Origin of the sequence: Streptomyces sp. NPDC079167 (assembly GCF_040686735.1) — a bacterium.
Lineage (GTDB): Bacteria > Actinomycetota > Actinomycetes > Streptomycetales > Streptomycetaceae > Streptomyces.
On sequence record NZ_JBFBLO010000026.1, the window covers coordinates 1 to 57671 of the forward strand.

General features: G+C 71.6%; 49 protein-coding genes and 1 pseudogene (1 of these 50 running past the window's edge). 11 read left to right on the plus strand and 39 right to left on the minus strand.

Translation table 11 applies throughout. From position 1 onward, the window contains the following. Positions 1–136: 136 nt before the first annotated feature. Entirely contained in the window at positions 137–1222 is a 1086-nt protein-coding gene (locus AB0P41_RS33855; protein ID WP_356716202.1) for a S1 family peptidase, read from the minus strand. Between the two features lie 435 nt (positions 1223–1657). Between AB0P41_RS33855 and AB0P41_RS33860 the strand changes: the two genes are divergently transcribed. Further along, the gene (locus AB0P41_RS33860; protein WP_365935973.1) at positions 1658–2542 is read left to right on the plus strand and encodes an alpha/beta fold hydrolase; all 885 of its coding nucleotides are present in this window, start codon (positions 1658–1660) and stop codon (positions 2540–2542) included. A 188-nt stretch (positions 2543–2730) separates the two neighbouring features. Here AB0P41_RS33860 and fxsT read toward each other — a convergent pair whose 3' ends face one another. The 4 genes from fxsT to fxsA form a co-directional block, all read right to left on the minus strand. Then, positions 2731–6663 (minus strand): FxSxx-COOH system tetratricopeptide repeat protein, encoded by a 3933-nt coding sequence (fxsT, locus tag AB0P41_RS33865; protein WP_356716206.1) that lies wholly within the window; start codon positions 6661–6663, stop codon positions 2731–2733. Further along, positions 6660–7961, minus strand: coding sequence for an FxsC protein (fsxC, locus tag AB0P41_RS33870; RefSeq protein WP_356716208.1), 1302 nt, complete (start codon positions 7959–7961; stop codon positions 6660–6662). The genes fxsT and fsxC overlap by 4 nt, the downstream gene beginning before the upstream one ends. A 150-nt stretch (positions 7962–8111) precedes the next feature. Then, positions 8112–10388 (minus strand): radical SAM/SPASM protein FxsB, inactivated metallohydrolase extension form, encoded by a 2277-nt coding sequence (gene fxsB / locus AB0P41_RS33875; protein ID WP_365935974.1) that lies wholly within the window; start codon positions 10386–10388, stop codon positions 8112–8114. Between the two features lie 111 nt (positions 10389–10499). Beyond that, the gene (fxsA, locus tag AB0P41_RS33880) at positions 10500–10664 is read right to left on the minus strand and encodes an FxSxx-COOH cyclophane-containing RiPP peptide (RefSeq protein WP_104790156.1); all 165 of its coding nucleotides are present in this window, start codon (positions 10662–10664) and stop codon (positions 10500–10502) included. A gap of 212 nt (positions 10665–10876) precedes the next feature. On the opposite strand from fxsA, the gene AB0P41_RS33885 reads away from it, so the two are divergent. After that, positions 10877–11806 (plus strand): DUF4231 domain-containing protein, encoded by a 930-nt coding sequence (locus AB0P41_RS33885; protein WP_365935975.1) that lies wholly within the window; start codon positions 10877–10879, stop codon positions 11804–11806. A 10-nt stretch (positions 11807–11816) separates the two neighbouring features. Here AB0P41_RS33885 and AB0P41_RS33890 read toward each other — a convergent pair whose 3' ends face one another. The 5 genes and pseudogenes from AB0P41_RS33890 to AB0P41_RS33910 form a co-directional block, all read right to left on the minus strand. Continuing rightward, positions 11817–12296 (minus strand): hypothetical protein, encoded by a 480-nt coding sequence (locus AB0P41_RS33890; RefSeq protein WP_356716214.1) that lies wholly within the window; start codon positions 12294–12296, stop codon positions 11817–11819. A 185-nt stretch (positions 12297–12481) separates the two neighbouring features. Further along, entirely contained in the window at positions 12482–13384 is a 903-nt protein-coding gene (locus AB0P41_RS33895) for a S1 family peptidase (protein WP_365935976.1), read from the minus strand. Positions 13385–13660: 276 nt separating this feature from the next. Continuing rightward, positions 13661–14467 (minus strand): DUF1684 domain-containing protein, encoded by an 807-nt coding sequence (locus tag AB0P41_RS33900; RefSeq protein WP_356716218.1) that lies wholly within the window; start codon positions 14465–14467, stop codon positions 13661–13663. Between the two features lie 4 nt (positions 14468–14471). Further along, a pseudogene (locus AB0P41_RS33905) lies at positions 14472–14693 on the minus strand (F420-dependent methylene-tetrahydromethanopterin reductase); the annotation flags it as partial. Between the two features lie 95 nt (positions 14694–14788). Further along, complete coding sequence (locus AB0P41_RS33910; protein ID WP_356716220.1) at positions 14789–15994, minus strand: DUF5685 family protein; 1206 nt, start codon at positions 15992–15994, stop codon at positions 14789–14791. Positions 15995–16301: 307 nt separating this feature from the next. Here AB0P41_RS33910 and AB0P41_RS33915 point away from each other — a divergent pair, with 307 nt between their 5' ends. After that, complete coding sequence (locus AB0P41_RS33915; protein ID WP_356716222.1) at positions 16302–16742, plus strand: cell division protein SepF; 441 nt, start codon at positions 16302–16304, stop codon at positions 16740–16742. Between the two features lie 22 nt (positions 16743–16764). Here the strand turns inward: AB0P41_RS33915 and AB0P41_RS33920 are convergent, their stop codons facing one another. Beyond that, positions 16765–17994 carry an acyl-CoA dehydrogenase family protein gene (locus AB0P41_RS33920; protein WP_356716224.1) on the minus strand — a complete coding sequence of 410 codons (1230 nt, stop codon included), beginning with the start codon at positions 17992–17994 and terminating at the stop codon, positions 16765–16767. Between the two features lie 89 nt (positions 17995–18083). Then, positions 18084–19817 carry an MFS transporter gene (locus AB0P41_RS33925; protein WP_356716226.1) on the minus strand — a complete coding sequence of 578 codons (1734 nt, stop codon included), beginning with the start codon at positions 19815–19817 and terminating at the stop codon, positions 18084–18086. Between the two features lie 477 nt (positions 19818–20294). Between AB0P41_RS33925 and AB0P41_RS33930 the strand changes: the two genes are divergently transcribed. Beyond that, positions 20295–21347: a phosphatase PAP2 family protein gene (locus tag AB0P41_RS33930; protein WP_356716228.1), complete on the plus strand. Its 1053-nt coding sequence runs from the start codon at positions 20295–20297 to the stop codon at positions 21345–21347. Between the two features lie 84 nt (positions 21348–21431). On the opposite strand, the gene AB0P41_RS33935 is transcribed toward AB0P41_RS33930, so the two are convergent. Both AB0P41_RS33935 and AB0P41_RS33940 read right to left on the minus strand, forming a co-directional pair. Then, positions 21432–21647 (minus strand): I78 family peptidase inhibitor, encoded by a 216-nt coding sequence (locus AB0P41_RS33935; RefSeq protein WP_356716230.1) that lies wholly within the window; start codon positions 21645–21647, stop codon positions 21432–21434. 345 nt (positions 21648–21992) lie between these two features. Beyond that, positions 21993–23270: a glycosyltransferase family 4 protein gene (locus tag AB0P41_RS33940; protein ID WP_365935977.1), complete on the minus strand. Its 1278-nt coding sequence runs from the start codon at positions 23268–23270 to the stop codon at positions 21993–21995. 311 nt (positions 23271–23581) lie between these two features. On the opposite strand from AB0P41_RS33940, the gene AB0P41_RS33945 reads away from it, so the two are divergent. Further along, positions 23582–24364 (plus strand): hypothetical protein, encoded by a 783-nt coding sequence (locus AB0P41_RS33945; RefSeq protein WP_356716298.1) that lies wholly within the window; start codon positions 23582–23584, stop codon positions 24362–24364. 137 nt (positions 24365–24501) lie between these two features. After that, entirely contained in the window at positions 24502–24807 is a 306-nt protein-coding gene (locus AB0P41_RS33950; RefSeq protein ID WP_356716234.1) for a hypothetical protein, read from the plus strand. A gap of 62 nt (positions 24808–24869) precedes the next feature. Here AB0P41_RS33950 and der read toward each other — a convergent pair whose 3' ends face one another. The 5 genes from der to aroH all read right to left on the minus strand — a co-directional run bounded on the left by der (position 24870) and on the right by aroH (position 29367). Next, positions 24870–26339, minus strand: coding sequence for a ribosome biogenesis GTPase Der (gene der, locus AB0P41_RS33955; RefSeq protein ID WP_356716235.1), 1470 nt, complete (start codon positions 26337–26339; stop codon positions 24870–24872). A 56-nt stretch (positions 26340–26395) separates the two neighbouring features. After that, on the minus strand, positions 26396–27064 hold the full coding sequence (locus AB0P41_RS33960; protein WP_356716237.1) for a lysophospholipid acyltransferase family protein: 669 nt from the start codon (positions 27062–27064) through the stop codon (positions 26396–26398). After that, entirely contained in the window at positions 27061–27777 is a 717-nt protein-coding gene (gene cmk, locus AB0P41_RS33965; RefSeq protein ID WP_356716239.1) for a (d)CMP kinase, read from the minus strand. The genes AB0P41_RS33960 and cmk overlap by 4 nt, the downstream gene beginning before the upstream one ends. Before the next feature lie 145 nt (positions 27778–27922). Continuing rightward, positions 27923–29008: a prephenate dehydrogenase gene (locus tag AB0P41_RS33970; protein ID WP_365935978.1), complete on the minus strand. Its 1086-nt coding sequence runs from the start codon at positions 29006–29008 to the stop codon at positions 27923–27925. Then, positions 29005–29367 (minus strand): chorismate mutase, encoded by a 363-nt coding sequence (gene aroH / locus AB0P41_RS33975; RefSeq protein WP_356716243.1) that lies wholly within the window; start codon positions 29365–29367, stop codon positions 29005–29007. The genes AB0P41_RS33970 and aroH overlap by 4 nt, the downstream gene beginning before the upstream one ends. A 159-nt stretch (positions 29368–29526) precedes the next feature. Between aroH and AB0P41_RS33980 the strand changes: the two genes are divergently transcribed. Beyond that, positions 29527–30219, plus strand: coding sequence for a nucleotidyltransferase domain-containing protein (locus tag AB0P41_RS33980; RefSeq protein ID WP_365935979.1), 693 nt, complete (start codon positions 29527–29529; stop codon positions 30217–30219). 1 nt (position 30220) lies between these two features. On the opposite strand, the gene AB0P41_RS33985 is transcribed toward AB0P41_RS33980, so the two are convergent. Further along, positions 30221–31123, minus strand: a complete 903-nt coding sequence (locus tag AB0P41_RS33985; RefSeq protein ID WP_365935980.1) for a class I SAM-dependent methyltransferase — start codon at positions 31121–31123, stop codon at positions 30221–30223. 47 nt (positions 31124–31170) lie between these two features. Here AB0P41_RS33985 and AB0P41_RS33990 point away from each other — a divergent pair, with 47 nt between their 5' ends. After that, entirely contained in the window at positions 31171–31737 is a 567-nt protein-coding gene (locus AB0P41_RS33990) for an XRE family transcriptional regulator (protein ID WP_356716249.1), read from the plus strand. Positions 31738–31756: 19 nt separating this feature from the next. Here AB0P41_RS33990 and AB0P41_RS33995 read toward each other — a convergent pair whose 3' ends face one another. From AB0P41_RS33995 to AB0P41_RS34060, 14 genes are all read right to left on the minus strand, one after another. Further along, complete coding sequence (locus AB0P41_RS33995; RefSeq protein ID WP_365935981.1) at positions 31757–32548, minus strand: nucleotidyltransferase domain-containing protein; 792 nt, start codon at positions 32546–32548, stop codon at positions 31757–31759. A 3-nt stretch (positions 32549–32551) separates the two neighbouring features. After that, positions 32552–33574, minus strand: a complete 1023-nt coding sequence (locus tag AB0P41_RS34000; protein ID WP_365935982.1) for an ADP-ribosylglycohydrolase family protein — start codon at positions 33572–33574, stop codon at positions 32552–32554. Beyond that, positions 33571–34314 (minus strand): NUDIX domain-containing protein, encoded by a 744-nt coding sequence (locus AB0P41_RS34005; protein WP_365935983.1) that lies wholly within the window; start codon positions 34312–34314, stop codon positions 33571–33573. The genes AB0P41_RS34000 and AB0P41_RS34005 overlap by 4 nt, the downstream gene beginning before the upstream one ends. Continuing rightward, positions 34311–35390: an AAA family ATPase gene (locus AB0P41_RS34010; protein ID WP_365935984.1), complete on the minus strand. Its 1080-nt coding sequence runs from the start codon at positions 35388–35390 to the stop codon at positions 34311–34313. The genes AB0P41_RS34005 and AB0P41_RS34010 overlap by 4 nt, the downstream gene beginning before the upstream one ends. Next, entirely contained in the window at positions 35387–36040 is a 654-nt protein-coding gene (gene pnuC / locus AB0P41_RS34015; protein WP_356716258.1) for a nicotinamide riboside transporter PnuC, read from the minus strand. Before pnuC ends, AB0P41_RS34010 begins: the two co-directional genes overlap by 4 nt. A 128-nt stretch (positions 36041–36168) precedes the next feature. Continuing rightward, complete coding sequence (locus AB0P41_RS34020; protein WP_356716260.1) at positions 36169–37332, minus strand: pseudouridine synthase; 1164 nt, start codon at positions 37330–37332, stop codon at positions 36169–36171. Continuing rightward, complete coding sequence (scpB, locus tag AB0P41_RS34025) at positions 37332–37982, minus strand: SMC-Scp complex subunit ScpB (protein WP_356716261.1); 651 nt, start codon at positions 37980–37982, stop codon at positions 37332–37334. Before scpB ends, AB0P41_RS34020 begins: the two co-directional genes overlap by 1 nt. Beyond that, positions 37979–39088, minus strand: coding sequence for a ScpA family protein (locus AB0P41_RS34030; RefSeq protein WP_365935985.1), 1110 nt, complete (start codon positions 39086–39088; stop codon positions 37979–37981). Before AB0P41_RS34030 ends, scpB begins: the two co-directional genes overlap by 4 nt. Before the next feature lie 101 nt (positions 39089–39189). Continuing rightward, positions 39190–39798, minus strand: coding sequence for a hypothetical protein (locus AB0P41_RS34035; protein ID WP_356716265.1), 609 nt, complete (start codon positions 39796–39798; stop codon positions 39190–39192). Next, positions 39783–40901, minus strand: coding sequence for a ParA family protein (locus tag AB0P41_RS34040; RefSeq protein WP_356716267.1), 1119 nt, complete (start codon positions 40899–40901; stop codon positions 39783–39785). Before AB0P41_RS34040 ends, AB0P41_RS34035 begins: the two co-directional genes overlap by 16 nt. A gap of 358 nt (positions 40902–41259) precedes the next feature. Next, positions 41260–42375: an alanine dehydrogenase gene (ald, locus tag AB0P41_RS34045; protein WP_365935997.1), complete on the minus strand. Its 1116-nt coding sequence runs from the start codon at positions 42373–42375 to the stop codon at positions 41260–41262. A gap of 143 nt (positions 42376–42518) precedes the next feature. After that, positions 42519–44591, minus strand: coding sequence for a tetratricopeptide repeat protein (locus AB0P41_RS34050; RefSeq protein WP_356716269.1), 2073 nt, complete (start codon positions 44589–44591; stop codon positions 42519–42521). Positions 44592–44825: 234 nt separating this feature from the next. Then, positions 44826–45452: an NUDIX hydrolase gene (locus AB0P41_RS34055; protein ID WP_365935986.1), complete on the minus strand. Its 627-nt coding sequence runs from the start codon at positions 45450–45452 to the stop codon at positions 44826–44828. 77 nt (positions 45453–45529) lie between these two features. Further along, complete coding sequence (locus tag AB0P41_RS34060; RefSeq protein WP_356716273.1) at positions 45530–47203, minus strand: CTP synthase; 1674 nt, start codon at positions 47201–47203, stop codon at positions 45530–45532. 437 nt (positions 47204–47640) lie between these two features. Between AB0P41_RS34060 and AB0P41_RS34065 the strand changes: the two genes are divergently transcribed. From AB0P41_RS34065 to AB0P41_RS34075, 3 genes are all read left to right on the plus strand, one after another. Continuing rightward, positions 47641–49443 (plus strand): glycoside hydrolase family 15 protein, encoded by a 1803-nt coding sequence (locus tag AB0P41_RS34065; protein ID WP_356716302.1) that lies wholly within the window; start codon positions 47641–47643, stop codon positions 49441–49443. A gap of 95 nt (positions 49444–49538) precedes the next feature. Continuing rightward, on the plus strand, positions 49539–50936 hold the full coding sequence (locus tag AB0P41_RS34070) for an FAD-binding oxidoreductase (RefSeq protein ID WP_365935987.1): 1398 nt from the start codon (positions 49539–49541) through the stop codon (positions 50934–50936). A 103-nt stretch (positions 50937–51039) separates the two neighbouring features. Then, positions 51040–52665 carry a PucR family transcriptional regulator gene (locus tag AB0P41_RS34075; protein WP_365935988.1) on the plus strand — a complete coding sequence of 542 codons (1626 nt, stop codon included), beginning with the start codon at positions 51040–51042 and terminating at the stop codon, positions 52663–52665. Here the strand turns inward: AB0P41_RS34075 and AB0P41_RS34080 are convergent. The 5 genes from AB0P41_RS34080 to AB0P41_RS34100 all read right to left on the minus strand — a co-directional run. Then, positions 52659–53729 (minus strand): glycosyltransferase family 4 protein, encoded by a 1071-nt coding sequence (locus AB0P41_RS34080; protein WP_365935989.1) that lies wholly within the window; start codon positions 53727–53729, stop codon positions 52659–52661. The genes AB0P41_RS34075 and AB0P41_RS34080 overlap by 7 nt on opposite strands. 175 nt (positions 53730–53904) lie before the next feature. After that, positions 53905–55659 carry a DNA repair protein RecN gene (gene recN, locus AB0P41_RS34085; RefSeq protein ID WP_365935990.1) on the minus strand — a complete coding sequence of 585 codons (1755 nt, stop codon included), beginning with the start codon at positions 55657–55659 and terminating at the stop codon, positions 53905–53907. 83 nt (positions 55660–55742) lie between these two features. Further along, a complete protein-coding gene (locus tag AB0P41_RS34090) occupies positions 55743–56666 on the minus strand; it encodes an NAD kinase (RefSeq protein ID WP_356716281.1) in 924 nt (307 codons plus the stop codon). Beyond that, positions 56663–57478 (minus strand): TlyA family RNA methyltransferase, encoded by an 816-nt coding sequence (locus AB0P41_RS34095; protein WP_356716283.1) that lies wholly within the window; start codon positions 57476–57478, stop codon positions 56663–56665. Before AB0P41_RS34095 ends, AB0P41_RS34090 begins: the two co-directional genes overlap by 4 nt. Positions 57479–57485: 7 nt before the next feature. Beyond that, positions 57486–57671: the 3' portion of a hypothetical protein gene (locus AB0P41_RS34100; protein WP_356716303.1), read on the minus strand. The gene runs 105 nt beyond the window's last position; the window shows 186 of its 291 coding nt (coding positions 106–291); its start codon lies off the right edge, out of view; it ends in the stop codon at positions 57486–57488.

Here is a 57671-nt window from a genome sequence, read left to right on the forward strand (position 1 = left end):
GGCCCCCCGGGTCGGCCCCCCCCGCCGCGGCTGCGGGCGGTCCGTGCGCGCCCCACCGCATAACAACGCCCCCGCCCCCCCCCCCGCGCGAGGGGGCGGGCTCGCCCGTTCACCGGGACCGAAGGAGGGCTCGGCGTCAGCCGATCTCGGCGCCGTACGCCGCCAGTGCCTCGGGCACCGGCTGGAAGAACGTCTCGCCGCCGGCGGAGCAGTCACCGCTGCCGCCCGAGGTGAGACCGAGCGCGGTGTCGCCCGCGAAGAGCGAGCCGCCGCTGTCGCCGGGCTCGGCGCAGACCGTGGTCTGGATGAGGCCGTTGACGATGTCGCCGTTGCCGTAGTTGACCGTGGCGTCCAGCGCGGTGACCTCACCGTCGTGGACCTGGGTGGTGGAGCCGCTGCGGGTCACCGTCTGGCCGACGGTCGCGTCGCCTGCCTGGGTGATCGCCTGGGTGGAGCCGTCGTAGAGGTCGACCTCGCTGGGGTGTGCGGTGTCGGAGGTGTACTTGACCAGGCCGTAGTCGTTGTCCGGGAAGCTGGAGCCCTCGTTGGCGCCGATCTCCGCGCCGCCCTGCGTGTCGGACCAGCTGGTGATCCCCTCGGTGCAGTGGCCGGCGGTCAGGAAGTACGGCTCGCCGTCCTTGACCACGTTGAAGCCGAGCGAGCAGCGTCCGCCGTCGCCCCAGATGGCGTCTCCGCCTGCGATCAGGGGCTTGAACTCCCCTGCGGACTTCTTGAGTTCGGCCTTGGTGCCGAGCCCGTCGACCACCTTGCTGAGCTTGTCCCAGGCCGCGCCGTCGACCGTACGGTCGGCCGTGACGACCACCTTGTTGCTGACCGGGTCGACCGCCCACGAGGTGCCGGGGATGGTGGCCTTGTCGGTGAGCGTCTGCCGCGCGTTCGTCAGCTCGGCGAGCGTGTGCTGTACGAGTCTGGCCTTGCCGCCGGCCTGGCGGACCTGCTCGGCCGCCGCCTCGTCGATGACGTTGACGACGAGGTTCTTGGCCTCGGCGTCGTAGTACGCGCCCGCCGTGTCACCGCCCAGGGCCTTGCCCAGGGTGGTGGCGAGACTTCCGGCCGAGTCGGCGCTGAGGGTCTTCGCGGTGAACTCGGGTACGTCGTCACTGGCGTTCGCGGTCTGGAACGTGAATCCTGCCGCGACCAGTGCGAGCACGGCCGATCCGGCCAGGGCCACACGCTTCCTGGGTATGCGTCGGTGCTTCAACTTCGACCTCCTGTGGGGCCGTGCACGGACAAGTGGGGTGTCCGGAGCACGGAGGATGGGGCGCCCACTATTCCGACGAGGCCGTTAGCACACAAGGTCGACTTCCGGACGCGCACATGACGACGACGGTTCACCCGCGCCGTGTTCACAACCCGGGTGTCGCACCACGTCGGTTCCGTTCGCGAACACCCGGTGCGATGGCCCGTCGACGGCGGGTGAGGACCAGTCCTGTCCTGTAATGACTGCTGGAGTCCGGATGCTGGGGAGGGCACTCCTGAGACCGAACGCCCCCCAATGCCTCCGGACGTCCCGGACACCACCGGCTCGTGCCGACGGGGAGTGCCGGTATCGGCCCCGATAGGTCATCATCGAACTGGCAGTGAACACCGGGCAGTTGATGTCCGGACCGAGCGGGGTGATGAGCGGAGGGGCGTCGTGCGGAGTCGGGTGCGCGTGGCCGACGGACGGCATCTGATGGTCGAGCGACTGGGGGACCCCCGCGGCAGACCGGTGTTCCTCCTGCACGGCATGCCGGGCAGCCGGCTGGGCCCGGCTCCCCGGGGGATGGTCCTCTACCAGCGGAACATGCAGCTGATCGCCTACGACCGCCCGGGGTACGGCGGCTCGGACCGGCAGCCGGGCCGGCGGGTGAGGGATGTCGCCGAGGACGTACGGGCGATCGCTGACTCCCTCGGCCTGGAACGCTTCGCCGTGGTCGGTCGCTCCGGGGGCGCACCGCACGCTCTGGCCTGCGCCGCGCTGATGCCCGACCGGGTCACCCGTTGCGCCGCTCTGGTCAGCCTGGCTCCCCCGGACGCCGAAGGGCTCGACTGGTTCGACGGGATGGCCGCTTCGAACGTGCTCGCGTACTCCAGAGCGGCGGCGGACCCGGACGGGCTTGCGGAGTCCTTCATCAGCCGCTCGGAGGAGATCCGGCAGAACCCGGTCCGGCTCCTGGACGACCTGCGCCGGGAGCTGACCGACTCCGACCGCACGGTGGTCAACGACGCCGGGATCCGCACGATGCTGCTCGCCAACTTCCGCGAAGGGCTGCGCACGTCGGCGTACGGCTGGATCGACGACGCGCTCGCGTTCTCCCGGCCGTGGGGGTTCGACCCCGCCGACATCAGGTGCCCGGTGATGCTGTGGCACGGCGTGAAGGACGTGTTCTCCCCGGTGGGCCACTCCCGCTGGCTGGCCGAACAGATCCCGGACTCCACCGCCGTACTCGAACCGGCAGCAGCGCACTTCGACGCGCTGTCCGTGCTGCCCGAGGTGCTCAACTGGCTGCTGGACGAACGGGCGGCCGCGGTCGGCTGACCGGGGGCGATCCGGGGGGCTCCGGGGGGTCCTGAGGCGGAGCCCCCCGGATCACCTCTCGCCCGGAGACCGCAGCCGCCGGACGCACAGCAGCCGGCCGCTGCATGAACGGTGCGCGACGGCACGGGGCCCGGAGGCGCGGCCCGGATCCACACCGGACCGCCCCTCCGTGCCTCGGCTTCCCCGTGTCACACCGACATCGGCTCCAGCTCACGCCAGAACCTGCGCTCGTCCCGCGCTATCCGGGTCAGCGGGTGCTCGTCGCCGAGCTGCCGTGCCAGTTCGTCCCCCGTCTCGGTCCGCAGACTCAGCGCCTCGTCCTTGCGGCCCATCGCGCCGAGGGTGACCGCGAGGTTCGACCTCATGGCCAGGGTCTCCGGATGATGCGCCCCGAGGACATCCCGGAGCTGTCCGGCGACCCGCCGCTCCGTCTCCAGGACGAGCTCCAGATCGCCCCGCGCGGCCGTCGCGTTCGCCAGGTTCATGACGCAGAACAGCGTGTTCGGGTGCTCACGGCCGAACACCTCCCGCATCGAGGCGACGACCCGCGTCAGGAGCTTCTCCCCCTCCAGCGGTGCGCCCGCCCCCGAGAGGTAGGCGCCGAGATTGTTCTGCGCGGCCAGGGTGTACGGATGGTGCTCCCCCGGCACGTTCATGTACTGGTCCACCACCTCCTGCGCGGTGTCCCTCGCCTCGACGGCCTCCCCCGCGGCGAACAGGTCGGACGCCATGTTGAGGTCGCACGCCAGTGACTCGGGGTTGGCCGCGGTGTACTTGGCCCGGTACCTCGCCCGGGTGGCCACCGTCAGCCTCCGCGCATCCTCCAGCTGGCCCGCCCTGCGGAGCGAGACCGCCAGACTCTTGGCGGCGCTGAGCGTGGTGGGGTAGGTCCGGCCGAGGGTGGCCTTGTACGCGTCGTACGTCCGGCTGAGCAGACCGACCGAGTCCTCGTACCGTCCCACCTCACGCAGATCACGTGCCAGCGAGATGGCGGAGGACAGGCTGTACGGATGTTCAGGGCCCAGGACCTCGGACCGCAGGTCGTAGACGTCCTGGTCGATCTCCCTGGCGCGGGCGTACTGCCCGACGCTCCGCAGGTTCAATGCCAGGTTGTTCGCCGCGGCCAGAGTCCGGGGATGCCTGTCGTGGAAGATCTGGCTGAATCCCTCGTGCGCCGCGGTCGCCAGCTCGATCGCCTTGCCGTAGTCACCGAGGAGCCCGAGGTCGATCGCCAGGCTGCTGGTGGTCATGTACGTGTGCGGATGCTCCGGCCCGAGCACCGCTCGCTGCCTGCCCAGGGTCACCTCGTCGAGCTCCTTGGCCTCCACGTACCGGCCGCGGGTGCGCAGGATGTTGGAGAGGTGGAAGCAGAGGTAGAGGTACTGCAGGTCCTGGTTGCCCAGCATCTCCCGCCATGTGTCGCGGAGTTCGTCACCGAGCCGGCCCGCAGTCCGGACGTCTCCCCGCTTCCACAGGTAGCGCACCCGGTCGATCAGCAGCCTGCGGGTCTCCGGATCCTTGCAGTTGCGCGCGTCCGACGGGCCGAGGTGCGGCCAGATCGTGGCGAAGCGCGGCCAGGTCTCCGGGTTGTCGATCGGCTCGTCGTCGTCGGGCCGGGCGCCCGCCAGGATGCGGTGGACGACATGCCTCGCCTCGCGCTGCTCCTCCTCACTGAGCTGGGCCCTGATCACCGCCTGCACCAGACGGTGGACCTGGATGGAGTTCGACACCTGGTCGACCTTGGCCAGGGCGAACCGGCCGATCTCCCGGATCACCCGGCCCAGGACCAGCTTCTCCTGGAGCGAGGCGTCGTACGGCTTCAGAGCCTCGATCATCTCCTTGCTGTAGAGGAGGTTCGCCGAGATCGGCTCGGGCGCGAAGAACGCGCAGAGCTGGAGCAGCCGTACCGCGGCGGGCGAACGCTCCTTGAGGCGTTCGATGGAGATGTTCCAGGTGGCGGCGACGGGCTGCGGATACCCGGCCGGCTGGTTCAGGGCCAGGACCTCCGGGGCCTGCTGGGCCAGCTGCTCCAGATAGGTTTCGATGGGGGTCGCGGTCTCCGCGATCCAGGCCGCCGCCTGTTCGACCGCCAGCGGCAGGTCTCCGACCGCGGTGGCCACCTGGGCGGCGTCCTCGTCGCTCAGCCCCGGCGCACGGCGCTGGAGGTGCTCGATCGACTCCTCCCGCAGGAACACGTCGACGGGCAGCGCGTCACCGTGCTGCGACCAGGACTGGTTCCTCGACGTGACGAGGATGTGACCGGATCCGCCCTGCGGGAAGTACCGGCTGAGGCGTTCCGGATCGTCGGCGTTGTCGAACACCAGCAGCCAGCGTTCCGAGGGCACCCCGCGCCGCAGCAGGTCCACGGCCTCCTGCGAGGCGGCAGCCATGTCGTCCCCGCCCTGGGCACCCAGCCGTACGGCGAGTTCGGCGAGGCTGGCCACGACGTCGTCTATCTGCTCCGACGATATCCACCACACCAGGTCGTAGTCGGCCATGAAGCGGTGTACGTACTCCAGGGCGACCTGTGTCTTGCCGACGCCGCCCAGACCGTACAGGGTCTGTGGCTGCGGCAGTACGACGGCCATGCCGCCGCCGAGCTGGTCGCGCATCCGCTCCAGGACCAGGGAACGGCCGGTGAAGCCGGGGTTGCGGGGCGGCGCGTTCCAGATTCTCGGCACGGTGCCGGGGAAGCGGGGCCCCGGCGACATCCCGTCGCCGAGCTGCACCGGCCGGTCCAGCGCACGCATCAGGGCCGTGGTGGCGTGCACCTCGTCCAGCCGGAACAGGTCGACCGGGTTGCGGTCGATGTACGGCGCGGAAAGCCGGACGTCACTGACCCTGAGCGGCAACAGCTGACGCCGCCCGCCACCGGGATCCTCCGACACCGCGCGCTCCCAGAGGTCCACGGCTCGCTGCGACTTGAGATAGGCACTGGAGAGCAGGACGACGGTGCGGGTCGCGGTCTCGACCCCGTGGTTGGCGTCCACGGGTCCTGGCTCGGCGGAGACGTCACGCGGGACGACCCGGAACCCGGCCCGGGTGAGGACCGATTCGATCCAGTCGGCCCACATGCGGTTCTCCGCCACATAGCTGAGGAAGAGATCGGCGGGCAGAGCCGGCCTCCGCCGGGTGAACGCGTCACGGATGCGCAGCCGGACCTCCTCGCCCACCGGGGGCATGGAGGTGACCTCCTGCTGGGTGACGACCGCGGTGAGACGTTCGAACGCGGACAGGAGTGAGTTGCTGAGTCCGGCCTCGTCACCGAAGGTCGCGAGGGTCTCCTCGTACGCGTAGTAGGGGCGGTACGGGATCTCCACCGCGCCCCAGTAGGCGGTGAGTTCGTCCCCCGAGAGGTCACGTGGCAGCCGGTCGAACTTCAGCCGGGCCAGCGCCCGCCCGGCGTCGGCCTTCTCCTTCTCGCCCTCGTCGATCCGCATGGGGACGGGGAAGATCGAGATGGGTCGGCCGGTGTAGCGCTCGGCGATCTGCCGGGCGACGGAGGCCGCGCCGTCGATCGACTGGTCGCTGAGGGTGAAGCAGTCGACGAGCATGTCCGGGAGGTGGACGGTGCAGATGTCCGCGATGTCACTGAGACCCGTACGGCTGTCGATGAGGACGTAGTCGTAGTTGGCCTTCATGTCGTCCCGCAGGGCGTCGAAGAAGTGGCCGCCGCCCAGCCGGTCGTAGAAGTTGTCCCAGTCGAAGGTGGACACGGTCGCGGAGTACTCGCGGTTCTGACGCCCGGCGGAGACGAAGTCGAGGGTGCCGCCCCTCGGGAACTCCCAGCCGAGCGCCTCGGGGGTGAGCGACACGGCGTGAGGCTGGATGCGGGCGTAGTCGCGGTGCCAGTCGTCCGCCCGTTGTGCGGGGTTGGTCGCAGCCCAGGCGTATTCGGTGATCAGGTCGATCACGCCGGTGGTGGCCCCGAGCGTCGACGGGTCGAGGAAGGGGTGGAAGAACCGGTGGAGCCCCGGCGCTTCCAGGTCCCAGTCGACTGCCAGCACCCGCTTGCCGTTGGCGGCCAAAATCCAGGCGGTGTTGGCCAGGGCCATGGTGCGCCCCGTGCCACCCTTGTACGAGTAGAAAGTGACGACGCGCCCGTCACGACCGGCTGTCATACGTCCTCCGCATCCGTCGCAGGGTCGTGCATGTCGGGTATGAACTGGGTGTTGCCCATGGGCCCCATCAGCCGCGTCCGCTCGCTGTGCCGTCCACCGGCCGGTGGATAGACCGTGGCGTGCCTCAGATACTGCTGGGCAGCCACCTCGACCACTTGGGGCAGGATCTGGCCGAACGCTTCCATACTGGGTACCCCCTTGGCCGCGACACGGCAGAAGGCCCGCCCCTGCTGCATCTTGACCGGCATCGTCTGCTCGAGTTTCTCGGTCAGTTCGGCTTCGGCCGCCCTGCTCTGATGGTCCTCCCTGCACCACGGGACGACCATGGTCACCCAGGGCCTGTTCTCCCGGTCGAAGGCGGCGAGCCGGCGCCTGAGGTCCTCGTCCCGCAGGGCCCAGCGGTCGACCAGGAGGATCTCGGGGGTGCTCGGCGGCTGCTTGCCCTCCCGCTGGCCGGGTTCCTCGTCGAACGACGTGATGACGGCCTGGTAGTTGAGGGAGCGCACGAGCTCTTCGGCGACATAGGCCAGCGGTCTGGCGGCGGCCGGATGGTAAGGGTTCCACTCCTGCGGATTGTCGCCGTAGTACTCGGGGTTACGGCCTTCCGGCAGGTCGTGGCGGGTAGGTGCGGCGATGGTGATCCGCATGGGCCTCGGGGCACCCGCGCCGCTGCCCGGCGCTCCGAAGGCGCTCGGGACGAGGCGGAAGTCGAGGGGTCTGCCCGAACCTATCCGGACGCTGTCGGCGACATGGACGATGCGCTTGGCCAGCTGGTAGACGGCCTGCTCGTAGTCCTGGGCGAACAGCGTGAGTTTGATCAGCCCGTAGAGCCCGTCGCTCACGTACCGGTCCCCGAAGTCCCGGTGGTTGAACTGTAACCGTTCGGCGGGGCCCGGGAGTTGGCTCGGTTGCACCGGCACCCAGAGCGCGGGCACGATCGCCTCCGCCGGCTGGTTCGACCGGGCCCGGTGGTGAATGGCGCGCTGCTCGAACGCGTACCACTCCTTGCCGCACATCTCGCTGGCGAAGTAGCGCGGTGAGAAGAGCGGGACGAAGACCCGGCAGTTGGCCAGGACATTGCCCAGCCGTTCGGACCAGCCCTCGCCGGAGCGTATCTCCCGGTCCATGAATCCGGCCGGTGATCCGGCCGGGAGATTGGTCATGGCCATCACATGACCGCAGAGATCTTGGAAAAGCCGTTCGACCCACATGTCTGGGTCCGATCCACCGCCGTACCCCGGTGTATGCGCGTAGCTCAGAAAAAAGTACGGCCGATGGTCCGCTCGCTGTTGCGTCATGCGTGCACACGACCCCCGTCCTGTGTGAGCACCCGCATCCCAGGACTGTGGAGAGGGTGCGAGCGAATTCATCATTCCGGAGCGGACTGTGCTCCACCCCCACGGCGTTCGGTCAATCAACGCCGCTTTTCAGTCATCCATACCCAGGAATCATCGAACAGGTTCGTGATCCACGGCATTCACAGGGATGTTCATCCCACTTGTCCCATGTACACCTCTCGCCTCGTCACGGAGCGACCTCAGCAGCCGCATTCCTCCGACCGTGGGTTCGGCCGCCCCGTCCATCATGTCGAGTGCCTCGGGCACTCCGTCCATGAATCCGGGAACGAGTACGGAAAGTCCCACGCGTTCGTACGTGCCGGCCAGAAGCCCGGAAAAGGGGACCTTCACATTCCGCTCCCAGGGCAGCCGGTATTCCCAGGCTCCGTCCAGCGCGTAGAGATCCATGACGTCCAGGAGCGCCCGGAGCCCGGCCCGTCGCAGACCGCGCAGCAGCCCGAGGGCGAGCTCTCGGGTGTCCTCCGCCCACACGAGTCCGACGGCCCCGTGACCGTGCGGCCGCTTCGTGTTGTGACCGGCGACGAGTGGGGTCAACGTGGTCAGGCTCTCCGCGACGTCCACCGTCCGGTGCGGCGCGGCCCGTTCCAGCAGCTCCCACGCACGGCCGACTCCCCCGGCCCACGCCTCCGCGTCCGCCCGGCTCAGGCGGGGTGCGGCAGGAGCGTCGAAGCAGTCTCTGTACGGGTCCAGGTCGTCTAGGGCGAAGGAGGGAGCCCTCCCCGCCGCGAAGTGCCGCACCGGGAGCCAGCCGGAGCCCTCCGTCCCGCTCGCGACGACCCGTTCACCGCCGCCCTCACACCGGACCGCGAACCCCTCGCCGAAAGCTCGCACGAGGACCCGCCCCGTCCCGCCCGGCTCGGCTACCCGTAGCTCGCCGAGGGTGGGAAGGAAGAGCCTGCCGTCCCGGTAGTCACACGGCACCTCCAGGCCGAGGCCGGACCGTACCGCGGCAGCCGCGACGTACGACGGCAGTCGCAGCGCCTGGCCGACGGCTTCGGGCCGCTCGGCGTGCAGCCCTTCCAGGACGTCCAGCAGCCAGGTACGCGTATAGGGGTGCGCCACGACCAGGTCGAGCCCCGCGGCGCCCTCGCCGGAGGACTCCAGAACGCCCGCGAGCCCCCAGGCTTCGTCCCACCGGGCTCCACCACGGCCGTCCAGCGCCTCGTGGAGGCCGGCGAGGAGCGTGCGGGACAAGTCATGCTGCTCGGCGGCCAGTTCACGCCGGTCGGACAGGGCCAGGGGCACCGCGGCCGCGGTCGTGCGTTCCTGGACGCCCCGCACCAGCGCCTCCAGGTCGGCGCAGTAGACCGACGGGTTGTCGAAGTCGTTCGCCGAGCTGTACCGGTGGGTGTAGAGCCCGCCGCCGCAGGAGCGTACGACGGGGCACCGACGGCACGCGTCGCTGACGCCTGCCAGGCCGAGCTGCCGCGCCCGGACCCCGGGGTGGGCGGCGACGTCGTCGAAGGAGTGCGAGAACACGTCGAACCCGGTGGCCGCGGCACCCTCGTAGGCGCTCTTGAGGGAGTCGACCTGCTCCAGCTGACCGTCCGTCTCGACGACCACCAGGTCCGTGGGCGCGAGCCCCAGGGACTCGGTGAGACTGGGACCACCGCTCAGCGTGGAGAGCACCGAGGAGAACAGGCGCACCGGCACCGGACTCCCCTCCTCCTGCCAGCGGTCGAAGACCGCGAGGAGCCACTCGGCGTAGGCCGTGGGTGATCCGTCCGGACGGGGAGGCGGCTCGTCCCATGTGGCGTGCGGGAGGAGGAAGTCGATGAGCGGAGGATCGAGGGCCACCAGGGCGTCCAGCACCGCGTGCGGGTCGTTCTCGATGTCGACGGTGCACAGGAGCCCGAGGTTGAGATGGCGGTAGCGGTCCTGCCGGAGGAGCTCGACCGCCTTGAGCACCAGGGGGTGGCTGCTGCGTCCGTCGGCGAATCGCCGGTGCCGGTCGTTGGCCGCACGGTCACCGTCGAGGGAGATGCCCACCTTGACGTCGAACTCGTCGAAGAGGTCCAGATACCGGGGGCTGAGCTGAAGGCCGTTGGTGTGGATCCTGAGGTCCAGCTCGGCGACTCCCGCCAGGGCGGACCCGAACTCCTCGCAGACGCGCCGCAGTCGGGCGGGGCCTGCGAGCAAAGGCTCCCCTCCGTGCAGGATCACTGACACGGAGGGCAGTGCGTGTGTCTTCGCGTGCTCAGCGAGGCGCTGCGCCGTTCTGGAGATCACGTGATCAGAAATAGTCTTGGGCCGGGTTCTCCAGCTCTGATCAGCATGTTCGTAGACATAGCAATGATCGCAGGCTAGGTCACACCTGCTGTGAACCTTCAGAACGATTTCGCGGAACGGGACCGCGGGGCCTGTCATTCCACCACTCTAGTCCAGCCGCGCCGCGAATCCGGACGACGGGCCACAGTAGCCGATCGGCCGAACGGGTGGAATTATCGAAGCTTTACGGCAGCGGCGGTCCTGCTGTTCTTACAGCGAGGAGTTGAATGTCGAGATCTGTGTCGGACGGCCGCCTGCCGTCGCGAGCACCCGGCCCATCTTCTCTGCTGCTGCACTGCCGGATGCGTCGATCTTCGCAAGCGGCACACGACGCTTCGCGACAGCGAAGCTCGGGGTGGATTCGTAGGTCTTCACGGCCGTCCTTGATGGGCTCGTTCCGGACACGGAAACAGCACCGGCACCTGCACCATTGCAGTGTCCGGCGGCACGACTTTACTCTCATGGCCCCGGTGTGCAACTCGACTCGTACAGCCGTAACCCGAGTGATTTACGGGACTACTCCAAATGGGGCCCAACCCATTCACACACCGCCCGGGGCGACCACTACATCGAATACAGGGGTGATCATGACGGCGATTCCAGGACCGCTGCAGAGCATGGTCTTCAGGAGCGCTGATCTGCCCGCACTCTTCCACCACACCGACGCCGTGGCCGTCGCGCGCCAGCGTGAGGCGGTCAACACCACCCGCGGCCAGCTCGTCCTGCTCGTCCTGGGCACCGTGCCCGCCGCCCTGCCGTGGCACGCCGACATCGGATCCGGCATCCAACTCCTGGATGGTATCGCGGTGTTGGCGTATCTCGGTGTCCTGATCACGACCTACCTCGGCTCCCGGCGCAAAGCAAAGTCGCACTGGCAACTGAACCGCTCCGCAGCGGAGTTCATCAAGTCCAACTGCTGGCGCTACGCCGTCCACGGCTCCCCCTTCGACTCCTCCGTCCAGCACCCCGAGGCGGTGTTCGCCAGCCGGCTGGAGGAAGGGCTCCAGGAGTTGCGCAAGGTGGGGTGGGACGACCCGAGGGAGGAGATGGCGGACTCGGGCGGCGGTCTCATCACCGCGTCCATGCGGGAGTTGCGGGACAAGGCGTTCACCGTACGCAAGGAGACGTACATCCGGGACCGGCTGATCGAGCAGCGGCGCTGGTACCGCAGGCGCAGGCTGGTGTCGCGGCGCGGGGCGCTCGTCTGGTCCAGCACCATCGCCGCGCTGACGCTCCCGGCGCTGGTCCTCGCCGTGCTGCAGACCTTCGGCGGCGCCGGGTCGTTCGCGCTCACCGGGACGTTCTCCGCCGCTGCCGCCGCCTGTCTCGCCTGGAACGAGATGCGCCGTCACCATCCGCTGGTGACCGCACACTCCCTGGTCGAGGACGACCTGGAGAACATGCAGGCCGCGATGGAGACCACCCTCACCGAACGGCAGTGGGCGGCCGCCGTCTTCGAGACCGAGCGGATCGTCTCGCCCGAGCACACGGACTGGCTGGTCAGGCACCGGATGTGAGGGTGTGGGCTCAGCCGCGCTCCACGCCGTCGCGCCAGATGACGGTGACCGGCCGGCCGAGGCTCCGGGCGTACGTCACGATGTCGCCGGTGCCTCCGAGGCCCCGCGCGGGCAGACCGTCCCAGACCGCGATCAGCCGGTCGCAGTGGTCGGCGATCCAGGCGCCCGCCGCGTAGTAGGCCTCGTCGGTGGAGTGCGGGAAGTCCAGCCGGACCTCGCGTGCGGCGCGGGCCTTGAGCGTCCGGTAGCGCGCGAGGTCCGCCTCGTCGGCGAAGCCCTCCTCGTAGTCCCCGCTGGGGATGACCACGGTGAGCTCCGCGCCCTGGGCCAGGGCCAGGTCGGCGAAGAGCTGGTCCGCCCCGACCGCCAGGCTGGAGAGCGCCTCCAGGGAGCCCTCATGTCCGCACAGCGCCGCCCTCAGCCCCTCCAGCACATGCTCCTGGACCTCTTGGGGGATGGAACGGTGACCGGTCACTCCGATGCGTTTCACGGACTGGAACCCCCTGGTGTCTGCGGGGGCTCCCGGAGGGCATCCCTCCGGACCGCACAGCGTCCGCCCCCCGTGGTACCTCTGCGACCGACCGTCCCCACATCCTCTCAAGAGCCGCGGGCCGAAAGGGAGCCCCCGCCTCGGATCGGCGGGGGCTCACAGGAGTGCGGCGGTGCCCGGCCGGATCAGAACACGCTGACGCCGTACGCGCTGAGTGCTTCGGTGACGGGCTGGAAGAAGGTCGTCCCGCCGGAGGCGCAGTCGCCACTGCCGCCGGAGGTGAGACCGATCGCCCGGGTCCCCGAGTGGAGGGGGCCGCCGGAGTCGCCGGGTTCGGCGCACACATTGGTGCGGATCATGCCGCGGACGATGTCGCCGCCGCCGTAGTTGACCGTGGCGTTCAGGCCGGTGACGGTGCCGCGGTGGGTGCCGGTGGTGGAGCCGCGCCGGGTGACGGACATACCGATGGTGGCGTCGGCCGCGCTGGTGATGTCCTGGCTGCCGACGGTGCCGGACTTGGGGACCGAGGTGTTGGTGTAGCGGACGATGCCGTAGTCGTCGGTCGGGAAGCTCGATCCCGTGGTCGTGCCCAGGGCCGTGGTGCGGGCCGAGTCCGACCACCAGGTCCCGGCACCTTCGGTGCAGTGACCTGCCGTCAGGAAGTAGTAGGTGCTGCCGCTGCGCACGTTGAAGCCGAGGGAGCAGCGCCAGCTGGACGCGTGGACCGCGTCGCCGCCCGAGATCAGCTTGCTGAACTTCCCGGGGGTGTGTTCGATGCGAAGGGCTCCCACGTTGGTGCCGGCGGACTCCTTGATCCGGTTGATCTCCGTCTGCGAGACGGTGCTGTCCACGGTGACGAGGACCCGTCCGGTAGCCGGGTCGACGTTCCAGGCGGTGCCCGCGATGTCGGCGTCGAGCACGGCCTCCCCGGCCGCTCTGAGCTGATCGGCGCCGTATGTTCCGGCCTGGTCGGCGCTGGCCGCCGGGACGGCGAACGCGGCCACGGCGACGAGGCCGGCGGAGACGGCCGTGATCCGGGTGTGTCTCGCGGTGCTGCCGCTGCGGGGGTTGGTGCGCTTGATCCTCACTTTTCATTCCTCCCGAGGGGAGTCGGGGGCCCGCCTGTGGGGTGGCCGGGCCCGTGAGGCGCGGTCACGAAGCACGACAGTGTCCCGAAAAGCGTTCGAATTCCGGAAGTGTCGTACTCGTGACGAGCGCTGCTCGGGAGTATCAGGGGCCGTCAGGAAGCGCCGCAAGGGTGCCTTTTCGGACGTGGACCCGGACAAGCACGGGCACGGCGAGGCGGCCCCGGGCAGCCCTGCGGCCGGCGGGGCCGCCTCCGCCTCGCGTCCGGAAAGGGCACTTCAGCCGTCGATACGGTTCCGCTCCCCCGCCGGAACCGCCACCGTGAGGGTGTTGCCCGGTGGCGGAAAGGGGCAGATGAAGTGGTCGGCGAAGGCGCACGGCGGCAGCAGCGCGCGGTTGAAGTCGACGCGCACCCGGCCGGACGCGTCGGGCGCCGGAGGCCTCAGGAAGCGGAAGCGGTAGCTGCCGTTCCCGCTGGTGGTGTCGGCGAAGACGGCCCAGAGCGAACCGTCGGGCTCGACCGCCACCTGGAGGGTGTGCTCGGCGCCGTCCAGCGTGAAGGCGACCTCCCCCGCGAGCCCCAGCCCCCGCCGCCGCCCGTCGGCGTTCTCGACGCGGACGGTCCGGTCGGAGTCGTACGGCCGGAAGGCGCCGTCCAGCGACCACTTCGGGTCGTACGGGGTGGCGTCGATGCTCCGGAAGGCGTGTCTGGCCGGGGACTGGGGGTCGAAGTCCCTTACGGCCCAGAGGCCTTCGCGGCTCAGCACGACCAGGCGGCGCTCGCCCTGCGCCACCCGGGAGGTGTCGATGGGCCCCCGGTCGGCGCCGAGGCGGATCTCGCCCGAGAACGGCTCCGTGTCGACGGTCAGCCCGTCCTCGGGGGTGGCGGTGAGCACCACCCCTCCGCCCTCCTCGCGCCACTGACCGGGCACGGCCGGAATTCGACCCTCCGGGTGGTCGGCGAGCCAGTGGGTGCCGGTGAGGGAGAGCGGGCCGTGCGGCGCGGCCACGGCGACGATGCGCCGCTCGTGCCAGCGCTGCCAGGCGTGGAACTCCTCGCTGTCCTGCTGTGCGTCCGTGCTCATGCGGTCAACTTTTCCATACGGGCCGGGCCAGGCCGAGGTGCGACCTCAGCGTGGAGCCGGTGTATTCGGTGCGGAAGGCCCCGCGCTCCTGGAGGAGCGGGACGACCCGGTCGACGAAACCGTCGAGGCCGCCCGGGGTGAGATGCGGTACGAGGATGAAGCCGTCGGCCGCGTCCGTGGAGACGAACGTCTCCAGTTCGGCGGCGACCGTCGCGGGGGAACCGACGGGGCCGCCTCCTTCGAGGCGTTCGTGGAGGAGAACAAGCACCTGCGATCTCTCCGCCCGAGATCAGGTGAGTCCGCCGGCCGGCTGACTTCTCGTCAGCAGTCGCACCCGCAGCCGTCGCAGCAGTTGCCGCACTTGTCACAGCAGCTGCAGCACTCGCAGCAGCCCTCGCACCAGTCACCGCAGCTGTTGTTACGACAGAGCCCTTCGCGCTCCTGACCGCTCCACGGGTCGTGGAAGCTGCCGGCACAGCACATCTGGCAGGTGCAGGCGAGCCCCGCCCAGACCAGGCAGCCGGCTATGAGGCCACGCCGGTTGCGGGGCGGCTCGGGCGGGAGCGGCGGGCCCGGAGGGCCGGACGGGCCTCCCGGGGTCGGGGCGTACGGATTGCCGGGTACCGGGCCGTAGGCGCCCGAGGGCTGCCCGCCGGCCTGGTGCTCGCACGTCCCGGGGCCGAAGGCCCTGTCCACCGAGCGCCGCAGCTCGTGCACCAGCAGCATGTGCGCCAGCGTGCCGTGGGTGAATTCCGCGTCCCTCATCGCCAGGCGCACGCCGTGGAGCGCGTCGTCGCAGAGGCGGCGGGCCTCGGTGAGCGGTGTACCGGTCGCGGTGAGCGGGTTCCAGGCACCCGACGCGGCGTCAGCTTCGCGGTCCTCGACGGCGTCCAGCAGATGGGCGAGCCGTCCGAAGAGCCGCCCCGCCTCGGCGAGCGGCTCCGCGTTCTGCGGCTTGCCCGCGAGGACGGCGGTGTGTGCGAAGGCCGCGGCCGTCGCCGTCTCGGTGGGCTCGGTCACGGTCAGCAGCGGGGTGCCGGGGCCGGCGAGGGACTCGATGCCGGTCTGCCGGTCGACCGCGTCGACCAGGACCGCGGTGTCGAAGCCGAGCTCGGCGCCGGTGCGCGCGCCCGCCCTGTCCCAGCCCGCCGCGACCCGGCGTGCGGCGGCGGCCACCGGGCGCCGCTTCAACAGCCCGTCCCGGTCGGCCACATGGTCGCGCACCTTCGCGGACGCCAGCACGAGCGACACGGCGGCGGCGAGCCTGGCCCCCTCCCCGCGGGCGACCGGAGCCGTCCGCATGGAGCGCAGAGGGCAGGGACCCGCGGTGCGCCGCTGCCCGGCGGAGCGCTCGGACTGAGCCTCCGTCAGGACCGAGACGATCAGGCCGTCGTAGTTCGTGACGACCCGGGCGAACTGCCCGTGGTCCGCGCGAAGAGCGAGACAGAGCCCGCAGAGATGGGCCATCCACTCGGTCTTGAGCCCCTCGGACAGCCGATGGGTACATGGCCTCACGATTCCGAACACGACGATCCCCCGGGAGCCGTTCACCTGACGAGCCGCGCTCGTGCGCCTGCGCGGGGTGCATCGTATCGAGCCGTGCGTTCACCCGTACGCCCCCCATCTCACCCGTACGGACGGGTGCATCATATTTTCCTTCCGCAAGCCCCCCTATGCGGTATGAACCCTGACGAATCGCCACATCTTCTGCACCAGTAGCGTCACGAATCGCCTGCACGGCGACTATCCCCTTGGCGCTGTATCCGCATCATGGACGACCATGGGGATAGGAAAGAGACAGGGAACCAACGAACCGCGGTGAGAGGAGGCGTCCATGGGATCGGTGCGCAAGGCGAGCGCCTGGCTGGGCCTCGTGGAGGACAACGACGAGCGGTACTACGACGACGAGTACTCCGAAGATGCTGAGACCGGCACGCATCAGCCCTGGGTGACCGACCCGCGCGTGCGGGTCGCCTCCGAGAAGGCCGAGGACAAGGGCCGCCGGATCGCCACCGTCACCCCGGACAGCTTCCGGGACGCGCGCGCCATCGGCGAGCTCTTCCGGGACGGTGTGCCGGTGATCGTCAACCTCACCGCGATGGACCCCGGCGACGCCAAGCGCGTCGTGGACTTCGCCGCGGGACTGATCTTCGGCCTGCACGGTTCGATCGACCGCGTGGCGACCCGGGTCTTCCTGCTGTCACCCGCCCACACCCAGGTGGTCAACGGGGAAGCCGCCGGACGGCCCGCCGACGGCTTCTTCAACCAGAGCTGAGCAGGGCGCTCGCCGGAGAGCCCTACCGGAAAGCGTCCAGGCCGGTGAGCGCCTTGCCCAGCACCAGCTGGTGCATCTCCACGGTGCCCTCGTAGGTGAGCACCGACTCCAGGTTCGTCGCGTGCCGCATCACGGGGTATTCGAGCGAGATCCCGTTGGCACCGAGGATCGTGCGCGAGGTACGGCAGATCTCGATCGCCTCCCGCACGTTGTTGAGCTTCCCGAAGCTGACCTGCTCGGGGCGGATCCGGCCGGCGTCCATCCGGCGGCCCAGGTGGTGGGCGAGCAGGATGCCCTTGTGGAGCTCCAGGGCCATGTCCGCCAGCTTGGCCTGGGTGAGCTGGAACCCGCCGATGGGCCTGCCGAACTGCTCACGGGACTTCGCGTAGTCGAGTGCCGCCTCGAAACTGGCGCGCGCCGCGCCCATGGCGCCCCAGACGATGCCGTAGCGGGCGTGGCTGAGGCAGCTGAGCGGGCCGCGCAGCCCGGTGGCTCCGGGCAGGACCGCGTCGGCGGGCAGCCGCACGCCGTCCAGCACCAGCTCGCTGGTGACCGAGGCGCGCAGCGACCACTTGTGCCTGATCTCGGGTGCGGAGAAGCCGGGGCTGTCCGTCGGCACGACGAAGCCGCGGATCCCGGAGCCGCCACCCGCCTGGTCGGTCTGCGCCCATACGACGGCGACCCCGGCGACCGATCCGTTGGTGATCCACATCTTGCGGCCGGTGAGGACCCAGTCCTCGCCGTCCCGCTCCGCGTAGGTCCGCATCCCCGCGGGATCGGAGCCGTGGTCCGGTTCGGTGAGGCCGAAGCACCCGATCGTCTCACCGGCCGCCATGCCGGGCAGCCACCGCTGCTTCTGCTCCTCCGAGCCGAAGCGGTGGATCGCGTACATGGCGAGCGAACCCTGGACGGAGACCAGGGAGCGGATGCCTGAGTCGGCGGCCTCCAGCTCCAGACAGGCCAGGCCGTACTGGACGGCGCTCGCCCCGGCGCAGCCGTACCCCTGCAGGGACATGCCCAGCGCGCCGAGCGAGCCCAGCTCGCGGGCCAGCTCGCGGATGCCCGGGAGCTCGCCGTTCTCGTACCACTCGGCGATGTGCGGGAGGACCCGGTCGGCGGCCCAGGTGCGCACGGTGTCGCGGATCGCCAGGTCCTCGGGGTCGAGGAGGTCGTCGATGCCGAGCGGGTCACCCGGATCGAACGGCGGGGCCTTCATCGGCACGGACGGCTTCGCGGACTCGGTGGTGGACATCAGTGCCTCCGGCGGCTCGCACGGTACAGAAACACGCCACGGTACTAAAACTAGCAGTGGTAGTTACGGCGCCGTGCCGACGTTACGGCTCAGCGTGCCGATCGTCCAGAGCCCGATGCCTCGGCGGGTTCACGCCGGGAGGGGAGGGGGACCCGGCGCGCGGGGGCGTCGGACGCCGCGAGCGGACGGTGCTCGCCACGCGGTGCGGACCCGGCCGTTCCGGGACCGGTGGCCTGCTCCGGGAGGGCGGCGTCCCGCTCCCGGCAGGCATCCTTCACCGGCGGGCAGTCCATGGCGCGTGGCAGACGCAACGCCGCCAGCGCACCGAGCAGCAGGAGACCCGCGCTGACCAGCAGGGTGATGTGGAGGCCGTCGACGAAGGCGTGCCGGGCCGTGTTCCTCAGCAGGTCGCCCATGGGGCCGCCCAGCCGGCCGGCCACCTGGTAGGCCTCGCCCAGCGAGTGCGAGGCCGCCGACCCGGCGGCGGCCGGCACACCCTCCTCGTGGAGCCGGGAGAGCCCGGGGGCGTAGGCCGCGTTCATGACACTGCCGAGCAGGGCGATGCCCATGCCCGCACCCAGCTGGTAGGAAGTCTCGCCGATCGCGGCCGCGCCGCCGGCCCGTTCGGCGGGGACCTCGCTCAGCATCGACTCGTACGCCCCGAACAGCGTGGACTGCAGCCCGAAACCCAGCAGCACGAAGCCGGCGGTCAGCAGCACGGGCCGGTCGTGCTGGCCCATCAGGGTCAGCAGGAGCACCGAGGCCGCCGTGAGCACGAAGCCCCAGCCGACCATCCTTCGCGGACCGACACGGCTCAGGGTGTACGAGCCCGTGGCCCCCGCCGCCATCGCGGCGAAGGTCAGCGGCAGCAGCCGCAGACCGGTCTCCAGCGGACTCAGGTCCAGCACCAGCTGGAGGTACTGGACCGCGATCAGCTCCAGGCCGACCAGGGCCAGCATGGCGAGCACGATGCAGCCGACCGCGGTGGTGAAGGCGGGCCGGGAGAACATCGCGATGTCGATCAGCGGGTGCGTACGCCGCTTCTGCCTGCGTACGAAGAGGACGAGCAGGGCGGCTCCCGCGCACAGCGGGACCAGGGCGGCGGGGTGCAGCAACCCTTCGCCGCCGCCGATCCGCTTGATCCCGAGGACCGCTCCGAGCACGCCGGCCGCGGCCGTCATCGCGCCGAGCACGTCCCACGGGCCGTCGGCCACGCCGCGGGACTCGGGCAGCAGCCAGCGGCCGACCGGGAGGATCACCATCATGAGCGGGATGTTGATCAGGAAGACGGAGCCCCACCAGTAGTGCTCCACGAGGAAGCCGCCGATGACCGGCCCGGTCGCGGCTCCGACGGCGGCGACCGCGGTCCACACCCCGATGGCCAGGGCTCGCTCGCGGCGGTCGGGAAAGACCTGGCGGAGTATCGACAGCGTGGCCGGCATGATCATCGCGCCGCCCACGCCGAGCAGGGCGCGTGCGGCGATCAGCACACCGGGCGAATCGGCTGTGGCGGCGAGCGCGGAGGCGACGCCGAAGAGCGCGTAACCGAAGAGGAGGACACGCCGTCTGCCGATCCGGTCGCCGAGCGTGCCGAAGAGGATCAGCAGCGAGGCACAGACCAGCGGGTAGGCGTCCACGATCCACAGCAGGCCGGTGGCGCTGGGCCGCAGGTCCTCGGTGACGGCGGGGACGGCGACGTGCAGCACGGTCGCGTCGAGCGCGACGAGCAGGAGACTGAGGCAGAGGACGACCAGGACGACCCAGCGGTTGGCACCGTCGGCTGCCGCGCGCAGCCTGCTCACGGCCGTGGACGTCCCAGTCATGTACGTACCTCCCACAATGAGTCCCTCGCGCTCGGCAGACCTGCTGGGGCCGGCTCACGGCGTCCCCCGGGCCCGGCATCGACGGGCGAGTGAGCCGTCAGCGTACGCGAGTTCCAGGTGGTCACGCGTGGTGCAGCTCATACGTTCGCCGGCCACCGGGTGTGGCGTACGCCACTCCGCACCCCCGCGAGAGGGGCCGCCCGGCCGGTCGCACCGGTCCCCCGGCGGCGTGTCGGTGCGCCGGACGGTGGCCCTCCGAATGGCACCCCGGCTCCCCGGCGTGGTCACGCTGCGCCATTCCATCGACACCCAAACATTTCTACGAATAGCGCGGGAAACTAATAGGCGACGGGCCGGAACCCATTCCCCGGCACGCCGGGAATAGATACCTGTCTGAGACAAAGTCCACATCACATCGTCATCACAAAGACGCGGGATCGGCCGGATCACACACTCACTCGCTGTAACGTCCATTGTGTGCGTACCGACATCTTTGCCCGTCTGGACCGGGAGCCGGAACCGCCGAAGATAGAGACCCCGCGGATGAGTCCTCACCGCATCGCTCTCTTCGGCGGGACTTTGGCGTTCTATCTCGCCATCGTCGTCGCGGTGCTGGTCTCGTCCTGGCTGGTGGCCCTCGACTGGAAGGTCATGCTGTTCCGGCCGTACCAGCAGTGGCCGGAGCTCCACGCCTTCCTCGACTACTACGTCGTGCTCGGCCAGCGTGGCCCCACGGCCGTGATGGTCGCCGCCTGGCTCGGCTGGCGCTCCTGGCGCCAGCACACGCTGCGCCCACTGCTCACGCTGGGTGCGTCCCTGCTGCTGCTCAACCTGTCGGTGGGCGCGGTCAAGCTCGGTCTGGGGCGGCTCGGCCCGCACTACGCCACCCAGATCGGCTCGGCGGAGCTCTTCGCCGGCGGCGATATATTTCCTTCGGGCCACACCGCCAACGCCGTCGTGACCTGGGGAATCCTTGCTTACCTGGCCACCACGCCGCGAGCCAGGCGCTATCTGTCGGCCGTGTCGGCCTTCGTCTCGCTGGGCGTGGGGCTCACCACGGTCTACATCGGCACCCACTGGCTCAGCGACGTCCTGCTGGGCTGGGCCGCCGGCCTGCTGATCCTGCTCGCCCTGCCGTGGTTCGAGCCGCTGATCACGAGGGCCGAGGTCCTGATCCTCGCGGTGCGCGAGCAGTGGCGGAACCGCCGCAGGCGGCTCCGCAAGCCCGTACCGCCTTCTCCCGTGACCCCGGAGCCGGTGCTGCTGCCGCAGGCGCTGGGCGGTGGAGCGGCCGCCGAGGGGGAACAGGAAGCCGCGAGCAAGGCCGCGGCGCCAGGGGCGCCGGGGACCGCGGGCGCGGGACACCCGGGGACCCCCGCCAGGGCCCGGGCGCATCCGGCACACCCCGCACGTCCGGACCGGACACCGCCGGCTCCGGCCGGCTCCCGCCGCCCGCCCCACGCGGACCGCTCGCCGAGGAACAGCGCGGGGCAGTCCCGCCCGGTGGCGGGTGGCCCGGTCGCTCCCTGACCTGCGGAAACGTGAGCGCTGCCGACGCCCACGCAGAGCGAAGGCCCCGACTCCGGTCGGGGCCTTCGCTCGTGCGGGCCGGGGTCAGCCGACCCAGCAGCGGGTCACGGTCGAGGCGTCCACCTCGAAGTTGATGCGCCCGCCACGGAACTCCATGGTGATGACGGTGCCCGGCGCAAGAGCCCGGACCGTGCTCCAGCCACGCGCTCTGGCCTGCCGTTCGGCGGCCTCCGCGTCGAGGCCGACGTACGTCTCGGGGGTGTCGTCCGGCTGGGCGGGAGGGGTCGGTACAGATGCCATACCTCTCACCGTAGGCCGCCCGGCGACGCGGCGGAAGCGGTGGCGGTCACGGGTCCCGATGCATCTCCGTGTCCCCCGGCGGTCACGCTTGTGTCACAGGATCCCCACGCGTGTTTACCCGGGACGACTTCACCCGAACGGCAGCCGGACCCCACTCGGACTGAATTACGAGACATCCGGGAAATGCAGCCGAGAGAGCCCCCGGGAGGAAATTGAGGAGGGGGAGGGTACCGCGCGTGTTCTTATTCCGGAGACTCCAGAAAGAAGAATATGCGGGCAGGCCACCTCGAATTCACCCCTCCTTATGCATCCCTTACCTTTTGGGCCACCGCCCGGCGCGCCGGCTCAGGCCCCCTTGCGGATCACCGCCGCGGCCTTGTAACGCAGCGCGTACGCCCCGTCCAGCACGCCGCCCCTGGACCGGTGGTAGGCACTGCGCAGGACGCTCTGTGACCGTGTCCCGCCGCCCTGTGCGGCCAGCTCGGCGAAGAGCCTCTCGTGCCGCTCGGCGATCGGTGCGGGGTCGAACCGCGCGGCCGAGGCCCGTGCGGCCCGGCCCATGCGGTGCCGCAGGGCGTCGTCGTCGATCAGGCCGAGCAGGGCCTCTGCGAACGCGTGGGTGTCCCCCGGCGGAACCAGCCGCCCGTCCGTGCCGTCGTCGATGATCTCGGCCGGCCCGTGGGGGCAGTCAGTCGCCACGACCGGCACTCCGCACCTCATCGCCTCCACGATGGTCATGCCGAACGACTCCCGCTCGGAGGTGACGGCGGCGATGGAGCTCTTGGGCCACTCCTCCTCCATCGGATCGGCCGAACCCATGAGGAGAACCCGCTCCCGCAGTCCGAGCTCGTCCACGAGCCCGCGCAGGGGCTTCTGCTCGTTGCCGGACGCGTCCCCGGCTCCGTAGATCCGCAGGCGCCACTCCGGGCGTACCGCCGCGATCTCGGCGAAGGCCCGGATCAGCACGTCGTAGCGCTTGACCCGGTGCAGCCGGCCCGCCGCCACGATCGACTTGGCGTCGCAGTCCGCGGGCGCGCCGGCGGGCTCGGGCACGCTGTTCGGGATCGCCTCGATCCGCACGCCGGGCAGCCGGAGACCGGTGCGGTAGTCCCGGGCATCGGCCTCGGTGACGGTGGTGACCGCGTCGAGCTGCTGGTACCGGTGGCTTATCTCCCGGCGCAGGCGGTAGCCGTGGCTCTCCAGGGTGAGGTGCTCCTGGCCGACCCGTGCCGGGCCGCGCCGCGCCTGCCGGCTGATGTGGACGTTGAGGCCGGGGCGTGTACCGACGACGACATCGGCTTCCAGGGCGCCCAGATGAGCCGCGATACGGCTGTCGGTGAGTCTGCTGTACTGCCGGTGCCTGGTGTCGCCACGAGGGAAGACCGACGCGGGCCTGGCGTGCTCCTCGGCCTCCCCGTCGTACCCCGGGCTCGACTTGCGCAGATCGACGAGGTGGCTCATCCGCACCCCCTCGGGTGCGCCGAGCTTGGGCTCGTCGCGGTGCCGGAAGACGGAGACGATCTCGACGTCGTGCTGTTCCGCCAGGGTCCTGGCGAGCGTGAAGGTGGTACGGATCGTTCCCCCGATGCCGTACGCGTTGTGAAGCAGAAATGAAATGTGCATTACGGAGTCGTTTCCCCTGTTCGACTGGTCTGCAACGGACCCTACGTGGCGTCAGGTCACGACACAGCATTCGCACAGGAGTCGCACAAGGCCGTGACGTTTCGAACGAAGGCGCGTGCATCAGGGGCCGTTGCACGGAAGGTTGGGCTCCGGTTCGTCCGCGCGCTCCTCCGGTTCATCGGCCTGCCGGCTCCGGCGCTTGACCGGTCTCTTAATCTCCCGATTCGCGCGTGACCCCGGCCCCGGGTCTTCCGTTGTCTTCCATGAGCCGGGAACCGCCCGGCCCACGCACCGAGTTCGAGGAGCCACCCGTGCCGCGCATGCTCGACGTAAGCGAGGACGTACGCGCCGAGATCGGCGATGCCGAAGCCGACCGGCTGCTCGTCGGCGACAGTGCACCAGGCAGTTACGACTGCACCTCGTGCCGCACCCCCGGCGACTCCGACCAGGAGCGCACCAGCACGGTGCTGTTCGTGGGCGACGAGACCGCCGTGCTCGCCTTCGCCCACGCGACCTGCATCCCCTCGCAGGTCGTCCAGGTCGCGGAGGACCAGCTCCAGGGCGCCGTGCGGTCCATCACCGGCAGCGAGCAGAAGAATCCGGAGGGCCTCATGCCCGAACAGGCCGTCCTCGGCATCACCAGCGGTCTCGTCCTGATCGAGGACGACCTCCGCCCCGCCCTCGTCGTCGAACCGACCGGGCCGATCGCCCGGCCCGGCACGGACGGCAGCGGCGGCGATCAGTTCCTCCAGCTCCTGCTGGAACAGGGCTTCCAGCCGACGCCCCATCTCAACCGGCTGCCCGGCGTCCTCGCCGGCTGGTCCGTCCTCCTCGCCATGGGCCAGCTGCACGCGGTGCTCCAGCCCGGCGCCGGCGGCGGCAACCCCGTCGCCTGGTGGCAGGCGCACCAGCCGCTCCAGGTCACCGAGGGCTGGCGCACGGCGGCCAACAAGGCGCAGAGCGTCCTGGTGTTCGCCGCTCCGGCCGGTTCCATCGGGCAGCAGCCGCGCGAGGACCTGCTCCGCGACGCGCTGGACAAGGCCGCGGTCAACGGCCTCCTGGTCGCCGCGACGATGCCGCTCGCCGGGACCTGACCGTGTCCCCGCTGCCCTTCCCCTCCCGCCGAACAGCGTTTTCTCCGTCAGGCCCGCATCCGACGGGCGGTGAGGTCGTTGGCACCTACGTGCACTCATACGACCCTCCTCGCCAGCAGCAGACCCCGATTCCGGCCATGCGCCCGTCGCAGGACCCCTCGGGCGGCAAGTCCCCCACCCCGATCTACGACGCGCTGTACTCCGAGTACAGGCGATCGTTCCGGGCGCTTCCCGGGGACCGCACCGGTGAGGAGAATCTCGGCTTCAGAACGTTCGGCATCGGGACGTTCGGCAGCCGTGCACCGCTGAGCGGCCGTACCGCGGCGAACGCCCAGGGCAGCCACAGCTCGGGCGGCGGCAACCCCGGTTCCTGGCAGCGGGTCGGACGGCATGCCGGGCGTGCCCGGCCCGCGGCGCTGCCGCCCGGGTCCACGGACACCTGAGGATCACGGCGAAGCCCCCTGGGTCCCTTGCGGGTCCAGGGGGCTTCGCCGTGATCCTCAGCTCACTTCTTGCGGCCGCGCTTCTCGCGCACCCGCACGGAGATGTGGATCGGCGTGCCCTCGAACCCGAACTCCTCGCGCAGGCGGCGTTCGACGAAGCGGCGGTAGCCGTGCTCCAGGAAGCCGGACGAGAAGAGGACGAACCGCGGCGGCTTGGTGCCCGCCTGGGTGCCGAAGAGGATGCGGGGCTGCTTGCCGCCGCGCACGGGGTGCGGGTGGGAGGCGACGATCTCACCGAGGAAGGCGTTGAGCCTGCCGGTGGGGATGCGGGTCTCCCAGCCCTCGATCGCGGTCTCGATCGCCGGGACCAGCTTCTCCATGTGCCGGCCGGTGACGGCCGAGACGTTGACGCGCGGGGCCCAGGCGACCTGCGCGAGCTCCGTGTCGATCTCGCGCTCCAGGTAGTAGCGGCGCTCCTCGTCGAGGGTGTCCCACTTGTTGAAGGCGAGCACGATCGCCCGGCCCGCTTCCACGGCCATGGTGACGATGCGCTGGTCCTGGACGCTGATGGACTCGCTCGAGTCGATCAGGATGACGGCGACCTCGGCCTTCTCCACGGCGGCGGCGGTACGCAGCGAGGCGTAGTAGTCCGCGCCCTCCTGGAGGTGGACCTTGCGGCGGATACCGGCCGTGTCGATGAACTTCCAGGTGACGCCGCCGAGCTCGATCAGCTCGTCGACCGGGTCACGGGTGGTGCCTGCCAGCTCGTTGACGACGACGCGGTCCTCGTTGGCGACCTTGTTCAGCAGCGAGGACTTGCCGACGTTGGGGCGGCCGATGAGCGCGATGCGGCGGGGCCCGCCGAGCGCGGTGCCGAAGGTCTGGGCCGGTGCCTCGGGCAGCGCCTCCAGGACGGCGTCCAGCATGTCTCCGGTGCCGCGGCCGTGCAGGGAGGAGACCGGGTGCGGCTCGCCGAGGCCGAGCGACCAGAGCGCGGTGGCGTCGGCCTCGCCGCTCTGTCCGTCGACCTTGTTGGCGCAGAGGACGACGGGCTTCTTGGCCTTGCGCAGCAGCCTGACGACGGCCTCGTCGGTGTCGGTCGCGCCGACCGTCGCGTCGACGACGAAGACGACCGCGTCGGCCGTCGAGATCGCGTACTCGGCCTGGGCGGCGACGGAGGCGTCGAGGCCGAGGACGTCCTGCTCCCAGCCGCCGGTGTCGACGACCTTGAAGCGGCGCCCGGCCCACTCGGCCTCGTAGCTGACGCGGTCACGGGTCACGCCCGGCTTGTCCTGGACGACGGCCTCACGGCGGCCGATGATCCGGTTCACCAGGGTCGACTTGCCGACATTCGGGCGGCCGACGACGGCGAGCACGGGAAGCGGTCCGTGACCGGCCGCACCGATCGCGCCCTCGACCTCCTCGGGGTCGAACCCCTCCTGCGCGGCGAGCTCCATGAACTCCGCGTACTCGGCATCGCCAAGTGCTCCGTGCTCGTGGTCCGAGCCGCCGGAGTGAATCTGGTCGTTCATGAAGTCCGTTCCTCTTTGCATCATCATCGATGGGCCGCGATCGCGCGGCCCACTACTCAAGTCCTGACCGGGCGCCCGGTGAGGCGCCTGGCGTTCTCCAGGTGCGCGGTCAGCTCCCCCTGGATCCGGAGAGTCGCCTCGTCCAGCGCCTTCCTGGTCCGCCGGCCGCTGCCGTCGCCTGCCTGGAAGGCGTCGCCGAAGACGACGTCGACCCTGCTCCGCAGCGGAGGCAGTGCTGATATCAACCGTCCGCGGCGCTCCGTGCTTCCCAGGACCGCGACGGGGACGATCGGCGCCCCGCCGCGCACCGCGAAGTACGCGAGCCCCGCGCGCAGGGAGGCGAAGTCGCCCTCGCCCCTGGTGCCCTCGGGGAAGATCCCGAGGACACCGCCGTCGTCCAGCACGCCGAGTGCCTGCGTGATGGCATTGCGGTCGACGGTCGTACGGTCCACCTTCAGCTGCCCGATTCCACGGAGGAACGGATCGAGGGGGCCGACGAACGCCTCCTTCTTGATGAGGAAGTGGACGGGCCGGGGCGCGGTGCCCATCAGCATCGGTCCGTCGAGATTGTGCGCGTGGTTCACCGCGAGTATGACGGGTCCCGTGGTGGGGACGCGCCATGCCCCGAGCACACGGGGCCTGAACAGCCCGTACATGAGCCCGATGCCGATCCCGCGCCCGACGGCCGCTCCGCGCAGCGTCGGCGCGGTGGTGGCTTCGGTCACTTCGCGGCCTGCTTCTCCCCGACGAGGGTGACGACGCACTCGATGACCTGCCCGAGGGTCAGGTCCGTGGTGTCCACCTCGACGGCGTCCCCGGCCTTGGCCAGCGGTGAGGTCTTGCGGCCGGAGTCCGCGGCGTCCCGCTTGATCAGCGCCTCCCGGGTGGCGGCCAGGTCGGAGCCCTTGACCTCACCGCTGCGGCGCGCGGCGCGCGCCTCCGGGGAGGCGGTCAGGAAGATCTTGATGTCGGCGTCGGGCAGCACCGTGGTGCCGATGTCACGGCCCTCGACGACGATGCCGCGCTCGGCCTCCTTGGCGATCGAGCGCTGCAGCTCGGTGATCAGGGCGCGCACCTCGGGTACGGCGCTGACGGCGCTGACCTTGGAGGTGACCTCCTGGGTGCGGATGGGACCCGAGGCGTCCTCGCCGTCGACGGTGATCGTCGGGGCGGACGGGTCCGTGCCGGAGACGATGACCGGCTTGGCGGCGGCCGTGGCGATCTCGGCCGGGTTCTGCACGTCGATGCCGTTGTTCAGCATCCACCACGTGATCGCCCGGTACTGCGCGCCGGTGTCCAGGTAGCTCAGGCCGAGCTGGGCGGCGACGGCCTTGGAGGTGCTCGACTTGCCGGTGCCGGAGGGGCCGTCGATGGCGACGATCACTGCGGCCGGGGCGGTCCGGGCGGCGGCGCTTACGGTTTCCACGGTGGTGGACACCTTCCTGGTACACGGGGACGGGCGGAGCGGGGCAGGGCTGACCGGGGCGCCCTCCCCACAAGGTTACCGAGTGCGCGAAGCGCCTTTGCACCCCTGTCGCCGGGGCCTCCCCCTGGCCCGCCCGGCCTTCCGTGACGAAAGACCCTTACGGGCGGATCGACCAGCCCCGTTCGCTGAGGGCCGCGCTCAGCGCGGGTGCGGCGCTCGGCTCGACCATGAGCTGGACCAGTCCGGCCTGCTGGCCGGTGGCGTGCTCGATGCGGACGTCCTCGATGTTGACGCCGGCCCGCCCCGCGTCGGCGAAGATCGATGCCAGCTCGCCCGGCCGGTCGCTGATGAGCACGGCGACGATCTCGTACGAGGCCGGGGCCGCCCCGTGCTTGCCGGGGACCCTGACCCGGCCCGCGTTGCCGCGCCGCAGGACGTCCTCGATGCCTTCGGTGCCCGTGCGGCGCTTGTCCTCGTCGGCGGACTGCAGGCCGCGCAGTGCTCGTACCGTCTCGTCCAGGTCGGTGGCGACGCCCGCCAGCACGTCGGCGACCGGCCCGGGGTTGGCGGAGAGGATCTCCACCCACATCCGGGGGTCGGAGGCCGCGATGCGGGTGACGTCCCTGATCCCCTGGCCGCACAGGCGTACGGCGGTCTCGTCGGCCTCCTCCAGCCGGGCGGCGACCATCGAGGAGATCAGCTGCGGGGTGTGGGAGACCAGGGCGACGGCGCGGTCGTGGGCGTCGGCGTCCATGACGACCGGGACGGCCCGGCAGAGCGCGACCAGTTCCAGGGCGAGGTTGAGGACCTCGGTGTCCGTCTCCCGGGTCGGTGTGAGGACCCAGGGGCGTCCCTCGAAGAGGTCGGCGGTCGCCGCGAGAGGGCCTGAGCGCTCCTTGCCGGCCATGGGGTGCGTGCCGATGTACGGCGTGAGGTCGACGCCGAGCGCCTCCAGCTCACGGCGCGGGCCGCCCTTGACACTGGCGACGTCGAGGTAGGCGCGGGCGACCCCGTCCCGCATGGCCGTGGCCAGCACGGACGCGGTGTGGGCGGGCGGCACGGCGATGATCGCCAGGTCGACGGGGCGCTCGGGCGCCTCGTCCGTGCCGGCGCCGAGCGCGGCGGCGGTCCGCGCCGAGGACGGATCGCTGTCGACGAGGTGCACCTGGACGCCGCGCCCCGCGAGGGCGAGGGCGGCGGAGGTGCCGACCAGTCCGGTTCCGATGACCAGGGCGGTTCTCACTGGGCGATGTCCTTGCGGAGGGCGCCGGTGGCGCCGAGGTAGACGTGGCTGATCTCGGACTTGGAGAGATACGTCTCCACATGGGCCATGACACGCACCACGCGGGGCATGGCCCCGGTGATGTCGAGCTCCTGCGCACAGATCAGCGGTACGTCGACGATCCCGAGGCCCCGGGCCGCGGCGGCCGGGAAATCGCTGTGCAGATCGGGGGTGGCGGTGAACCAGACGCTGATCAGGTCGTCGGCGACGAGCTGATTGCGTTCCAGGACCGCGGTGAGGAGTTCACTCACCCGCTCGTCCATGTGACCGGCCTCGTCCCGGTCCAGCTGGACGGCTCCACGGACTGCTCGTACCGCCACGTCGTACCCCTCGTCGCCTCGTGCTGCGTGCCCTTTCAGCCTAGAGGTGCCGAGGCACCGCCGGTCACCGGTGCTCTGTCCGTGAGACGCGGCCTTCCGGGCGGATCGACTGTGAGGGCGGCGGCGTCCGGCTCCGGTGGGGCGCGTACCCTCACGCGCATGATCACCCCTGACGACGCGCGGCTCGTACGGGAGCACACCGTCTACTCCTGTGTGATGGGCTCCCGCGCCTTCGGGCTGGCCACCGAGGGCAGCGACACGGACCTGCGCGGGGTCTTCCTCGCACCCACCCCGCTGTTCTGGGGCTTCACGAAGCCTCCGGGCCACGTCGAGGGTCCGGCCGACGAGCAGTTCTCCTGGGAGCTGGAGCGCTTCTGCGAGCTGGCGCTGCGGGCGAACCCCAATGTGCTGGAGTGCCTGCACTCCCCGCTCGTGGAGCGGGCCGACGCCACGGGCCGCGAACTCCTGTATCTGCGCGGGGCCTTCCTGTCCCGGCAGGCCCACGGAACGTTCGTACGTTACGCACTGGGGCAGCGGCGGAAGCTGGAGGCCGATGTCCGGGCGCACGGCGCTCCGCGCTGGAAGCACGCCATGCATCTGCTGCGGCTGCTGGCCTCCTGCCGGGACCTGCTGCGGACGGGCGAGCTGCGGATCGAGGTCGGGGACGCGCGCGAGGATCTGCTGGCGGTGCAGCGGGGCGAGGTCCCGTGGGCCGAGGTGGAGCGCCGCATGACACGCCTGGCCGAGGAGAACGACGAGGCGGCCGCCCGCTCCCCGCTGCCGCCGGAGCCCGACCGGAACCGCGTGGAGGCGTTCCTGATCCGGACCCGGCGGGCGTCGGCGGAGTCGTAGCTCAGGCGGCGTCCGCCGGGCGGCGGGCGACCCAGAGGCTGCGTGTCGAGCGGACGACGAGGTCGTCCCGGTGGCGCACGTCCGCCGGGCCTCCGTCGACCAGGGTGCCGAGCGCGGCGAGGTCCGCGGGGTCGACCCGGCCGTCCAGGGCGCCACGGATGCGGTCGAGCACGACGTGGGCGTACCGGCCGACGCCGGGGGGCAGCGGGCCGCGCAGCTCCAGCCGCTCCGTGCGCTCGTCCTCGACGAGGAGGCCGGCCCCGGCCAGCATGGCTCCCCAGTCGGCGCCCATGTGGGGCATCTGCTCGGCGTGGAGGCCGTCCAGCGCCGCGCGGCAGCGCGCCTCCAGGCCGGGGCGGTCGGCCACGGCGTCGTCCGGGAGGAAGCGCGGCATCCCGTCGAGCTCGGCGACGGCCACCAGTCCGCCGGGGCGCAGTGCGGCACGGACCCCGTCGAGGGCGGCGGCCGGGTCGTCCACGTGGTGCAGGGAGGCCGAGGCCCAGACGAGGTCGGCGTCCGTGATGCCGGCGAGCCCGGCACCCGCGTCCGTCTCCAGGGTGTCCACCCGGTCGCCCAGGCCCTTCGCCCTGGCCGCCTCGACGAGCCGGGCGAGCATGGCGGGTGAGCTGTCGACGGCGGTCACACGGGCCTGGGGGAAGCGTTCCAGCAGGGCGAACGTGCCGGTTCCGGTGCCCGATCCCAGGTCGACGACGTGCGCGACGCCGTCCCCGGCGATCTCGGCGAGCCGCCGGGTCACCGCGGCGAGGTAAGGGGCGAAGATCCGGGCGTCGAGATCGAGTACGACGGCGAGGGCGTCGTCCTGTCCGGTGTCCGCGTGCCCATGGCCGTGCTCGTGGTGGTGGCCGGGGCCGTGGTGGTGCGTGGGGGAAGCGGAAGATGTCATGCCACCGAGCCTACGAAGATTTGCGTGCAACGCATACTCTCTTGCCCATGACGCAAGAAGGAAGTGCTCTGGACGGCCTCGTACGCAAACGGATCCGGGCCCTGCGTGCCGCGCACAGCTGGTCGCTCGACGACCTCGCCGCCCGCTGCCACCTCAGCCCTTCCACGCTGAGCCGGATCGAGACGGGCCACCGGAGGATCGCGCTCGACCAGCTCACCGTGATCGCCCGGGCGCTGGGTACCTCGCTCGACCAGCTCGTCGAGACGGACGCCGACGACGTGGTCACGAACCCCACCCTCGACCTGGCGCGGGGTCTGACCCAGTGGGCGCTGCGCGGCCAGCCCGGCGTGACCGTGGCCCGGATACGGCTGACCGGTCCCCCCGCCGAAGGCCCTTCGGCGCTCAAGGCGCACCCCGGCCGGGAGTGGTTCACGGTGCTGTCCGGCACGGCCTTGCTGGTGCTGGGGGAACGGCGGCTGCGGGTGGAGCAGGGGCAGGCGGCGGAGTTCACCACGATGCTCCCGCACGCGCTGGGGTCCGTGGGCGGCCCCGCCGAGGTCCTCGGCATCTTCGACCGGGACGGCCGCCGCTCCCATCTGCGCGAACGCGGGTGAGAGGGCGGCCGCCGGGCCGTCAGGACGGGACGGTCTCCCCCAGCCGCGCACGGACGACGAGATCGTGCAGGGCGTCGAAGCCCGAGGGCGCCTCCGCGAGCGGTGACGCGGTCTGCGCCTCGTCGAGCACGAGGTGCAGGGCCTCGACGTCCTGTGCGACGGCCGCGCCGTCGGGCAGGTGCGCGGCCCCGTGCTCGGCATCCGCCTTCGCCTCGATCAGCGCGGGCAGGTAGGCCGGCGCGGCCACCTCGCCCAGCAGGGACGGCAGATGCGCGACCAGGGTGCCGGTGCGCATCAGATGGATGCCGGTGAGCAGCGCGCGGAACGTGTAGAGGAGCGGCTTCAGCTCGCCGGTCCTCCCGTACAGCCGCCACTGCGTCCCTGCGAAGCCCCGGTAGTGGTGGGCATGGTTGCGGGTCACCACCGACGGAGCCAGCTCCACGAGTTCGGCGTGGAGGGCGGTGGTGTGCACCACGAGCGGGGACAGCAGCTGTTCGAGCACATAGCCGTTGGGTTTCAGCATGAGCCGGACGAACTTACGCAGGTCGTGGGTGACGAGGTCCATCTCCACCCCGTCGTGGTCCCACATCCGTGACCGTGTCTCCTCCGGCGTCCGGAGCCCGACGAGATCTTCCGCGGGCAGGACGTGGACCCCCCGCAGGTCCACGTCCGAGTCCCGCGAGGGGAAGCCGTACAGATGGGCGCCCGAGACCGTGGCGAACAGGAGCGGGCAGGGCTCCTGTTCGAGTATCGGGGTCAGGTCGGTGACCGGCAGCCCGGCCCGTCGGAGGAGTGTCGTGTCGCTGTGCATCGGTCAAGCGTCCCAGAGCGCGGCCAGCGACAGCAGGTCGCTGCGGTACTCGATGCGTTCCGACCAATCCTTGGGCCAGGCTCCCGCTCCCAGGTGCGCTCCGGCGAACGCGCCCGTGAGGCAGGCGATGGAGTCGGAGTCGCCCCGGGTGCAGGCCGCCCGGCGCAGGGCGGTCAACGGGTCCTCGGGGAAGAGCAGGAAGCAGTGCAGGGCGGTGGCGAGCGCCTCCTCCGCGATCCAGCCGTCGCCGGTCCGCTCGCAGGGGTCGGTCTCGGGCGACGGCCGGCGCAGGGCGTCCTGGAGGTGTTCCAGGACGGCCAGGCACTCGTCCCAGCCCCGGCTGATGAACGCCTCGGGCGAGGCGTCGTGCGTGTACCGCCACAGGTCACCGAGCCACCGGCCCGGATAGCGGCCCCGGTTCTCGTACGCGTAGGAGCGCAGCTGGCCGACCAGGCCGAGCGGTTCGGCCCCCTGGGCGAGGAGGTGGACGGCGCGGGCCGTCAGGTCGGAGGCCGCGAGGGCGGTGGGGTGGCCGTGGGTGAGGGCGGCCTGGAGCTGGGCCGCCCCGGCACGCTGTTCGTCGCTGAGGCCGGGCACGAGGCCGACGGGCGCGACGCGCATGTTGGCGCCGCAGCCCTTGGAGCCGGTCCGGCTGGCCTCCTGCCAGATCCGGTCGCCCTCCAGCAGCGCACACGCCTCCAGGCAGGTGCGGCCGGGGGCGCGGTTGTTGTCGGGTGAGCGGTTCCAGCGCACGAACTCCTGCCGGACCGGGCCCACCATCCGCTCGGGGGTGAGGAGCCCCTGGTCCATGGCGGTCCGTATGCCGCGTCCCAGGGCGAGGGTCATCTGGGTGTCGTCGGTGACGAACGCCGGCTCCGGGAGCCGCATCTCACGCCAGGGCCCGCACTTCGCGAGGATCGCGGGGACGTCGTTGAACTCGGTGGGGAAGCCCAGCGCGTCGCCGAGCGCGAGCCCGGTCAGCGTGCCTGTGGCCGCCTGCTTGGTGAGAATCCGTGTGGGGATCATGACTTCCGTCCTTCAGGGCGTCCTTCCGGGCGCAGCAGTGGTGGGTGCAGGGCGGTAGCGGCACCCGCCCGGTAGAGAGCGGCCGGTTTTCCCCGTCCGCCGGTGCGGCGCGGCGGTCCGTCCACGGCCTGGACGAAGCCGGGCGTGGTGAGGACCTTGCGCCGGAAATTGGGCCGGTCGAGCTCGACGCCCCAGACGGTCTCGTAGACCCCCTGGAGCTCCCCGAGGGTGAACTCGGCGGGACAGAACGCGGTGGCCAGGCAGGAGTATTCGAGCCTGGCGCCGATCCGGTCGTGCGCGTCGGCGAGGATGCGGTCGTGGTCGAAGGCGAGCGGCCCGGCGGCTGCGGTGTCCCACCAGCGGGCGTGGGCGGCGTCCCCGCCGCCCCGCGGTTCGGGGAGGTCGGGCACGAGTGCGGCGTACGCGACGGAGACGACCCGCATCCTGGGGTCGCGGTCCGGATCGCTGTAGGTGCGCAGTTGTTCGAGGTGGAAGGCGCATACGGACTTCTTCGTGAGGCCGGTCTCCTCGGCGAGCTCGCGGCGGGCGGCCTCCTCGGCGGACTCGCGGGGCAGGACGAAGCCGCCGGGCAGCGCCCACCGCCCCTTGTAGGGGGCCTCGCCGCGCTCCACGAGCAGCACGTGGAGCCGCGCTTCGCGGACGGTGAAGACGGCGAGGTCGACGGTGACGGCGAACGGGAAGAAGGCGTGGGGGTCGTACCCCTCGGGTGCGGTGCTCATCGCCGCTCCGGCAGGGGTGCGGTGAAGTGCCAGCCGGTGGCGAGGAGCTCGTCCACGGCGGCGACCGCCGCTCGCAGGCGCTCGTCGCGGTCCCCGGTGATCTCGACGAACGGCCTTCCGGTGCGGGTGAGTTCGGCACGGAAGCGGTCCGTCATCCAGGGCCGCAGCTCCTCGCCGTCGCGCAGTCCGTCGTCCTCGAACGCGACGCCCTCGTGGTCGGTGAGCAGCCAGAGGTGGTGGGTGACCCGGTCGGCGGTCTTCTCGACGAGCGGGTTGCGTCCGCCGATGTAGCGCTCGTGCCAGACGGTGGTGGCGAAGGAGTCGGTGTCGCAGAAGAGCACCGGTGATCCCGCACGCGCGGCGGCGTCCTCCCTGGCGTTCTGCGTCTCGGCGATGAGGGGGAAGTCGTCCGTGGCGAAGGAGACGTCCTCCCACTGGGCGTCCGGCCACCGCTCGCGCAGGGCGGCGAGCTTGGCCTCGCTGAACTCCCGCCCGTACTCGGCGACGTACCGCGTCCGCGCCCATGTACCGCCGCGCCGGCGGTAGTGATCGGCGAGGGCCAGGGCCAGGGTGGTGGTTCCGGTGGACTCGGCGCCGAGGACCACGACCCGGCGCGCGAGCGCGGCCCGCACGGGCGGCTCCAGGTAGTCCCAGCAGCGGGCGGGGTCGGCGCGGACCGCGGTGCCCGAGACGGGGAAGAGGGTGCGGCCGGGGTCGACGAGGACGGATTCCGCGCCGAAACGGCGGGCCAGCTCCCCGCCGTAATCCTCGGAGGTGAAGACGGCGTCGACCCGTTCGGGAACGGCGCCGGTGAACACCTCCATGTGGGCGTCCCAGACGGCCGCGTCGGTGGTGTCCATGGGGATGTCGTCGACGGTCCCCACCACCCGGACGTCCGGGTGCGCCTCACGCATCCAGGCGACCCGGTCGGCGAGCGGTACGGATTCGACCGAGGCGGCGCAGACCAGGACGGTGAGCCGCTCGCAGCGGTCCCGTGCGGTGCGGACGAGGTGGTGGTGGCCGGCGTGCGGCGGATAGAACTTGCCGAGGACCAGTCCGTGCCCGTGGCGCTTCATGCGGGCACCACCATGTCCTCACGCCGGCCCGCGGCCAGGTCGCGGCTCCAGTTGCGCAGCCCGATGAGGCAGAGCGTGAGGAAGCCGACGTACAGCAGGGAGGTGAGGTAGAGCTCCTTGTGGGCGTACAGCGGGATGTAGACCACGTCGGCGGCGATCCACAGCCACCAGGACTCGACCCGTTTGCGGCACTGCCCGTACGTCGCCATGAGCGACAGGGAGGTGGTCAGCGCGTCCCAGAACGGCACGGTCGAGTCCGTGGCCCGGGAGAGCAGCAGGGTGAGGCCGAGGGTCCCCGCCACCCCCGCCGCGAACAGCCAGGTCCACTCGGTGCGGGTGGTGCTCCGCACCGGCAGGACGGATGTTCCTGGTCCACCCCCGTGGGTCCAGGTCCACCAGCCGTACGCGGCGAGGGAGATGAAGACGATCTGCAGGCCGGCGTCGGCGTACAGACCGGACTGGGCGAACAGCAGGATGAAGAACAGGTTGTTGGCGATGCCGATCGGCCAGTTGGCGAGGTGCTGGCGGGCCACGAGCCAGACGCACAGCGCGCCGCTGCCGAAGCCCAGCACCTCGGTCCAGCTGACCGGGGTGTCCAGGACCGTCACCAGGGGCTGCTGCAGGGGATCGAGTACGTCCGCGAGCGTCACGCCGCCTCCTTCTTTATGGTCAGTATGACTATAAAGAAGAATCGCCGGTCGCAAAAGGCCCGCGGCCGGTTCCTGTTCGAAAAAATGAACGAGGAACCGGCCGCGGGCCGTTCGGTGCGGGGCGCGGGTTACAGACCGACCTCGCGCATCAGCATGCCGACTTCGGTGTTGGTCAGGCGGCGCAGCCAGCCCGACTTCTGGTCGCCCAGCGGGATCGGTCCGAAGGACGTCCGCACGAGGCGCTCGACCGGGAAGCCGGCCTCGGCCAGCATCCGGCGGACGATGTGCTTGCGGCCCTCGTGGAGCGTGACCTCGACGAGGTAGTTCTTGCCGGTGTTCTCGACGACCCGGAAGTGGTCGGCGCGGGCGTAGCCGTCCTCCAGCTGGATGCCGTCCTTGAGCCGCTTGCCGAGGTCGCGCGGGAGCGGGCCCTGGATGGCGGCCAGGTAGGTCTTCTTCACGCCGTACCGGGGGTGCGTCAGACGGTGGGCCAGGTCACCGTGGTTGGTGAGCAGGATGATGCCCTCGGTCTCGGTGTCGAGCCGTCCGACGTGGAACAGCCGCGTCTCGCGGTTGTTCACGTAGTCCCCGAGGTTCTGGCGGCCGTCCGGGTCGCCCATGGTGGAGACGACACCGGCGGGCTTGTTCAGCGCGAAGAAGAGGTACGACTGGGTCGCGACGGTCAGGCCGTCGACCTTGATCTCGTCCTTCTGCGGGTCGACGCGCTTGCCCTGTTCGAGGACGATCTCGCCGTTGACCTCGACACGGGCCTGCTCGATCAGTTCCTCGCACGCCCGGCGTGAGCCCATGCCGGCCCGGGCGAGGATCTTCTGCAGACGCTCGCCCTCCTGCTCGGCACCCGGGTTGGTCCTGGGGGTCCTGATCTCGGGCTTGCCCGCGTACCGGTCACGGTTGCGCTGCTCGATCTTGGCGTCGAGCTCACGGGGGCGGGAGGGGGCGCCGACACGGCGTCCGCCCTTGGTCACCTTCTGTGCGGGCTTCGGGCCGCCCTTGGCCCCTCCGCGTGCCGCCGCGCCGCGGCCCTTGCGGGCACCGCCGTCGCCGCCCGGCTTGTCGGCGCCCACGTCGTAGCGGCGCTCCTCGGGACGGGGCCGGCGGGGGCGCTGCTCCTCCTGCTTGTCGTCGCGCCCCGAGCCGGAAACCCGGGGGTTCGGGTTGCTGTTCCTGCCGCTGCCGCTGGTGTTCCTTCCGGCACCGCTCCTGCCGCCGCCGCTCCTGGAGCCGCCACCGCTCCTGTTGCCGCTGCCGTTGTTGCTGCCACTGCTTCGCATCAAAAGTCCGTCTTGTCGTCTGCGTGAGTTTCCGGGGTGTCCGGTGCGTCCGGATCGAACGACGGCACACCCTCTAGCGTCTCAGCCTCGATCGCGTCCGCCTCCGGGAGGAAGGGCGCGAGCTCCGGGAGCTCGTCCAGGCCTCGCAGGCCCATGCGCTCCAGAAAGTAGTTCGTCGTCCTGTACAGGATCGCACCTGTTTCGGGTTCCGCGCCCGCCTCCCCGACGAGACCCCTCTGGAGCAGGGTCCGCATGACGCCGTCGCAGTTCACCCCGCGTACCGCCGAGACCCTCGACCGGCTGACCGGCTGACGGTACGCGACCACCGCGAGCGTCTCCAGCGCGGCCTGGGTGAGCCGGGCGTGCTGGCCGTCCAGGACGAAGCCCTCGACCGCTTCCGCGTACTCCGGACGCGTGTAGAAGCGCCAGCCCCCGGCGACGAGCCGCAGGTCGAATCCGCGCCGCTGGACGGTGTACTCGTCGGCCAGCTCCCGCAGGGCGTCCGCGACGGCCCTGCGGGGCCGCTGGAGGACCTTGGCGAGGTGCTCCTCGGTGGCGGGCTCGTCGACGACCATGAGGACCGCCTCCAGCGCGGGCTTGAGGTCGAGCCCGGCAACCAGGGCGCCCTGCCCCTCGTCGTCTGTACTCATGCCTGTACGTCCTCCTGCGGCTCGCGCGTCTCCTGGTCGAACTCGTCCGTGACCACCGGCTCCGCCCCCTCGCCCCCGGCCCAGCGCACCAGGAGGTCACCGAGCGCCTCCTCCTGGTCGAGCGTGACGGCCTTCTCCCGGTACAGCTCCAGGAGCGCCAGGAAGCGGGCGACGACGGTGAGGGTGTCGTCCGCGTCCTCGGTGAGCTCACGGAAGCTGATCTCGCCCTCCGCGCGCAGCCGGGCGACCACGATCTCCGCCTGTTCGCGCACGCTGACCAGGGGGGCGTGGATGTGGTCGACGTACACCTGCGGCTTGGGTCTGGGCTGCATCGCCTTCACCGCGAGACGCGCGAACCCTTCGGGGCCGATGCTGATCACGACCTCGGGCAGCAGCTCCGCGTGCTGGGGTTCGAGCCCCACGGTGCGCGGGCAGCGGCGGGACTCGGACTCCAGCCGGTCGCTGAAGATCTCCGCGATCCTCTTGTACGCGCGGTACTGCAGCAGTCGCGCGAAGAGCAGGTCCCGTGCCTCCAGGAGGGCCAGGTCGGCCTCGTCCTCCACCTCGGCGGTGGGGAGCAGCCGGGCGGCCTTCAGGTCGAGCAGGGTCGCCGCGACGACGAGGAATTCGGTGGTCTGGTCGAGGTCCCAGTCCGTTCCCATGGCCCGGATGTGTGCCATGAACTCGTCGGTGACCTTCGACAGGGCGACTTCGGTCACATCGAGCTTGTGCTTGGAGATCAGCTGGAGGAGCAGATCGAAGGGGCCCTCGAAGTTGACCAGCCGCACGGTGAACCGCCGGTCGGCGCCTGCCGCCTCCCCGGTGTCGTCCGCGTCGGGCGCGACGGCCACCGGAACCGCCTCGGGACGGCTCTCCACGGGCCCGTCAGCGGCCGGCGGGGCCGTCGGCGCCTCCACGGCCGCCGCGGGCCCGCTCGGTGCTTCCACGGCCGTCACGGGCCCGGTCGGGGCTTCCCCGGCCGCTGCCGGCCCGGCAGGAGCCTCCGGGGCCGCGTACGGGGCCCCGGGCGCCCGGGCGGGCCGTGTCCCCGGCCCGCGGCCGAGGGCACGGCGGGTCGGGCGGGGCGTGTCGTCGGCAGTCGGCATGCGCTGGGGTCCAGGGGTGCGGCGGGAGGCGGGCGGTGGGCCCCGGGGCGGGGCCGTCCGTACGGCGGCCCTCCCCCGGCAGGCTACCGGCGCCGCGCCGGTCAGCGGCCCCGCAGTCTCCGTACGAGGATGCTCGCGTCGCCGCGCGACTCCAGGTCGGCCAGCACCACGGCGACCGCTTCGCGGACGATGCGCCCGCGGTCGACGGCCAGCCCGTGTTCGCCGCGCAGCACGAGGCGCGCGTGCTCGAGGTCCATCAGTTCCTCGGCCGACACGTAGACGGTGATCTTCTCGTCGTGGCGCTCACGGCCACTGGGCCGCCGGTTGGCTCCCCGGCCGCCCCCGCGTCCACGTTGCGGCTGGACGGTGGCGGACGTCCCGGTCTGCTCCTGCCCGGGCGCGGTACGGGCCCGGGGCGGCGCGGTCCGGCCCCGGTCGTCCCCGTCGGCGCGGCTGCGGGAGCCACCGCCGTCGGCGTCCGCCGCGGAGTGCTCCTCCTGGGAGGCCCCGGCGGGCGTGTCGCCGCTTCCCGGAGTGGCGCCCTGGCCGGTGTCCGGCGCTGCCGAATCGCTTCCTCCGGCCGGTGCGGGAACCCGCGCCTCGCCGTTCGCCTTGCGTCGCCGCTCGGCGGGGGACGAGCCCTGGAGACCCATGCCCCCGGTGGTACGGAACAGCTCGTCGGCCCCCGGCAGACTCACTCGGCGTGACACCGGGCGAGCACCTCCCTGGCGAGCTGGCGATAGGCGGCGGCACCGACGGAGTTCGACGCGTACGTCGTGATGGGCTCACCGGCGACCGTGGTCTCCGGGAAGCGCACCGTACGTCCGATGACGGTGTGGTAGACGTGGTCGTCGAATGCCTCGACGACACGGGCGAGCACCTCACGGCTGTGCACCGTGCGGGAGTCGTACATCGTGGCCAGGATGCCGTCCAGCTCCAGTTCGGGGTTGAGCCGCTCCTGGACCTTCTCGATGGTCTCGGTGAGCAGCGCCACACCACGCAGCGCGAAGAACTCGCACTCGAGCGGGACTATCACCTTGTGAGCCGCCGTCAGGGCGTTCACGGTGAGCAGGCCGAGCGACGGCTGGCAGTCGATCACGATGTAGTCGTAGTCGGCCATCAGCGGCTTGAGGGCGCGCTGCAGCGTCGACTCACGGGCCACCTCGCTCACCAGCTGCACCTCGGCGGCCGAGAGGTCGATGTTGCTGGGGAGCAGGTCCATGTTGGGCACGGCCGTCTTCAGCAGCACGTCGTCGGCCGCCATGCCCCGCTCCATGAGCAGGTTGTAGACGGTGACGTCGAGCTCCATCGGGTTGACCCCGAGGCCGACGGACAGGGCTCCCTGCGGGTCGAAGTCGACGAGCAGGACGCGGCGGCCGTACTCGGCGAGCGCGGCACCCAGGTTGATGGTCGACGTGGTCTTGCCGACGCCGCCCTTCTGGTTGCACATCGCGATGATCTTCGCGGGGCCGTGGTCCGTCAGGGGACCTGGAATCGGGAAGTACGGCAGCGGCCGGCCGGTCGGGCCGATCCGCTCGCGGCGCTGGCGGGCGGCGTCGGGCGCGAGGGTGGCCGCGTACTCCGGATCGGGCTCGTATTCGGCATCGGGGTCGTAGAAGTGCCCCTCGGGCACCTCGGCGAAGTCGGCGAAGTGGGAGGTCTCTCGGCCACTTTCGTTGCCGGCCATGGCGTTCACGTGTAGGCCGTCCATCATCTGGGGGGCTGTCGTCATGTGCTGGTGGGTGGCGAAGGTGCGGACAGCGACGGAGCCGACAGCTTCGAGCCCGATCGGGCTCAGACCCCGTGCGGGCATCCCTGGTTGACCACCCCCAGGAGTAATTGTCGACTCATTCACAAGTCGTCTTACCTCCTTGGATGTGACCAGGAAACTTATCGATAGGTCAGCGTGGCACCATGCCGACGATTGGCGACTCTATGGCGTGTCACCGGTTCGCAGCAACACAATCCACCGGACCCGGCCCCGTGTGTCGGCAATCGAACACCCCTCTGTCAAGAGCACGGAGCGCCCGGGGCGCACCTTTCGCGGGGGTGCAAAACGGGTCGAGGGTTACGTCTCAGGCGAGTTGGTCCGGGCCCTCTCATGCGTCCGGCCGGGCCTTGCTGGGCAAGGTCCGGCCGGACGTGTGAGGTTGACGGAGAGGGTTGACCGCTCAGCCGAGAAGAGCGCTCAGTTCGACGTGGTCGAGGCCGTGCGCCTCGGCCACCTCGCGGTAAACCACCTGACCGTCATGGGTGTTGAGACCCTTGGCCAGTGCGGCGTCACGGCGCAGGGCATCGGCCCAGCCCCGGTTCGCGAGCTCCAGGATGTAGGGCAGCGTGGCGTTGGTGAGCGCGTAGGTGGAGGTGTTCGGCACGGCGCCCGGCATGTTCGCGACGCAGTAGAAGACCGAGTTGTGGACCATGAAGGTCGGCTCGGCGTGCGTCGTCGGATGCGAGTCCTCGAAGCAGCCTCCCTGGTCGATCGCAATGTCGACAAGAACACTTCCGGGCTTCATCTTCGCGACGAGCTCGTTGGTGACCAGCTTCGGCGCCTTCGCGCCCGGGATCAGCACCGCGCCCACGACGAGGTCGGCCTCGACGACGGCCTTCTCGAGTTCCAGGGCGTTGGAGACGACCGTCCGCACCTTCGTGCCGAAGATCTTGTCGGCCTCGCGCAGCTTGTTGATGTCCTTGTCGAGCAGCGTGACGTGGAAGCCGAGCCCGACGGCGATCTGCGTGGCGTTCCAGCCGGAGACCCCGCCGCCGATGACGACGGCCCGCGCCGCCCCCGTGCCGGGGACCCCGCCGGGGAGCACACCGCGCCCGCCGACCGAGCGCATCAGGTGGTACGCGCCGACCTGCGGGGCGAGGCGCCCGGCTACCTCGGACATCGGGGCGAGCAGCGGCAGCGCGCGGTTCGCGGTCTCGACGGTCTCGTACGCGATGGCGGTCGTGCCCGACTCCAGCAGGGCGTCCGTGCAGGCGCGGGAGGCGGCGAGGTGCAGGTACGTGAAGAGCGTCTGGCCCTTGCGGAGGCGGTGGTACTCCTCGGCGACCGGCTCCTTCACCTTGAGCAGCAGGTCGGCGGCGACCCAGACCTCGTCGGCGGTGGGCAGGATCCGCGCGCCGGCGGCGACGTACTCCTCGTCCGGGATGGACGATCCCTCGCCGGCGTGCTGCTCGACGAGGACCTGGTGGCCGTGGCGCACGAGCTCATGCACTCCGGCAGGGGTGATCGCCACCCGGAACTCGTTGTTCTTGACTTCGCGGGGGATGCCGACCTTCACGTCGATCACGGTCCTTGACTCGGAGGCTGGCTGGGCATAGCGGGACATACCCGCATGAACCAAGCATAAAGGGGGACACCACAGAGATCTGCGGCAGAGCCATCATTAATGAAGGACTTCCCGCTGTCCAGCCTTACAAAGCATTAAGTTTTGTTCGAAGCACTACGGATTTCGTAGGTAGAGCCCTCGTCACCGAGCAATCTGTCGGCCGTCGCCCGGTGCAGCCGGGCCGCCGCCGGGTCCCCGAGCCGGTCCAGCGTGTCCGCCAGCCTGAGCTCCAGCGCGGCCTGGAGACGGGCGTCACCCGCCCTGCGGGCCAGGTCGACCGCCTCCCGGCAGGTGTGCAGCGACTCCTGGGGCCTGCCCGCGTACTCCTGCACCCGTGCGGCCTCGCTGAGCGCACGCGCCTGCGCCGGGAGGTCCCCGAGCCTGCGGTGGCCTGCCGCCGCCGCACGCCAGTTGCGCAGCGCCTCGCCGTACCGGCCGGCGTAGGTGTGGACCGCGCCGAGCCGGCCGTACAGCCGCGCCGCGTCGGCCCGCTCCCCCTGCGTGAGCCGCTGCGCAAGCGCCCGGCCGTACCAGTCGGAGGCCCGGTTGAAGTCCCCGAGCTCGGCGTACGCGCCGCCTGCGGATTCCATCGCCCTGCCGGTCGCGTAGAGGTCGTTCGCCGCGCGTCCGGCGTCCAGCGCCGCCCGGTAGCGGGCCAGCGCCTCCCGCGTGCGCCCGGTCCTGGCGTCCAGATCGGCGAGGTTGAGCAGGGCGGCGGCCTTCTCCCGGGGCAGGTCCCGGCGCTCGGCCACATCGAGGACCAGCCCGTGCAGCCCGTAGAGCACGGGAGCCGCCTCCTCGGTGCCCCGGTGCACGGCGAGGGCGCGGACGAGGGCGGCCACCAGCCGGCGGGCGAGCGTGTCCAGGTCGCCTTCGCGCACGGCGGCGCGGGCGGAGGCCAGCAGCGCCGGCTCGCGGATCCGCAGCCACTCGGCGGCGTTCTCCGGGCTGGGGAAGCGCAGCGAGCGCGGCAGTCCGGCGAGCCGGCGGCGGGCCGGGGAGTCCTCGGGGTCGGTGACCGCACGGCAGGCCTGGAGCCGGCGCACGGTCCGCTCCAGCATCCTGGCCCGGGCGAGCTGGATCTCGGCGGGCCGCTCCCGCTCCTCCAGCACGGCGCGGACCAGCGGGACGAGGCAGCCGGGCATCTCGTACTCGGGCTGCTCGGCACCGTTCGACCCGAGCAGCCCGAACCTGACGAAGTCGTCCAGCGTCGTCTGCGCCGCCGATACGGAGCACCCGGCCAGGGCCGAGGCGGTGTGGGCGTCGGCCAGCCCGGCGGGGGCGAGTGCGAGCAGCCGCAGTATCCGGGCGGAGGCCGGTGGCAGCGACTCGTGGACCAGCCGGAAGGCCCGGGTCAGCGGCCGGCCGCCGGCGGGCTGTTCCGGGCCGTCCTGCTGGTCGCGCAGTTGCTTGGCGACATCGGCGACCGAGGCGCCGGGCCGGGCCGCGAGCCAGCCGGCGACCAGGGTCAGGGCTGCGGGATGTCCGCCGCACTCCTGCGCGAGTGTCTCGGCGGTCCGCGGGTCGACCGTGATGCGGACCTGGCCGATGGCGCGGGCGAGCAGCTGCACGGCGGATCCCGCGTCCAGCCCGCCGATGGTGCAGGGGCGGACGCCCGGGATGCCGGTGAGGGGGCCGGTCGCGGTGGCGACGACCAGGCAGTCGGGGTTGTCGGGGAGCAGCGGGTCGACCTGCTCGGCGTCGACGGCGTCGTCGAGCAGGATCAGGGCACGGCGTACGGCGAAGGCCTCGCGGACCATCTCGGAGAGCTCGTCCTCGTCCGCTCCGGGCGGTGCGGTGACACCGAGCAGGTCCAGGAGCGCGCGTGCGGTGCGCTCCGTGGGGACGCGCTCGCCCCCGGGTTCGGTGAGCGGGACCCGGAACACGCCGTCGGGGTAGTCGCCGGGTTCGGCCAGCCCGCGGGCGAGCTCGGCGGCCAGTGCCGTACGTCCGGATCCGGGCCGGCCGGCGATCAGGAGGACCCGTGCGCGGGCGGCCTTGCGGCCCGCCAGGGTGTCCAGGCCCGCCCGCTCGATGTCTTCCCGGAGGGCCTTCAACTCCCGTGCACGGCCGAAGAACTGAGTGGTGGTCACGTCCGGCGGCACTCTGGTTCCCGCCGTCCCCGCCACTGGGGCCGGGCCGCTGGTGTCCACCGCCTGATCGGTCACGGGCCACGCTCCACTTCGCTGCACGCGGTTGCCCGCCGGAAGTCCGGTCGGGGCCTTTCGAGCGTAGTTCAGTGCTGCGGGCGATCACGGCCGAGCGTGGCGGACACGTCCCTCGATCGGATCAGCGTTTCGTACGATCGGCCCACGATCGGCCCGGTATGCGGACCGGTATGCGGACCGGTATGCGGACCGGTATGCGGCCCGCCCTCGGGAGGGCGGGCCGGCCGGGCCGGGTCAGGCCTCGAACGGGCGGGCCGGCCAGGGCGCCTCGGCCGGGCGCAGCGAGTCCACCCCGTCGCCGGCGAGGACCGCGGTGAGCGACAGGACACCCACGACCAGGCAGTTGTTGTGCAGGTCACCGGCGAGCACGCCCCGCACGAGCTCATCGAGGGGCACGCGTGCCATCTCCATGTCCGCCTCCTCCTCGGCGACCTCGAAGCGTTCACCCTCGGCCTCGGAGAGGTCACGGGCGAGGAAGATGCGCACGGCTTCGTCGCAGCCGCCCGGTGTGGTGTAGACGTCGGTCAGCACCCGCCAGTCCTCGGCCTTGACGTGCGCCTCCTCGTAGAGCTCGCGCTGCGCGGCGTGCAGCGGGTTCTCGCCCGGGACGTCGAGCAGCCCCGCCGGGATCTCCCACAGCTTGTGGCGCACCGGGTGCCGGTACTGCCGCAGCACGAGCACCCTGCCGTCCGCGTCGAGCGCGAGGACGGCCACCGAGCCGGGGTGGACCTGGTAGTCGCGGCTGTGGACGCTTCCGTCGGGCATCACGACGTCGTCGGTGCGGACGCTGGTCTTGTTACCGGTGAAGGGCGTCACCGTCGCGGTGACCTGCCACTCCTCGGGCGTGTCCTGGAAACCCATGTACGTCCTCCCACGAACAAACAGAAACCGGGGCACGCGTCCCGTGAGGGACCCGTACCCCGGTCAACCGTATCGCCTTACGCGTCGGCGCCGGGCGTCCGCGCTGCCGCGACCTTGCGCTCCACGGCGGCCTTCACCAGGCCGGCGAAGAGCGGGTGGGGGCGGGTGGGGCGGGAGCGCAGCTCCGGGTGCGCCTGGGTGGCGACCAGGTAGGGGTGCGTCTCACGCGGGTACTCGACGTACTCGACGAGCTTGTTGTCCGGGGAGGTGCCCGAGAAGACCAGTCCGGCCTTCTTCTCCAGCTCCGCGCGGTAGCCGTTGTTGACCTCGTAGCGGTGGCGGTGGCGCTCCTCGACGTACGGCTCGTCGGCGTAGGCCTCGCGGACCAGGGAGCCCTCGGCGAGCTTCGCCGGGTACATGCCGAGCCGCATGGTGCCGCCCAGGTCGCCCGCGCCCTCGACGTACGCGAGCTGCTCCTCCATCGTCGAGATGACGGGGTGGGCCGTGGCAGCGTCGAACTCGGTGGAGTTGGCGTCGGCGATCCCGGCGAGGTTCCGCGCGGCCTCGATCACGATGCACTGGAGGCCGAGGCAGAGGCCGAGCAGCGGCACCTTGTTCTCGCGGGCGTACTGGATGGCGCCGACCTTGCCGATCACACCGCGCTCGCCGAAGCCGCCGGGGATGCAGACGGCGTCGACGTCACCGAGCTGCTTGCGGGCGCCGGCCGGGGTCTTGCAGTCGTCGGAGGCGACCCACTTGACCTTGACGCGTGCCTTGTTCGCGAAGCCGCCGGCCCGGATGGCCTCGGTGACCGAGAGGTAGGCGTCGGGCAGGTCGATGTACTTGCCGACCAGGGCGACGGTGACCTCGTGGTCCGGGTTGTGGACACGGTCCAGCAGGTCGTCCCAGGTGGTCCAGTCGACGTCGCGGAACGGCAGGTCGAGCTTGCGGACGACATAGGCGTCCAGGCCCTCGGTGTGCAGCACCTTGGGGATGTCGTAGATCGACCGGGCGTCCTTGCAGGCCACCACGGCGGTCTCGTCGACGTCGCACATCAGCGAGATCTTGCGCTTGATGGCGGTCGGGACGTCGCGGTCGGCGCGCAGCACGATGGCGTCCGGCTGGATACCGATGTTGCGCAGGGCGGCGACGGAGTGCTGGGTGGGCTTGGTCTTCAGCTCGCCGGAGGGGCCGATGTAGGGCAGCAGCGAGATGTGCACGACGAAGACGTTGTCGCGGCCCACCTCGTGGCGGACCTGGCGGACCGTCTCCAGGAAGGGCAGCGACTCGATGTCGCCGACCGTCCCGCCGACCTCGGTGATGACGACGTCCACGTCGTCGGTCGCCATGCGGCGGATGCGGTGCTTGATCTCGTTGGTGATGTGCGGGATGACCTGGACGGTGTCGCCGAGGTACTCGCCGCGCCGCTCCTTGGCGATCACGGTGTTGTAGACCTGGCCGGTCGTGACGTTGGCCGAACCGTCGAGGTCGACGTCGAGGAAGCGCTCGTAGTGGCCGATGTCCAGGTCGGTCTCGGCGCCGTCGTTGGTGACGAACACCTCACCGTGCTGGAAGGGGTTCATCGTGCCGGGGTCGACGTTGAGGTAGGGGTCGAGCTTCTGCATGGTGACCCGCAGGCCACGTGCCTTCAGCAGGGCACCCAGGCTGGAGGCAGTCAGACCCTTGCCGAGGGAGGAGGCGACACCCCCGGTGACGAAGATGTGCTTGGTCGTCGTGGATGTGGGCTGCATAGCCAAAGGGGGCTCCCGTGGTCGCGATCGTGAGGTGCGTGCCGGCATGCCGACGAAGATTTTCTTCGGGCGCCGTCGCTGCGGTTCGGGGGCCTCGTCCACTGTCGGGACGACCACCGGTCCACGGGCTACCAGGGTAACAGCGACGAGGGGAGGCCGCTTCCGGCCATGCCCCTCCGGCGCGGACACAAGATCACCACGTCCGTTTCAGGTCCCACCCATTCGCCCGTGACAGGCGACGGACAACTGCTGGACAGTCGCGCGGAACCCCCGGGTGCGTCGTATCCTGCTCGGACACTCGCTGCCGAGTTGGCCGGCCCAGCGGCTCCACCCCAGCCCGCTCACCCGCGCAAGAGCTCGTCGGTTCTATTACAACGACCCCTTGACCAGCAGTAAGCGCCCTGCGGGGCGACATGGCCGTTCGACTGGAGACGCACGTGGCCGGGCGCATCGAGGATTACGCACTCATCGGAGACATGCAGACCGCAGCCCTGGTCTGCCGGGACGGCACAGCGGACTGGCTGTGTCTGCCCCGCTTCGATTCACACGCGATTTTCGCCGGACTTCTCGGTACCGAGGAGCACGGCTTCTGGAGGCTGGGACCTGCCCGTCCTGAGGGGGCGGAGCCGCCGGCGGCGGACCGCCGCCGCTACCGCGGCGATTCGCTCATCCTGGAATCGGAGTGGGACACCCCCCGCGGCACGGTCCGCGTGACCGATTTCATGCCGCCGCGCGACGGTGCCCCCCAGCTGATCCGCATCGTGGAGGGCGTGAGCGGCCGGGTGCCGATGCGCTCCGAGCTGCGGATGCGTTTCAGCTACGGCCGGGTCACCCCCTGGGTGCACAAGGTCGACAGCCGTACGGTCGCCGTCGCGGGGCCCGACTCGGTGTGGCTGGACACGGACGCGGAGACGTACGGCCAGAACCTGACGACGTACTCCGACTTCACGGTGGCCCCCGGCGACCGGATCGCGTTCACCATCAGCTGGCAGCCCTCGCACCACGAGCCGCCGAGCGTGCCGGAGCCGGAGTCCTCCCTCGAGGCGACGGAGAGCTTCTGGCGCGAGTGGGTCGAGCAGTGCACGTACCACGGCCCCTACCGGGAGGCCGTGGTCCGCTCGCTGATCACGCTCAAGGCGCTCACCTACGCCCCGACCGGCGGCATCGTGGCCGCGCCGACCACCTCCCTGCCGGAGGACATCGGCGGCTCCCGGAACTGGGACTACCGCTACACCTGGCTGCGGGACGCCGCGATCACGCTCTCGTCCCTGCTGCGCACCGGGTACCGCGAGGAGGCCCGCGCCTGGCGCGAGTGGCTGCTGCGGGCCGTCGCGGGCGACCCGGAGAACCTGCAGATCATGTACGGCATCGCGGGTGAGCGTGAGCTCGGCGAGGCGGAGCTGGACTGGCTGCCCGGGTACGAGAACTCCGGCCCGGTCCGGGTCGGCAACGGCGCGGCGAACCAGCTGCAGCTCGATGTGTACGGCGAGGTCACCGAGGCGCTGCACCTGGCGCACATGACGGGGCTGACCCGCAACGACTACGCCATGGGCCTGCAGCTCAAGCTGATCAGCTATCTGGAGAAGCACTGGGACGAGCCGGACGAGGGCATCTGGGAGGTGCGCGGGCCGCGCCGGCACTTCGTGCACTCGAAGGTGATGGCGTGGGTCGCCGTCGACCGCACGATCAAGCTCATCGAGTCGGGGGACGCGGAGGGGCCGCTGGAGCGGTGGCTCCAGCTGCGTGACGACATCCACCGCGATGTCTGCGAGCGGGGTTACGACCCCGAGCGCAACACCTTCACCCAGTCCTACGGCTCGCAGGAGCTGGACGCGTCCCTGCTGCTGATTCCGCAGATGGGCTTCCTGCCGCCCGACGACAAGCGCGTCATCGGCACGATCGAGGCGATCCAGCGGGAGCTCTCCACGGAGGACGGCTTCGTCCTGCGCTACCCCACCGAGGGGGACGACGCGGGTGTCGACGGTCTGGAGGGCGACGAGGGCGCGTTCCTGGCCTGCTCGTTCTGGCTGGCGGACGACCTGGCGATGATCGGCCGGGTCGACGAGGCCCGCCGGCTCTTCGAGAAGCTGCTGTCGCTCCGCAACGACCTGGGCCTGCTGGCCGAGGAGTGGGACTCCGGGCTCCAGCGCCAGGTGGGCAATTTCCCGCAGGCGTTCAGCCATGTGCCGCTGATCGACACGGCGCTGCGGCTGACGGCCAGCGGGGCGTACGTCGGGTGATCCGGAGGGTGTGACGGGGTCCGGTGGGACGGCCGGCTTCCACGGCCGGACCTACGATGGAAGGGCCCTGTCACGCCTTGCGAAGGGGGCACGCCATGACGCCCCGCACCTCGGCTCCGGAGTCCGCTCCGGCCGGTCTCCGCTCCGGTTTCGCCGGCGCGGTCCTCGTCCCCGGTGACCCGGGATACGACGAGGCCCGGACCGTCTTCAACAGCATGATCGACCGCAGACCCGCGGTGGTGGCCCAGTGCGCCTCCGAGGCGGATGTCGCGCGGGCGCTCCGCTCCGCACGCGAGGAGGGCCTGGAGGTCGCCGTGCGCGGGGGCGGTCACAGCGTGGCGGGCATGGCCCTGAGCGAGGGCGGTCTGGTGATCGACCTTCGCCGGATGCGCACGGTGGAGGTCGACCGGGACGCCCGCTCGGCCCGCGTCGGCGGCGGAGCCACCATGGGCGATCTGGACCGGGCCACCCAGCCGTACGCCCTGGCGACCACGGGCGGGCGGGTCTCGACCACCGGTGTCGGCGGTTTCACGCTCGGCGGCGGATCGGGATGGCTGGAGCGGGCCTTCGGACTGGCCTGTGACAATCTGCTGGCCGCCGAACTGGTCACGGCCGACGGCGACTCCGTACACACGAGCGCCCAGGAGAACCCGGAGCTGTTCTGGGCCCTGCACGGCGGCGGCGGCAATTTCGGGGTGGTCACCTCCCTGACGCTGCGGCTCCACGAGCTGCCGGCGATGAGCATGGCGCTGCTCCTCCTGCGCCCGGAGAACGGCCCGGAAGCGGTCCGTACGTACCGGGACGTGATGGAGTCCGCCCCGGACGCGACGGGCGGTGCCTGCATCTACATCACCGGGCCGCCCGAGGAGTGGGTGCCCGGGGACCTGGTGGGCCACCTCGTCTGCGCGGTCCTGGTCACCCACGCCGGCACGGAGGCGGAGCTGCGCGAGGTCGCGGCGCCGCTGCTGGCGCTGGAGCGCGAGGCCGAGGTGATCGGTCCGGTCGACTACGCGGACCTGCAGTGCATGCTCGACGACCCGCCCGGCATGCGGAACTACTGGTCGGCGGAGTATCTGGACGGCTTCCCCGACGAGGCCGCGGCCGCCTTCTGCGCCGGTGCGGCCACCATGCCCGTCCCCTCCGCCTCACAGCACGTGCTGTTCCCGATGGGCGGCGCGGTGGCCCGGGGGCCCGCCGGCTACCCGGTGCCCTGGCGCTCCTCCCCCTGGGCGGTGCATCCGTTCGGCGTCTGGGAGAGGGAGGCGGACGACGAGCGGGGCAGGGAGTGGGTACGCCGGGTGCGCGGGGCGGTCATGCCGTGGGCGAGCGGCGCCGTCTATCTGAACTTCATCGGGCGGGAGGGCCAGGAGCGGGTCGTCGCGGGCTTCGGGGAGCAGGCCTACGAGCGGCTGTCCCGGGTCAAGGCACGCTACGACCCGGACAACGTGTTCCATCTGAACCACAACGTCAAGCCGGCCGTGGCAGCGGTGTGACGCGCCGGGCCGGGGGCCGGTAACTTCCTGACCGGGGGCGTTCCCGCCCCCCGGACGGGCACGAGCGCATACGCGCCGATACGGAAGCACGAGGCCGGAGCCGGTGGAGACAGAGGGCGGGATCACCGTGCGGCGGGCGCTGGAGCTGCCGGGGCTGCGCGCCGGACTGCCGGAGGTGCTGACCTGCGCGGACCGGCTGGACCGGACGGTGCGCTGGGTGCACGCCGGGGAGGCGCCGAACATCCCCGCGCTCCTCAAGGGCGGGGAACTGCTGCTCTCCACGGGCCTCGGCCTGGGTTCCAGGCCCGCCGACCAGCGTGCCTACGTCCGCAAGCTGGCCGACCGCGGTATCGCCGCGCTGGTCGTGGAGCTCGGGGCGCGTTTCGAGCGGCTGCCGACGGCGATCGTGGAGGCGGCGAGGACGGCGGGGCTGCCGCTCGTGCAGCTGCACCGTGAGGTGCCGTTCGTGGCGGTGACCGAGGAGATCCACACCGAGATCGTCAACGGCCACTACGCCCTGCTCCAGCGGGCCGAGGAGGTCCACCGGCGCTGCACCCGGGCGGTGCTCGGGGGCGGCGGGGTGCCCCAGGTCCTGGGCATCCTGGCGGAATTCGCCGCGAACCCGGTCTTCCTGGAGACCCCGGACGGCCGGCTGCTGTTCGCCGCGGGCGCCGGGCCGGTGGGCGCCGATCCGCTGCAGGTCTGGGAAGGGCTGCGCGGGGCCCGTGCGGCCCGTGAGGCGCCACCGGCCGGCGCACTGTTGGTGGAGGTGCCGGGAGGTGGCCTCGGGGCCGGTTCCGTACGGGCCCGGCTGGTGCTGCTCGCGGTGTCGGGCCCGCTGGTGACGGTGCACCGGATGGCGGCCGAGCGGGCGGCGGGCATCCTGGCGGTCGTGCTGATGCAGGCCCGTCAGGAGGACGAGGTGGCGGCACGGGGACGCGGCGACTTCCTCACGGATCTCGCCGAGGGCCGGATCGCTCCCGGGGACGCTCCCGCGCAGGCCGGTGTGCTGGGCTTCCGGCCCGGCGGGGATCCGCTGCTGCCGGTGGTGATGAGGCTCGCGCCCGAGCCGGCGCCGTCGGGCAGCTGGGCGCTGCTGGCCCGGGCCGTGACGGAGGAGCTCGCGAAGGTGGGCGCGCCGGTGCTGGTGGGGGTGCGCCCGGTGGAGGGCAGGGTCCCGCTGCTGCTGGCGCTGCGCCCGGGGACCACCCGTGCGGCGCTCGGCGACCGGGTGGCGGCCGCGCTGCGGGCCGGAGCGGGGCGGGCGGGCCTGGAGCGGGCCGGTGACCGCACCCCGGTCGTCGTGGTGGTCGGGGCCGCGGGCGGCTGGGCGGCGGCGGGCGCGGGGCTGCGGCACGCGGCGGAGGCGGCCACTGCCGCGCAGGGGCTCGGGGAGCGCCCCTGGTACGACGCGCGCAGCCTGGACATCGATCTGCTGCTGTGGCGGCTGCGGGACCATCCGGATCTGGCGTCCTTCGTGGACCGGGCGATCGGCCCGCTGCGCGAACACGACCGCACCTCGCGTCCCGCCCTGCTGCCCACCCTGGAGGCCTACCTCGCCCACGCGGGCCGCAAGGCGGAGGCCGCGCGCGAGCTGCATCTGAACCGGCAGACGCTCTACAACCGGCTGGCCCGCATCGGTGAACTGCTCGGCACGGACCTGGACGACCCGCAGGCGGTGCTCGCCCTGAGCCTGGCTCTGCGCGCCCGCCGCCACACGCTTCAGTAGACCGTCACCTGCTGCGCCAACTCGTCGTAGACGGAGAGCACATGGGCGACGGTGTCGTCCTCGGTCGGCCAGCCGGCGGCCTGTGCGCGCCCCGAGTCGGCGAGCCGCTCCCGTCGCCCGGGGTCGCCGAGGAGTCGTACGACGGCTCCGGCCAGCGCGTCCGCGTCCCCGTAGGGCACGAGCTCGGCTGCCTCGCCGACGAGCTCGGGCACCCCGTCGGCCCGGGCCGCGACCAGCGGGACGCCGAGCCGCAGGGCCTCCTGGGCGAGCAGCGGCCCGCCCTCGCCGCGGCCGGACAGCACGGCGACGTCGGCGGCGGCGAGGAGCTCACCGATGCCGTCCGCGCCGGTGAGGACGACGGGCAGCCCCTCCGCGGCGATCCGCCGCCGGAGGGCGCCGGTCCGGGGGCCCTCCCCCGCTACGGCCAGCAGCGGCACGGGGTCCAGCGCACGCCATCCGCGCGCGGCGTCCAGCAGTGTCCCGTGGTCGTGCTGTGCCACCGACACCAGCAACGGCCTCCCGACCGCGCCGAGTTCGGCGCGCGCCTTGCCCTCGTCGGGGGCGTACGCGAAGCGGCTCGCCGGGATCGCGGCCGGTGCCAGCCGGGCGTCCCTGGCGCCCCGGCGGCGGGCCCGGTCGACCAGCTCCCAGGAGGTGCCCAGGACGACGGCGGCCGCACGGGCGGCCCTGCGCTCCAGCAGCCGCAGCAGCCTGCCGCGGGCCCCGTCGGCGTGGGTGCGCGTGTGCCAGGTCACGACCAGGGGAACGCCCCGGCCGCTGAGGGCGATCCGGGCGCGTACGGCGGCGTGCAGTCCGTGGGCGTGGACGATGTCCGCCCCGGTGCAGGCGGTGCGGAGGGCGGCGACGGCCGCGGGGTCGCTGCGCCGGGGCACCGCGACGAAGCGGGCGCCCGTCGCGGGGAGGCCGTGGGTGCGGCCGGCGCCGGCCGGGGCGCAGACGGTGACCTGCACGCCTCTGGCGATCAGACCTGCGGCGAGCGAGCTGACATGAGCGCTGCTTCCGGCACCGCCGCCCAGGACTTGGACCGTACGCAGCTGTGACACGTTGATTGGCTCCCGGGGATCCCGAGTCGGTGGAAAGTACAGCGCCAAGGATGCCAGTCCGTACGCACGTTCCGGGACTGACGAAACGTTGTTCCCGTCGTCGCGTCGAAGGCCGGGCCGCCCGCCTCACCCGTACGAGTGAGGCGGGCGGCGCGGGGCTGACGGCGGCGGGTCGTCAACCGTCCGCTCGCGCGGTCTCCAGCAGCTCCTCGGCGTGTGCCCGGGCGGTCTCGGAGTCCTCCTGGCCTGCGAGCATCCGGGAGAGTTCCCGCACCCGGTCCTCACCTTCGAGGACCGTGACGCCGCTCCTGGTCACCGATCCGTCCACGGTCTTCTCGACCAGCAGCTGCCGGTCGGCGAAGGCCGCCACCTGCGGCAGGTGGGTGACCACGACGACCTGCGCCGACCTGGCGAGCTTCGCCAGCCGCCGGCCGACCTCGACGGCCGCCTTGCCGCCGACGCCCGCGTCGACCTCGTCGAAGAGGTACGTCGGCACGGGGTCGGAGCCCGCGAAGACCACCTCGACCGCGAGCATCACCCGGGACAGCTCACCGCCGGAGGCGCCCTTGGCGATCGGCCGGGGCTGGGCGCCGGGGTGCGGCGCCAGCAGGAGTTCCACCTCGTCGGCGCCGGAGGGCCCGTAGAGCACGCTGCGGCCGCCGATGTCGATGCCGGACCCCTCGTCGGGCGCCTCGGTCTGCCTGATGGCGAAGGAGACCCTGGCGTGCGGCATGGCGAGCGAGGCCAGCTCCTCGGTGACGGCTTCGGCGAAGCGCGCCGCCGCCTCCGTCCGCGCGTCGGTCAGCTCCTGGCCGAGGGCGGACAGCTCGGCGCGCAGCGCGTCACGCTCCGCCGTGAGCTCACCGATACGGTCGTCGTCGCCCTCGAGTTCGGTCAGCCGGGAGGCACCGTCCTCGGCCCAGGCGAGCACGGAGGCTGTGTCCCCACCGGCCCGGCCGTACTTCCGGGTGAGCGTGGTGAGCGCCGCGCGCCGTTCCTCCACGGCCGCGAGCCGCAGCGGGTCGGCGTCGAGCTGGTCGGCGTATCCGGCGAGCTCCCCGGCCACGTCGGCGAGCAGGATCGAGATCTCGCCGATCCGGTCGGCGAGCGCGGCGAGCGCCGGGTCGTGGGCCCTTACGGCGTCCAGGGACTGTCCTGCGGCCGCCACCACCGTGGTGGCGTCCACGCCTTCCGGGTCCTCCGGGTTCCCCGCGAGCGCCGCGTGGGCGAGAGCGGCGGCGGAGGCGAGCGCCTCGGCGTGGCCGAGCCTCTCGGCCTCCGCGGCGAGTTCGGTGTCCTCGCCGGGCAGCGGCTCCACGGCGGCGACCTCGTCGAGGCCGAAGCGCAGCAGATCCGCCTCCTGGGCGCGCTCCCTGGCCCGGGTGGTCAGCTCGTCGAGCTCGGTGACGACCGCGCGGAGCCGACGGTAGGCCGCCGCGTACTTGGTGTGCGGGCCCTCGACGCCGCCCCCGGCGTAGCGGTCCAGCGCCTGGCGCTGCCGTGCGGGCTTGAGCAGCCCCTGCTGGTCGGTCTGGCCGTGCACGGCGACGAGTTCGTCGGCGAGCTCGGCGAGCAGCCCCACGGGCACGGATCTGCCCCCGAGATGGGCCCGGGAGCGCCCTTCGGCCGAAACGGTACGGCTGATGAGCAGCGCACCGTCCTCGATCTCGCCCCCGGCCTCCTCGGCGCGCACCGCGGCCGCGTCGCCCCGGGACACCGTGATCCGCCCCTCGACGACCGCGGCCTTGGCACCGACCCGCACCAGGGCGGGGTCGGCGCGCCCGCCGAGCAGCAGCCCGAGGCTGGTGACGACCATGGTCTTGCCCGCGCCGGTCTCGCCCGTCACCGCGGTGAAACCGGGTGACAGCTCCACCACCGCGTCGTCGATGACTCCGAGCGACCGTATCCGCATCTCCTCCAACACGGACATGACCTTACGAGGTCCGGGGCCCGGTGTGCGACGGGCCCCGGTGGAGGATTCACTCACGCGGGTGTGAACAGCGGCCCGCGAATTCAGTGCGGAGCGCCCCGCCAGCCCTGTACGGGCAGTGCGAACTTGGCCACCAGACGGTCGGTGAACGACGCCTGGTGCAGCCGCGCGAGCCGTACGGGCACCGCGCCGCGCCGCACCTCCACCCTGGCCCCCGCGGGCAGCTCGACCGTCCGCCGGCCGTCGCACCACAGCACCCCGTGCGGGGTGTGCGGCTGGACCTCCACGGCCAGCACCGAGTCGGGCGAGGTCACCAGGGGCTTCGCGAACAGCGCGTGGGCGCTGATCGGCACCATGAGCAGTGCCTCGACCTCCGGCCAGACGACGGGGCCGCCCGCCGAGAAGGCGTACGCGGTCGAGCCGGTCGGGGTGGCGCAGACGATCCCGTCACATCCGAAGCCGGTCACCGGACGGCCGTCGATCTCCAGGACCACTTCGAGCATCCGCTCGGGCGAGACCTTCTGGACGGCGGCCTCGTTGAGCGCCCAGTCGGTGTGCACGACGTCGCCGTTGCTGTGCACGACGACGTCGAGCGTCATCCGCTCCTCGACCTGGTAGGCCCGGGTGACGACGCGGTCGACGACCTGGTCCAGGTCGTCACGCTCGGCCTCGGCGAGGAAGCCGACCCGCCCGAGGTTGACCCCGAGCATCGGCACGCCGGAGGCACGGGAGATCTCGGCTCCGCGCAGCAGCGTCCCGTCCCCGCCGAGCACGATCAGGAGTTCGCAGCCGTCCACGGCCGCGGTCGTCGCGTCCGTGACCGTGACCACGGACGAGGGCAGCGGCAGGTCCTGCGCCTCCGCGGCCAGCGCCCGGACGCCGAGGCCGTTGCGCAGCAGCCCCTGGACGACGAGTTCGGCGCTGCGGATCGCGGCCGGGCGGCCGGTGTGCGCGAGCAGGAAGACGGTGCGTTCCGCGTTCCCTGGTTGTGCCGCTTGTGTTGTCAACGGGGCCCCTCCGCCACTGCGCGGTCGACGTCCGCGGGATCCAGCTCAGGTGCGCCGGCCCGCAGCCACAGAAAATACTCGACGTTTCCCGACGGGCCCGGCAGCGGGCTCGCCGTGACCCCCAGGACACCGAGGCCGAGCAGACCGGCCCGTCGCGCCACTTCCCGTACGGCTTCGGCCCGGAGCTCGGGGCTGCGGACCACACCGCCGCTGCCGAGGCGTTCCTTGCCCACCTCGAACTGCGGCTTGACCATCAGCACCAGGTCGGCGCCGGGGGCGGTGCAGCGGGCGAGGGCGGGCAGGACGAGGCCGAGCGGGATGAACGAGAGGTCTCCCACCACCAGGTCCACCGGCTTTCCGTCGATCTGCTCCACCGTCAACTCGCGTACGTTGGTACGGTCCTTGACGGTGACGCGTTCATCGGACTGCAGGGACCAGGCGAGCTGTCCGTAGCCGACGTCCACCGCCACGACATGTCCCGCGCCGGCCCGGAGCAGCACATCGGTGAAGCCCCCGGTCGAGGCCCCCGCGTCCAGTGCCCGCCGGCCTTCGACCTTCAGGCCCAGGGGCTCGAAGGCGGCGAGGGCGCCCGCGAGTTTGTGCCCGCCGCGCGAGACGTACTCGGGGTCGCTGTCGTCCTTGACGACGACGACGGCGGCGCTGGTCTCGACCTGGGTGGCCGGCTTGGTCGCGGTGTTCCCGCCGACGGTCACCCGCCCCGCCGCGATCAGCTGGCTCGCGTGTTCGCGCGAGCGGGCGAGCTTGCGGCGCACCAGCTCGGCGTCGAGGCGGCGACGTGCCACTCCTGCCACTTCTCGTTCAGCTCCTGTTGTCGTGCGCGGGTGTCGGTGCGGGTGCGGGCCGTGCGTCCAGCGCGGTGAGTTCGTCACGCAGCCCACGGTGTACATCCTCGTACACCTCGGTGTGGCCGTCCGCCGCGAGGTGGTCGGCGTCGGCCAGCCGCTCCAGCCGCGCGTCGACACCGGCGTGCCCCGTGGGGGTGCG

Bases quoted from the DNA above. Each gene is read 5' to 3' on its own strand.
- AB0P41_RS33990 (WP_356716249.1), top strand. From the start codon at position 31,171: ATGACGCAAGAAGGAAGTGCTCTGGACGGCCTCGTACGCAAACGGATC.
- AB0P41_RS34010 (WP_365935984.1), bottom strand. From the start codon at position 35,390: ATGAAGCGCCACGGGCACGGACTGGTCCTCGGCAAGTTCTATCCGCCG.
- fxsT (WP_356716206.1), bottom strand. From the start codon at position 6,663: ATGACAGCCGGTCGTGACGGGCGCGTCGTCACTTTCTACTCGTACAAG.
- der (WP_356716235.1), bottom strand. From the start codon at position 26,339: ATGAACGACCAGATTCACTCCGGCGGCTCGGACCACGAGCACGGAGCA.
- AB0P41_RS33985 (WP_365935980.1), bottom strand. From the start codon at position 31,123: ATGACATCTTCCGCTTCCCCCACGCACCACCACGGCCCCGGCCACCAC.
- AB0P41_RS34030 (WP_365935985.1), bottom strand. From the start codon at position 39,088: ATGCCGACTGCCGACGACACGCCCCGCCCGACCCGCCGTGCCCTCGGC.
- AB0P41_RS33980 (WP_365935979.1), top strand. From the start codon at position 29,527: ATGATCACCCCTGACGACGCGCGGCTCGTACGGGAGCACACCGTCTAC.
- AB0P41_RS34055 (WP_365935986.1), bottom strand. From the start codon at position 45,452: ATGGGTTTCCAGGACACGCCCGAGGAGTGGCAGGTCACCGCGACGGTG.
- AB0P41_RS34060 (WP_356716273.1), bottom strand. From the start codon at position 47,203: ATGCAGCCCACATCCACGACGACCAAGCACATCTTCGTCACCGGGGGT.
- fsxC (WP_356716208.1), bottom strand. From the start codon at position 7,961: ATGACGCAACAGCGAGCGGACCATCGGCCGTACTTTTTTCTGAGCTAC.
- AB0P41_RS33885 (WP_365935975.1), top strand. From the start codon at position 10,877: ATGACGGCGATTCCAGGACCGCTGCAGAGCATGGTCTTCAGGAGCGCT.
- AB0P41_RS34070 (WP_365935987.1), top strand. From the start codon at position 49,539: ATGACGCCCCGCACCTCGGCTCCGGAGTCCGCTCCGGCCGGTCTCCGC.
- AB0P41_RS33935 (WP_356716230.1), bottom strand. From the start codon at position 21,647: ATGGCATCTGTACCGACCCCTCCCGCCCAGCCGGACGACACCCCCGAG.
- AB0P41_RS33900 (WP_356716218.1), bottom strand. From the start codon at position 14,467: ATGAGCACGGACGCACAGCAGGACAGCGAGGAGTTCCACGCCTGGCAG.
- AB0P41_RS33950 (WP_356716234.1), top strand. From the start codon at position 24,502: ATGCGCCCGTCGCAGGACCCCTCGGGCGGCAAGTCCCCCACCCCGATC.
- scpB (WP_356716261.1), bottom strand. From the start codon at position 37,982: ATGAGTACAGACGACGAGGGGCAGGGCGCCCTGGTTGCCGGGCTCGAC.
- AB0P41_RS33995 (WP_365935981.1), bottom strand. From the start codon at position 32,548: ATGCACAGCGACACGACACTCCTCCGACGGGCCGGGCTGCCGGTCACC.
- AB0P41_RS34040 (WP_356716267.1), bottom strand. From the start codon at position 40,901: ATGCCCGCACGGGGTCTGAGCCCGATCGGGCTCGAAGCTGTCGGCTCC.
- AB0P41_RS33920 (WP_356716224.1), bottom strand. From the start codon at position 17,994: ATGTCCACCACCGAGTCCGCGAAGCCGTCCGTGCCGATGAAGGCCCCG.
- AB0P41_RS33940 (WP_365935977.1), bottom strand. From the start codon at position 23,270: ATGCACATTTCATTTCTGCTTCACAACGCGTACGGCATCGGGGGAACG.
- AB0P41_RS34005 (WP_365935983.1), bottom strand. From the start codon at position 34,314: ATGAGCACCGCACCCGAGGGGTACGACCCCCACGCCTTCTTCCCGTTC.
- AB0P41_RS34020 (WP_356716260.1), bottom strand. From the start codon at position 37,332: ATGCGAAGCAGTGGCAGCAACAACGGCAGCGGCAACAGGAGCGGTGGC.
- AB0P41_RS34000 (WP_365935982.1), bottom strand. From the start codon at position 33,574: ATGATCCCCACACGGATTCTCACCAAGCAGGCGGCCACAGGCACGCTG.
- recN (WP_365935990.1), bottom strand. From the start codon at position 55,659: ATGTCCGTGTTGGAGGAGATGCGGATACGGTCGCTCGGAGTCATCGAC.
- AB0P41_RS33915 (WP_356716222.1), top strand. From the start codon at position 16,302: ATGGGATCGGTGCGCAAGGCGAGCGCCTGGCTGGGCCTCGTGGAGGAC.
- fxsB (WP_365935974.1), bottom strand. From the start codon at position 10,388: ATGACAGGCCCCGCGGTCCCGTTCCGCGAAATCGTTCTGAAGGTTCAC.
- AB0P41_RS33925 (WP_356716226.1), bottom strand. From the start codon at position 19,817: ATGACTGGGACGTCCACGGCCGTGAGCAGGCTGCGCGCGGCAGCCGAC.